The sequence below is a fragment of the Pseudomonas sp. 3JA genome, from assembly GCF_036961705.1.
GTDB classification, from domain to species: Bacteria; Pseudomonadota; Gammaproteobacteria; order Pseudomonadales; family Pseudomonadaceae; genus Aquipseudomonas; species Aquipseudomonas fluorescens_Q.
Map to the genome: position 1 here is coordinate 1 of NZ_JBAMDJ010000042.1, position 51173 is coordinate 51173.

44 protein-coding genes are annotated in these 51173 nt (G+C 61.0%); 22 read left to right on the forward strand and 22 right to left on the reverse strand.

Features of this window, described 5'->3' with window-relative positions; all coding sequences use genetic code 11:
- Window positions 1-523: 523 nt before the first annotated feature.
- Window positions 524-1234, reverse strand: coding sequence for a FadR/GntR family transcriptional regulator (locus tag V7773_RS25140; protein ID WP_063322044.1), 711 nt, complete (start codon window positions 1232-1234; stop codon window positions 524-526).
- A 337-nt stretch (window positions 1235-1571) separates the two neighbouring features.
- Between V7773_RS25140 and V7773_RS25145 the strand changes: the two genes are divergently transcribed.
- Window positions 1572-2921 carry an MFS transporter gene (locus V7773_RS25145; RefSeq protein WP_336075817.1) on the forward strand — a complete coding sequence of 450 codons (1350 nt, stop codon included), beginning with the start codon at window positions 1572-1574 and terminating at the stop codon, window positions 2919-2921.
- A gap of 19 nt (window positions 2922-2940) precedes the next feature.
- Window positions 2941-4284: a glucarate dehydratase gene (gudD, locus tag V7773_RS25150; RefSeq protein WP_092412663.1), complete on the forward strand. Its 1344-nt coding sequence runs from the start codon at window positions 2941-2943 to the stop codon at window positions 4282-4284.
- Between the two features lie 196 nt (window positions 4285-4480).
- On the opposite strand, the gene glgB is transcribed toward gudD, so the two are convergent.
- From glgB to V7773_RS25165, 3 genes are all read right to left on the reverse strand, one after another.
- Window positions 4481-6715, reverse strand: coding sequence for a 1,4-alpha-glucan branching protein GlgB (glgB, locus tag V7773_RS25155; RefSeq protein WP_336075823.1), 2235 nt, complete (start codon window positions 6713-6715; stop codon window positions 4481-4483).
- 11 nt (window positions 6716-6726) lie between these two features.
- On the reverse strand, window positions 6727-10071 hold the full coding sequence (gene treS / locus V7773_RS25160; RefSeq protein WP_063322047.1) for a maltose alpha-D-glucosyltransferase: 3345 nt from the start codon (window positions 10069-10071) through the stop codon (window positions 6727-6729).
- Window positions 10072-10295: 224 nt separating this feature from the next.
- Window positions 10296-12293: an alpha-1,4-glucan--maltose-1-phosphate maltosyltransferase gene (locus tag V7773_RS25165; protein ID WP_336075827.1), complete on the reverse strand. Its 1998-nt coding sequence runs from the start codon at window positions 12291-12293 to the stop codon at window positions 10296-10298.
- Window positions 12294-12504: 211 nt separating this feature from the next.
- On the opposite strand from V7773_RS25165, the gene V7773_RS25170 reads away from it, so the two are divergent.
- Window positions 12505-12669 carry a hypothetical protein gene (locus tag V7773_RS25170; RefSeq protein ID WP_170842385.1) on the forward strand — a complete coding sequence of 55 codons (165 nt, stop codon included), beginning with the start codon at window positions 12505-12507 and terminating at the stop codon, window positions 12667-12669.
- A 1340-nt stretch (window positions 12670-14009) separates the two neighbouring features.
- On the forward strand, window positions 14010-14744 hold the full coding sequence (locus tag V7773_RS25175) for an ATP-binding cassette domain-containing protein (RefSeq protein ID WP_336075828.1): 735 nt from the start codon (window positions 14010-14012) through the stop codon (window positions 14742-14744).
- An 18-nt stretch (window positions 14745-14762) separates the two neighbouring features.
- Here V7773_RS25175 and V7773_RS25180 read toward each other — a convergent pair whose 3' ends face one another.
- Window positions 14763-15257: an MgtC/SapB family protein gene (locus V7773_RS25180; RefSeq protein WP_336075832.1), complete on the reverse strand. Its 495-nt coding sequence runs from the start codon at window positions 15255-15257 to the stop codon at window positions 14763-14765.
- Between the two features lie 137 nt (window positions 15258-15394).
- Here V7773_RS25180 and V7773_RS25185 point away from each other — a divergent pair, with 137 nt between their 5' ends.
- From V7773_RS25185 to mapR, 3 genes are all read left to right on the forward strand, one after another.
- Complete coding sequence (locus tag V7773_RS25185) at window positions 15395-15631, forward strand: DUF3203 family protein (protein ID WP_092145512.1); 237 nt, start codon at window positions 15395-15397, stop codon at window positions 15629-15631.
- Window positions 15632-15985: 354 nt separating this feature from the next.
- Window positions 15986-17398 carry a cytochrome c oxidase accessory protein CcoG gene (ccoG, locus tag V7773_RS25190; RefSeq protein ID WP_336075833.1) on the forward strand — a complete coding sequence of 471 codons (1413 nt, stop codon included), beginning with the start codon at window positions 15986-15988 and terminating at the stop codon, window positions 17396-17398.
- A 121-nt stretch (window positions 17399-17519) separates the two neighbouring features.
- Entirely contained in the window at window positions 17520-18929 is a 1410-nt protein-coding gene (mapR, locus tag V7773_RS25195; protein WP_336075835.1) for a GntR family transcriptional regulator MpaR, read from the forward strand.
- 109 nt (window positions 18930-19038) lie between these two features.
- Here mapR and V7773_RS25200 read toward each other — a convergent pair whose 3' ends face one another.
- Both V7773_RS25200 and V7773_RS25205 read right to left on the reverse strand, forming a co-directional pair.
- On the reverse strand, window positions 19039-19785 hold the full coding sequence (locus V7773_RS25200; protein WP_336075838.1) for an SDR family oxidoreductase: 747 nt from the start codon (window positions 19783-19785) through the stop codon (window positions 19039-19041).
- Window positions 19786-19864: 79 nt separating this feature from the next.
- Window positions 19865-20743 carry a Dyp-type peroxidase gene (locus tag V7773_RS25205; RefSeq protein WP_336075839.1) on the reverse strand — a complete coding sequence of 293 codons (879 nt, stop codon included), beginning with the start codon at window positions 20741-20743 and terminating at the stop codon, window positions 19865-19867.
- 228 nt (window positions 20744-20971) lie between these two features.
- On the opposite strand from V7773_RS25205, the gene ampC reads away from it, so the two are divergent.
- Complete coding sequence (gene ampC / locus V7773_RS25210; protein ID WP_336075841.1) at window positions 20972-22120, forward strand: class C beta-lactamase; 1149 nt, start codon at window positions 20972-20974, stop codon at window positions 22118-22120.
- Between the two features lie 152 nt (window positions 22121-22272).
- Here the strand turns inward: ampC and V7773_RS25215 are convergent, their stop codons facing one another.
- From V7773_RS25215 to V7773_RS25225, 3 genes are all read right to left on the reverse strand, one after another.
- Window positions 22273-22821 carry a DUF4174 domain-containing protein gene (locus V7773_RS25215; RefSeq protein WP_336075843.1) on the reverse strand — a complete coding sequence of 183 codons (549 nt, stop codon included), beginning with the start codon at window positions 22819-22821 and terminating at the stop codon, window positions 22273-22275.
- 293 nt (window positions 22822-23114) lie between these two features.
- A complete protein-coding gene (locus V7773_RS25220) occupies window positions 23115-23900 on the reverse strand; it encodes a sulfite exporter TauE/SafE family protein (protein ID WP_063322060.1) in 786 nt (261 codons plus the stop codon).
- A gap of 107 nt (window positions 23901-24007) precedes the next feature.
- Window positions 24008-24757: a hypothetical protein gene (locus V7773_RS25225; RefSeq protein WP_057447798.1), complete on the reverse strand. Its 750-nt coding sequence runs from the start codon at window positions 24755-24757 to the stop codon at window positions 24008-24010.
- Between the two features lie 297 nt (window positions 24758-25054).
- Here V7773_RS25225 and V7773_RS25230 point away from each other — a divergent pair, with 297 nt between their 5' ends.
- Entirely contained in the window at window positions 25055-26206 is a 1152-nt protein-coding gene (locus V7773_RS25230; RefSeq protein WP_092223937.1) for an aldose epimerase family protein, read from the forward strand.
- Between the two features lie 101 nt (window positions 26207-26307).
- Window positions 26308-27129, forward strand: coding sequence for an aldo/keto reductase (locus V7773_RS25235; RefSeq protein ID WP_336075847.1), 822 nt, complete (start codon window positions 26308-26310; stop codon window positions 27127-27129).
- A gap of 139 nt (window positions 27130-27268) precedes the next feature.
- Here V7773_RS25235 and V7773_RS25240 read toward each other — a convergent pair whose 3' ends face one another.
- Window positions 27269-29632, reverse strand: coding sequence for a DNA polymerase II (locus V7773_RS25240; RefSeq protein ID WP_092223935.1), 2364 nt, complete (start codon window positions 29630-29632; stop codon window positions 27269-27271).
- 322 nt (window positions 29633-29954) lie between these two features.
- On the opposite strand from V7773_RS25240, the gene V7773_RS25245 reads away from it, so the two are divergent.
- From V7773_RS25245 to V7773_RS25265, 5 genes are all read left to right on the forward strand, one after another.
- A complete protein-coding gene (locus tag V7773_RS25245) occupies window positions 29955-30395 on the forward strand; it encodes a CBS domain-containing protein (RefSeq protein WP_003200075.1) in 441 nt (146 codons plus the stop codon).
- Between the two features lie 69 nt (window positions 30396-30464).
- Window positions 30465-31061 (forward strand): paraquat-inducible protein A, encoded by a 597-nt coding sequence (locus V7773_RS25250; protein WP_336075851.1) that lies wholly within the window; start codon window positions 30465-30467, stop codon window positions 31059-31061.
- Between the two features lie 11 nt (window positions 31062-31072).
- On the forward strand, window positions 31073-31717 hold the full coding sequence (locus V7773_RS25255) for a paraquat-inducible protein A (RefSeq protein ID WP_063325133.1): 645 nt from the start codon (window positions 31073-31075) through the stop codon (window positions 31715-31717).
- Complete coding sequence (locus V7773_RS25260; protein ID WP_336075853.1) at window positions 31698-33356, forward strand: PqiB family protein; 1659 nt, start codon at window positions 31698-31700, stop codon at window positions 33354-33356. Before V7773_RS25255 ends, V7773_RS25260 begins: the two co-directional genes overlap by 20 nt.
- Before the next feature lie 17 nt (window positions 33357-33373).
- Entirely contained in the window at window positions 33374-33910 is a 537-nt protein-coding gene (locus tag V7773_RS25265; protein ID WP_336075855.1) for a PqiC family protein, read from the forward strand.
- Window position 33911: 1 nt separating this feature from the next.
- On the opposite strand, the gene V7773_RS25270 is transcribed toward V7773_RS25265, so the two are convergent.
- Complete coding sequence (locus V7773_RS25270; RefSeq protein WP_336075858.1) at window positions 33912-34541, reverse strand: glutathione S-transferase family protein; 630 nt, start codon at window positions 34539-34541, stop codon at window positions 33912-33914.
- A 194-nt stretch (window positions 34542-34735) separates the two neighbouring features.
- Here V7773_RS25270 and V7773_RS25275 point away from each other — a divergent pair, with 194 nt between their 5' ends.
- Window positions 34736-35209 (forward strand): phage infection protein, encoded by a 474-nt coding sequence (locus V7773_RS25275; protein WP_336075861.1) that lies wholly within the window; start codon window positions 34736-34738, stop codon window positions 35207-35209.
- A 214-nt stretch (window positions 35210-35423) separates the two neighbouring features.
- Here V7773_RS25275 and V7773_RS25280 read toward each other — a convergent pair whose 3' ends face one another.
- The 4 genes from V7773_RS25280 to V7773_RS25295 form a co-directional block, all read right to left on the reverse strand.
- Window positions 35424-36518 (reverse strand): DUF1615 domain-containing protein, encoded by a 1095-nt coding sequence (locus V7773_RS25280; RefSeq protein ID WP_336075863.1) that lies wholly within the window; start codon window positions 36516-36518, stop codon window positions 35424-35426.
- A 122-nt stretch (window positions 36519-36640) separates the two neighbouring features.
- Window positions 36641-37615, reverse strand: a complete 975-nt coding sequence (gene hemB, locus V7773_RS25285) for a porphobilinogen synthase (protein ID WP_063322069.1) — start codon at window positions 37613-37615, stop codon at window positions 36641-36643.
- Between the two features lie 115 nt (window positions 37616-37730).
- Entirely contained in the window at window positions 37731-38573 is an 843-nt protein-coding gene (locus tag V7773_RS25290; RefSeq protein ID WP_336075890.1) for a PhzF family phenazine biosynthesis protein, read from the reverse strand.
- An 11-nt stretch (window positions 38574-38584) separates the two neighbouring features.
- Entirely contained in the window at window positions 38585-39283 is a 699-nt protein-coding gene (locus V7773_RS25295) for a glutathione binding-like protein (RefSeq protein ID WP_092145709.1), read from the reverse strand.
- 318 nt (window positions 39284-39601) lie between these two features.
- Between V7773_RS25295 and V7773_RS25300 the strand changes: the two genes are divergently transcribed.
- Window positions 39602-40276: a histidine phosphatase family protein gene (locus tag V7773_RS25300; protein ID WP_336075868.1), complete on the forward strand. Its 675-nt coding sequence runs from the start codon at window positions 39602-39604 to the stop codon at window positions 40274-40276.
- Between the two features lie 131 nt (window positions 40277-40407).
- On the opposite strand, the gene mnmH is transcribed toward V7773_RS25300, so the two are convergent.
- Window positions 40408-41511, reverse strand: coding sequence for a tRNA 2-selenouridine(34) synthase MnmH (gene mnmH, locus V7773_RS25305; RefSeq protein ID WP_336075870.1), 1104 nt, complete (start codon window positions 41509-41511; stop codon window positions 40408-40410).
- Window positions 41511-42545, reverse strand: coding sequence for a selenide, water dikinase SelD (gene selD / locus V7773_RS25310; RefSeq protein WP_336075872.1), 1035 nt, complete (start codon window positions 42543-42545; stop codon window positions 41511-41513). The genes mnmH and selD overlap by 1 nt, the downstream gene beginning before the upstream one ends.
- 299 nt (window positions 42546-42844) lie before the next feature.
- On the opposite strand from selD, the gene V7773_RS25315 reads away from it, so the two are divergent.
- From V7773_RS25315 to V7773_RS25325, 3 genes are all read left to right on the forward strand, one after another.
- Window positions 42845-43795 (forward strand): nucleoside-specific channel-forming protein Tsx, encoded by a 951-nt coding sequence (locus V7773_RS25315; RefSeq protein WP_336075874.1) that lies wholly within the window; start codon window positions 42845-42847, stop codon window positions 43793-43795.
- Window positions 43796-43841: 46 nt separating this feature from the next.
- Complete coding sequence (locus V7773_RS25320; RefSeq protein ID WP_092145482.1) at window positions 43842-44867, forward strand: purine-nucleoside phosphorylase; 1026 nt, start codon at window positions 43842-43844, stop codon at window positions 44865-44867.
- 240 nt (window positions 44868-45107) lie between these two features.
- The gene (locus V7773_RS25325) at window positions 45108-45392 is read left to right on the forward strand and encodes a hypothetical protein (RefSeq protein WP_336075876.1); all 285 of its coding nucleotides are present in this window, start codon (window positions 45108-45110) and stop codon (window positions 45390-45392) included.
- Between the two features lie 59 nt (window positions 45393-45451).
- Here V7773_RS25325 and V7773_RS25330 read toward each other — a convergent pair whose 3' ends face one another.
- Window positions 45452-46054, reverse strand: coding sequence for an NADPH-dependent F420 reductase (locus V7773_RS25330; protein WP_336075892.1), 603 nt, complete (start codon window positions 46052-46054; stop codon window positions 45452-45454).
- A 153-nt stretch (window positions 46055-46207) separates the two neighbouring features.
- Here V7773_RS25330 and V7773_RS25335 point away from each other — a divergent pair, with 153 nt between their 5' ends.
- Window positions 46208-47137, forward strand: a complete 930-nt coding sequence (locus V7773_RS25335) for a LysR family transcriptional regulator (protein ID WP_336075878.1) — start codon at window positions 46208-46210, stop codon at window positions 47135-47137.
- A gap of 139 nt (window positions 47138-47276) precedes the next feature.
- A complete protein-coding gene (locus V7773_RS25340; RefSeq protein ID WP_336075881.1) occupies window positions 47277-47864 on the forward strand; it encodes a hypothetical protein in 588 nt (195 codons plus the stop codon).
- A gap of 33 nt (window positions 47865-47897) precedes the next feature.
- Here the strand turns inward: V7773_RS25340 and V7773_RS25345 are convergent, their stop codons facing one another.
- From V7773_RS25345 to V7773_RS25355, 3 genes are all read right to left on the reverse strand, one after another.
- A complete protein-coding gene (locus tag V7773_RS25345) occupies window positions 47898-48614 on the reverse strand; it encodes an alpha/beta hydrolase (protein ID WP_336075883.1) in 717 nt (238 codons plus the stop codon).
- Between the two features lie 64 nt (window positions 48615-48678).
- A complete protein-coding gene (locus V7773_RS25350) occupies window positions 48679-49791 on the reverse strand; it encodes a succinylglutamate desuccinylase/aspartoacylase family protein (RefSeq protein WP_092145474.1) in 1113 nt (370 codons plus the stop codon).
- Between the two features lie 108 nt (window positions 49792-49899).
- Window positions 49900-50679 carry an ABC transporter substrate-binding protein gene (locus tag V7773_RS25355; RefSeq protein ID WP_014339257.1) on the reverse strand — a complete coding sequence of 260 codons (780 nt, stop codon included), beginning with the start codon at window positions 50677-50679 and terminating at the stop codon, window positions 49900-49902.
- Window positions 50680-51173 lie beyond the last annotated feature (494 nt).

The following is a 51173-nucleotide window of genomic DNA, read 5'->3' on the forward strand; positions in this document are numbered from 1 at the left end:
GAGGGCCGCGGTGTAACGTCGATTGCGTGCTCAACCCAATCCCCGTGGCGAGGGAGCTTGCTCCCGCTGGGGCGCGAAGCGGCCCTGAAGCCTGACGACTCGGTGTCTCAGGCAGAGGGTTGGGTCTGCTGCGCAGCCCAGCGGGAGCAAGCTCCCTCGCCACAAGGGATCGGTGTCGATTGGCAGATTCGTGCAGGCCACCATTCCACGGTGGAAGCGAGCCTGCTCGCGATGGCGGTGGCTCAGGCGACGGCGAATTGTCAGGTTCGCGACCAAACCGGTCGCGGCTGTTGGTCAGGTGCAGCCACATCCCCGTGGCGAGGGAGCTTGCTCCCGCTGGGGCGCGAAGCGGCCCTGAAACCTGACGGCTCGGTGCCCCAGGCAAAGGCTTGGGTCTGCTGCGCAGCCCAGCGGGAGCAAGCTCCCTCGCCACAAGGGATCGGTGTCGATTGGCAGATTCGTGCCGGCCACAGGTGGGAGCGAGCCTGCTCGCGATGGCGGTGGCTCAGGCGACGGCGAATTGTCAGGTCCGCGCACCAAACCGATCACGGCTGTTGGTCAGGTGCAGCCACATGGCGGCTCGGGCGGCGTCGGGGTCTTGGCGCTTGATGGCATTGAAGATCGCTTCGTGCTCAAGGTTGGCCAGTTGTGCCAGCTTGCCCAGGTCAGCCTGGCCGCGCTCGGCCACGTTGACTCGGGTCCTGGGGATCATCGCGCTGCCCAGGTGCTGCATGATTTCGACGAAACAGGTGTTGTCCGTGGCCTCGGCGATAAGCAGATGAAAACGCCGATCGGCTTCGACGCAACTGTCGTTGTTGCTAAACAACCGCTGATAGTCATCCAGCGCCTGGCGCATCTGCTGCAACTGGCGCTCGCTACGACGCTGGGCCGCCAAGGCGGCCGCCTGGGTTTCCAGGCCCAGGCGCAACTCCAGGATGCCCCGCACACCGGCAGCGGTGTCGACATTGAGGCGCAGCCCGGGCTCGTCGCTCTGCTCCAGCACAAAGGTGCCGATGCCGTGGCGAGTCTCCACCAGTCCCGAGGCTTGCAGCTTGGAAATCGCCTCGCGCACCACCGTACGACTGACCCCATGCTCCTGCACGATGGCCCCTTCCGATGGCAGCTTCTCCCCCGGCTTCAGTTGCCCCAGCAGAATGCTCTGGCTGAGCTTCGCCACCAAGTCATGGGCCAGGTTGTGGGTGCGCTTGCGCAGCGGGGCTTCAGTGTCTTGCATCGCCAGGGTTCCTCGAAAACAGGCTAAGCAATCCTACCATCAGCGGGCCCGGAAATGATCATCGTGAACGTCCAACTTGTATGACAACACTCAAGTTAGAGCGACATCCCATCCATCACTGACCCAGCACAACCATCACTTCCCACAGCCGCCTCGCATCATAAATCCCAGAAACCTACCGGACAACCCAGCAAATACGGCATAAACAATCCAACCTTCCTTTCCATTTGTCATCAAAAACCCCTTGTCATCGAAAAAATTCAAGTTGTATGATGTCTATCAACATCGGCACCTGCACGATGCCCCGCATAAAAATAACGAGTGGGAGAAAAACCAAGTGAACACATCCAGCCTCAAGGCGAATGCCGGAGCGGATCCGGTGCTGCTGTCGGCCATTGCCAAGGTCAAGCGCCACATCCTGCCGCTGTTCGTCATCATGTTTATCGTCAACTACATCGACCGCGTGAACATCGGCTTCGTCCGTGCCCATATGGAGCACGACCTGGGGATCGGTGCCGCCGCCTACGGCTTAGGCGCCGGCCTGTTCTTCATCGGCTACGCGCTGTTCGAAGTCCCGTCCAATATCCTGCTGCAACGAATCGGCGCCCGTATCTGGCTGACTCGCATCATGCTCACCTGGGGTTTGGTTGCAGCAGGCATGGCCTTCATCCAGAACGAAACCCACTTCTACATCCTGCGTTTCCTGTTGGGCGTGGCCGAGGCCGGTTTCTTCCCTGGGGTGATCTATTACTTCACCCGCTGGTTGCCTGGGGTTGAACGCGGCAAAGCCATCGCCATCTTCCTCAGCGGCTCGGCCATTGCGTCGCTGATCTCCGGCCCGCTGTCGGGTTTGCTCCTGCAAATCAACGGCCTGGGCATGCACGGATGGCAGTGGATGTACTTCATCGAAGGGATGTTCTCCGTCTGCCTGTGCGTCTTCGTCTGGTTCTGGCTGGACTCCAAGCCCCATGACGCCAAATGGCTGAGCCGTGAAGAACAAGACGTGCTGGTCAAGACCATCGACGATGAACAACGCGCACGAGAAGCCGCTTCGCCGATCAAACTGTCCATCGGACAGTTGCTCAAGGATCGCCAGATCATCCTGTTCTGCCTGATCTACTTCTTCATCCAGCTGACGATTTACGCCGCCACCTTCTGGCTGCCCAGCATCATCAAGAAGATGGGCGAACTGAGCGACATCCAGGTCGGGATGTTCAACTCGATTCCCTGGCTGCTGTCGATCGTCGGCATGTATGCCTTCGCCTCGCTGTCGGCCAAATGGAAGTTCCAGCAGGCCTGGGTCGCCACCGCCTTGTTGATCGCCGCAGCCGGGATGTTCATGTCCACCACCGGCGGGCCGATCTTCGCCTTCGTCGCCATCTGCTTCGCGGCCCTGGGCTTCAAATCCGCGTCGTCGCTGTTCTGGCCAATTCCCCAGGCCTACCTGGACGCCCGGATCGCCGCTGGGGTGATTGCGCTGATCAACTCCGTGGGCAACCTCGGCGGGTTCGTCGCCCCCACCACCTTCGGCCTGCTGGAAGAACACACCGGGTCTATCCAAGGCGGCCTCTATGGCCTGGCGGCCACCTCGATCATCGCCGCGATCATCGTGTTCGCCGCACGCAATACGCCTAAACCCAAATCTGCAACGACGCCGGCCAACCCACCTGCCGCCAGTCACGCCTGATCATCAAGGATAAGCGCACATGACCACCCCAGAAGCCAGCAAAGCCCCGATCATCACCAGCATGCAGATCGTCCCCGTGGCCGGTCACGACGGCATGCTGCTGAACCTCAGTGGCGCCCATGGCCCGTTTTTCACCCGCAATATCGTTATTCTCAAGGACAACGCCGGCCATACCGGCGTGGGCGAAGTGCCCGGTGGTGAACGCATTCGCCAGACCCTCGAAGACGCCCGTTCGCTGGTGGTCGGCAGCCCCATCGGCACGTACCAGAAGATCCTCAATACGGTGCGCCAGGCGTTCGCCGACCGCGACGCCGGCGGCCGTGGCCTGCAGACCTTCGACCTGCGCATCACCATCCACGCGGTGACCGGCCTGGAAGCGGCGTTGTTGGACCTGCTCGGCCAACACCTGGACGTACCGGTCGCCGCGCTGCTCGGTGAAGGCCAGCAACGCGATGAAGTGAAGATGCTTGGCTATCTGTTTTATGTGGGCGATCGTCAACAGACCGACCTGCCTTACCGCAGCGAGCCGGACGCCGACAACGACTGGTTCCGTGTACGCCACGAAAAAGCCCTGGACGCCGACGCCGTGGTGCGCCTGGCCGAAGCAGCCCATTCGCGCTACGGCTTCCAGGATTTCAAGCTCAAGGGCGGCGTGCTCCAGGGCGACGCGGAGATCGAAGCGGTCACCGCATTGGCTGAGCGTTTTCCCCAGGCCCGCATCACCCTGGACCCAAACGGTGCCTGGTCACTGAAAGAGGCCATTCGCCTGTGCCGCGACCAGCACAAGGTGCTGGCCTATGCCGAAGACCCTTGCGGCGCCGAGAACGGCTATTCCGGTCGTGAGGTCATGGCCGAATTCCGTCGCGCCACGGGCCTCAAGACCGCCACCAACATGATTGCCACCGACTGGCGCGAGATGGGCCACGCCATCACCTTGCAATCGGTGGACATTCCCTTGGCCGACCCACACTTCTGGACCATGCAGGGTTCGGTACGGGTGGCGCAGATGTGCAATGAATGGGGGCTGACCTGGGGCTCGCACTCCAACAACCACTTCGACATTTCCCTGGCGATGTTCACCCACGTGGCCGCAGCGGCACCGGGCGAGATCACGGCGATCGACACGCACTGGATCTGGCAGGACGGCCAGCGCCTGACCAAGGCACCGTTGCAGATCCAGGGTGGCTGCGTGCAGGTGCCGAAAAAGCCAGGGCTGGGGATTGAGCTGGACACGGATCAGTTGGCCAAGGCCCACGAGTTGTACAAGGGCATGGGCCTGGGGGCGCGGGACGATGCGGTGGCGATGCAATACCTGATTCCAGGCTGGACGTTCAACAACAAGCGGCCGTGCCTGGTGCGCTGAAGGAATCACAAAACTCCTTCAGGTGGGCACATCCAATGGGGTGGTCTTGGATTTTATGACCACCGCAAACTCTTGTGGCGAGGGAGCTTGCTCCCGCTCGGTTGCGCAGCGACCGCCCGAAGGGGCCTGCTGCGCAGCCCAGCGGGAGCAAGCTCCCTCGCCACAGTCATCATTTACCTTCAGGCTTTTGTGAAATCTAACCCTCCGGCCGCAGGATCAACACCGCCAACGGCGGCAAGTTGAGTTCCAGCGACAGGGCCTGGCCATGGCTGGGCACTTCTTCGGTGGAGGCACCACCGCCATTGCCATAGTTGGAACCGGCGTAGGTGTCAGCATCGCTGTTGAGCAATTCGACCCAGCGCCCGGCGAACGGTACGCCGACCCGATAGGCCTCGCGCGGCACCGGCGTGAAGTTGGCGACCACCAACACCGGCCGGCCCTCCTTGCTCCAGCGCAGCCAGGCGTAGACGCTGTTGAGCGCATCGTCACCAATCAACCACTGGAAACCCTGGGGCGCATCATCCTGGTCATGCAGCGCCGGTTCTTCGCGATACAGACGGTTCAGATCGCTCACCAGCTTCTGCACGCCCCGGTGCTCAGGGTATTGCAGCAGGTACCAATCCAACTGCTGGTCGTGGTTCCACTCGCGCCACTGGCCGAACTCACACCCCATGAACAACAGCTTCTTGCCGGGATGGCCCCACATGAAACTGAGGTAGGCCCTCAGGTTGGCGAATTTCTGCCAGCGGTCACCGGGCATCTTGTCGATCAGCGAGCGTTTGCCATGAACCACTTCGTCATGGGAAATCGGCAGGACGAAGCGCTCGGACCAGGCATACACCAGGCCGAAGCTCAGTTCGTTATGGTGATGGGCGCGGTACACCGGGTCTTGCTGGATGTAGTGCAACGAATCGTGCATCCAGCCCATGTTCCACTTGTAGGCGAAGCCCAGGCCGCCCTGCTGGGTGCTCTGGCTGACGCCCGGCCAAGCCGTGGATTCTTCGGCAATGACCAGCGCACCGGGGGTTTCCAAGGCCACCACATCGTTGAGGTGCCGCAAAAAATCGATGGCTTCCAGGTTTTCCCGTCCGCCATGGCGATTAGGCACCCACTCGCCGGCCTTGCGCGAATAATCGCGATACAACATCGAGGCCACGGCATCCACTCGCAGGCCATCGACGTGGAAATGCTTGAGCCAGTGCAGCGCCGACGCCAGCATGAAGCCGTGCACTTCAGTACGGCCCAGGTTGTAGATCAGCGTGTCCCAATCCTGGTGGAAGCCTTCCAGCGGGTTGCCGTATTCGTACAGCGCGGTGCCGTCGAACTGGGCCAGGCCGTGGGTGTCGGTGGGAAAATGCGCCGGCACCCAGTCGAGGATGACCCCGATACTGGCCTGGTGGCAGGCGTTGACGAATGCCGCGAAATCGTCCGGCGAACCAAAGCGTGCCGTTGGCGCGAATTGCGACAGCGGCTGATAGCCCCAGGAGCCGCCGAATGGGTGCTCCATGATCGGCATCAGCTCGATATGGGTGAAGCCCAGGTCCTTGACATACGGGATCAGCCGCTCGGCCATTTCATGCCAGTTGTATTGCCGGGCCACCTCCCCCGCCTCGTCGATTTCGCACTGCCAGGAGCCGGCGTGCAATTCGTAGATCGACAGCGGCGCACCCGGGAGCTGCCGCTCGCGACGGTGCTGCATCCACTCGTCGTCCTGCCACTCGATCTTCAGGGGGGAGGCAACTTTCGACGCCGTGTCTGGCGGCATCTGGGTGGCCAGGGCCACTGGGTCGGCCTTGAGTGGCAAGATGCCGTGGGCACCGAGGATTTCATACTTGTAACCCTCACCGGCACCCAGCCTCGGGATGAATATCTCCCATACGCCGGACGGATAACGGATGCGCATCGGATGCCGACGCCCGTCCCACACGTTGAAATCCCCGACCACCGAAACGCGCCGGGCATTCGGCGCCCAGACAGCGAACCGCACGCCGTCGATGCCATCGACGGTGGTCAGTTGCGCACCGAGGCAGGAACTGAGGTCGCGGTGATTGCCCTCGCCAAACAGGTAAAGGTCCATCTCCCCCAGCAACGGACCGAAGCTGTAGGGGTCTTCGGCCACTTGCTCGCCACCGGCCCAACGGGTGCGCAGCAAGTACGCCTGGGCACGGTCGAAATGGCCGACGAACAGCCCCGGGGTTGCGGTGGGTTGCAGTTCCCCCAGTTCTTCGCCGCCATCGCGGGCCAGCACATGCACGCTCAGGGCACCGGGCAGATACGCGCGAATGAATTGGCCGCCGGCGTCGTCGCCATGAGGTCCCAGGATGGAAAACGGGTCGTGGTGTTCGGCGCGCACCAGCGCGTCGATGTCATGGGGCGCCGGCAGCAACGACTCTTTGGCCTGCCCCTGTAGTTCTTTGTTCGAGACACTCATGATTCTCTCCACTAAATCGGTCCGGCTACGTCGGAAAAGGGTTGCAGCCCACTCAATAACCCGACCAGACCGTGCAACGGCACGGGCAGCCAGGTGGGGCGATTCTCGGCTTCATAGGCCACTTCATAGGCCGCCTTCTCCAGGCCGAACAACGCCAGTGCGGCGTCTTCGCCTTCAGCATCCTTCCACTCATGGGCAAGACTAGCTGCCGCCAGCCGATATGCCTCGACAAATGCCTGGCGAGCCTCTTTCAGATAACGATCAGCGACCCGTTGCCGCGCCGCATCGGCATCAGCCGTGCTGTCGACAGTGTGCAAGTGAATCGCCATGGCCGCGGCATAATCGAAGGAACGCAACACGCCGCTGACGTCCTTATAAGGGCTGTGCTTGCCCCGTCGTTCATGCAATGGCCGCGCCGGCTCACCTTCAAAGTCGATCAGGTAGGCGTCGCCCTTGATCACCAGTACCTGCCCCAGGTGCAGGTCGCCATGGACGCGAATGCGCAAGCCTCCTTCAGCCTTGCCGGCCAGTGCTTGGACATGGGCCAGAACGGTTTTCTTGTGCTCCAACAAACGTGCGACCATGGCCTGGTCCGCCGGGTTCAATTGGCCTTGGTTCTGCTTGAGCAGGCGCAAGGCGTTTTCCACTTGCGCAGCCACGTCCTTGCCAATGGCCTGGGCTTGCTTGGCGTTGGTGGCCTGCGGCGCGAAGTCCGGATCGTCAGTGGCTTGGGCCAATACCTGGTGCATTTCCCCCAGGCGCTGGCCGAGCATGCCGGCGAAATCCTTCAGTTCGCCCAGGGCGTTGTAATGCTGCTCCTGCTCGGACACCGCGTCCGCCAGCTCATCGCGTAGGGCGCGTTCGAGGTTGTTCTGGGTCCATTCCCAGGCGTCGCCCTGATTGCTCAAGTAGCCCTGGGCGATCATCAGCAGCGCATCTTCACCCTGGGCGTCGCGGCGAACCACCGAACCCAACAGCGGTGAAATGTTGCCGAAACCGGCAGCAGTCAGGTAGGCGCTCATTTCCAGTTCCGGGTGCACACCCGAGGCGACCTTGCGAATCAGCTTGAGCACGAGGCTGCTGCCCACCACCACCGAACTGTTGGACTGTTCGGCGGACAAGTAACGTACCTCTGGTTCGTCTCCCAGGTTCAGCGCGGCCAGGCCTTCGGTAGGTTCGAAGCGCAACTCACCTTCGGCGAACGGCAGCACCGTGGCGGCCTGCATGCTGTGCAGCACGGCTCGCACGAAGCTTTCCAGGCTGAATGCATCGGTGATCAGGCCCACCTGACGCACCCGACGCACCCGCGACAACGCCAGTTGCTGCGGCAACGCCGCACCGACCTGGTCTTCGGCGAGCAGGCCGAACGGCAGCTGATAACGCAGGGTCTGACCGCCACTGGTGACATCGATTTCGCTGAGCAGCACCGGGTGCTGCGGGTCACCAAAGCGCACGCCATAGACAATCTCGACCTTCTCGATCGCACTGTCCTTGCCGGCGAACCAGCGCCGGTTCTGCAGCCAGCTCGGCAGGATGGTTTGCTCCAGCGTGGTGCGCGATGGCGCTTCGAGCAATTCTTCCAGGCGCTTTTTCAGCACCAGGGTGGTGAAGTCCGGCAAGCTCTGGGCCGGTTCCACGTGCCAGCTCGGCATCTGGTTCTCTGTTGCCAGGGCGAACCAATAGAAGCCGTACGGCGCCAGGGTCAGCAGGAAGTTCAACTGGCCGATGGGTGGGAAGGCGTTGCCGCCGAGCATCTCCACCGGGACCATGCCGGCGTAGGTCGACAGATCCAGTTCAGCAGCCTGGGCGCTGCGAGACACGTTGGCCACGCAGAGGATGATTTCGTGCTTGCCGTCAGGCCCGGTGTATTCGCGGGTATAGGCCAGGATCCGGCGGTTGCTCGGCGAGAGCATCTTCAACGTGCCACGGCCGAAGGCCTTGGACTGCTTGCGCACCGCCAGCATCCGCCGCGTCCAGTTGAGCAGCGAGTGCGGATCGCCCGCCTGGGTCTCGACGTTGACCGACTGGTAGCCGTACTGCGGGTCCATGATCGGTGGCAGCACCAGGCTGGCCGGGTCGGCGCGGGAGAAACCGCCATTGCGGTCGATGGACCACTGCATCGGCGTACGCACGCCATCACGGTCGCCCAAGTAGATGTTGTCGCCCATGCCGATTTCATCGCCGTAGTACAGCGTCGGCGTGCCGGGCATCGACAGCAGCAGGCTGTTGAGCAACTCGACGCGACGACGATCGCGCTCCACCAACGGCGCCAGGCGCCGACGAATGCCCAGGTTGATACGCGCCCGACGGTCGGCGGCGTAGTAGTTCCACAGGTAGTCACGCTCCTTGTCGGTGACCATCTCCAGAGTCAACTCATCGTGGTTGCGCAGGAAAATCGCCCACTGGCAATTGGCGGGGATCTCCGGGGTCTGACGCAGGATATCGGTGATAGGGAAACGATCTTCCTGGGCCAATGCCATGTACATGCGTGGCATCAGCGGGAAGTGGAAAGCCATGTGGCATTCGTCACCGTTCATCCCCTGGGCGTCGACATCGCCGAAGTACAACTGGGTGTCTTCCGGCCACTGGTTGGCTTCGGCCAGCAACATGCGGTCGGGGTAGTTGGCGTCGATCTCGGCGCGGATCAACTTCAGGACGTCATGGGTCTCGGGCAGGTTTTCATTGTTGGTGCCGTCGCGCTCGATCAAGTACGGGATGGCGTCCAGGCGCAGGCCGTCGATGCCCATGTCCAGCCAGTAGCGCATCACCGACAACACGGCCTTGATGACCTGCGGGTTATCGAAGTTGAGGTCGGGCTGGTGGGAATAGAAGCGGTGCCAGAAATACTGGCCCGCCACCGGGTCCCAGGTCCAGTTGGACTTCTCGGTGTCGAGGAAAATGATTCGCGTGCCGTCGTATTTGTGGTCGTCATCGGACCAGACGTAGAAGTCCCGCGCCTTCGAACCCGGCTTGGCCTTGCGCGCACGCTGGAACCAGGGGTGTTGGTCCGAGGTGTGGTTGATGACCAGCTCGGTGATTACCCGCAGGTTGCGCTTATGGGCTTCGGCAATGAACCGCCGCGCATCGGCCATGGTGCCGTAGTCGGCGCTGACGCCACGGTATTCGGCAATGTCGTAGCCGTCATCGCGCCGGGGCGAAGGATAGAACGGCAGCAGCCAGATGGTGTTGACGCCCAGGTCGGCGATGTAATCGAGCTTTTCGATCAGGCCGGGAAAGTCACCGATTCCGTCGTTATTGGAGTCGAAATAGGATTTTACGTGGACCTGGTAAATCACCGCATCCTTGTACCAGAGCGGATCTTTGATGAAGGTGGCAGACCGGGGTTTCTTCGCCATTTGCAACTCCTGATGAATTCAATAAAGCCGCTGGAGCAGGCTTGTGAGGTCTATGTGGCAAGGGCGCTGTGCAGGAAGCTGTTGTGTGGCGAGGGAGCTTGCTCCCGCTTGAGTGCGCAGCACTCATCGCTTTTTTGGGGCCGCTGCGCGACCCAGCGGGAGCAAGCTCCCTCGCCACACAACAGCTCACTCGACACAACAGCGCTTTCTCGGCATCGCGCCTGTCACGCCACGCTGATCCGCCAGATTCCAAAGGGCTGGTAAGCCGGGTCAATGCGCATGAACTGGTACTTGCCATACCAGCTCCAGCGATGGCCATTCATCAGATCCTCGCCCTGGGTCTGGGCGTCGTCGGGCAGGCCCATCTCCCACAGCGGCAACTCAAAACTGGCTTCCTGCGGGTTGTGCGGATCAAGACTCACCGCCACCAGAATGAAGTTGCTGCCGTCGGCGGTGCGCTTGCCGAAGTACAGGATGTTGTCATTCCAGGCGTTGTAGACCTTCAGGCCCAAGTGCGTATGCAACGCAGGGTTCTGTCGACGGATACGATTGAGCTGGGCGATCTCGGCAATGATGTTGCCCGGCGCGGTGAAGTCTCGGGGGCGGATCTCGTATTTCTCCGAATCGAGGTATTCCTCCTTGCCCGGCACCGGTGCCGACTCACACAGCTCGAAGCCCGAATACATGCCCCACAGGCCTGAGCCCATGGTTGCCAGGGCCGCGCGGATCAAAAAACCGGCGCGCCCCGACTCATGGAGAAAGGCCGGGTTGATGTCTGGCGTGTTGACGAAAAAATTCGGCCGGTAGCATTCACGCCACGGCGATTCATTGAGCTCACTGAAGTAGGTCGCCAGCTCAGCCTTGGTGTTGCGCCAGGTGAAATAGGTGTAGCTCTGGGAATAACCGACCTTGCCCAGCCGCGCCATCATGGCCGGCGTGGTGAACGCTTCAGCCAGGAAGATCACTTCAGGGTATTGCGCCCGCACATCGGCGATCAGCCATTGCCAGAACGGCAGCGGCTTGGTGTGAGGGTTGTCGACGCGGAATATCTTCACGCCTTCCTTGACCCAGCCCACCACGATGTCCCGCAGCTCCGTCCACAGGCTGGGAATCGCATCGGCCGCGTAGAAATCGACGTTGACGATGTCCTGGTATTTCTTCGGCGGGTTTTCCGCATATTTGATCGTGCCGTCCGGCCGCCAGCTGAACCAGCCCGGGTGCTGCTTGAGCCAGGGGTGATCCTGGGAACACTGGATCGCGAAGTCCAGGGCGATCTCCAGGCCGTGGTCAGCGGCCGCCGCCACCAGGCGCCGGAAGTCCTCGCGGCTACCCAATTGCGGGTGAATGGCCTCGTGCCCACCCTCCTCGCTGCCAATGGCATACGGGCTGCCCGGGTCGTCGGGACCGGCGGTGAGGGAATTGTTCGGGCCTTTGCGGAAACTGCGACCGATGGGGTGGATCGGCGGGAAGTACAGCACGTCGAAGCCCATGTCCTGAATCACCGCCAGGCGCGAGTGCACGTCGTTGAAGGTGCCATGGCGCGCAGAATCGTCGGTGATCGAGCGGGGAAACAGCTCATACCAGCTGGCAAACTCAGACAGCTTGCGCTCCACATCCAGCGGATACTCGGCGCTGATGCTCAAGTACGGGCGATGATCGGCCCGGGACATCAGATCGGCACTGCGCGGTGCCAGGAACAGCGCCACCTGCTCGGTCGGCAACAGACCGGAGAGCTCGTGGTGCAGGGCCGCCAGTTGCTCGCTCAGCTCCCCTGTGCTGCGCTCGACGGCCATTTGCACTTGATTGCGTCCCTCCTGCAGCTCCAGGCTGATCGGCACCCCCGCACCGAATTTTTTCTCCAGTTCGTATCGGAAACTGGCGAACTGATCGATCCAGGCCTCGATGCAGAAGACATAGCGACCTTGCTCCGGCACATTGAACTGGCCGCGCCAGCCGTTGTTGCCCAGGTCGCTCATGACCTCGCTGTTCCATACCTCATCCTGCAGCGAACGCCAGCGAATGCGCACGGCCAGCTTGTCATGACCATCGGCGAAGACTTTGCTGGTCACTGTCACGTCCTGCCCCGCCACGGCCTTGGCGGCGAATTGTCCGCCGTCGATCACCGGCATGGTGTTTTCAATAGCGATACGCGGCAACAGCAAGGCTTGAGACAGCGGCAAATGCGGGTTGTAGGCCAGTTCAGTCGGGTGTTCGGCAGTCATCGAGCATCGCTCCTTTTACGCCCCATGGACGCGCTTGTGGCGGTAAAGGCCCAACGGGTCCCTGAAAAAACTCACTTAAACTCCGAACCGAATCAACGACTAAAAGTTCAGAGGGATTTGCCCCTGTGCATCCCGGGGATCAAAGCCGGTGCAAGGAGGTCAACAACAATAAGCACGACTCAAGCCATGTGCGTCACGGAGACCCGTCCAGATGAATATTCCCATCCCGGCCGAAACACCCGATCCGAACATCGATGATCCCACCTTGCCACCACCCGGCCCTGATCCCGAGCCTATTCCAGAGAAAGACCCGCCACTCGCCCCACAACCGCCGCTGGGTGACCCGCCGAGCGAGGCACCGCCGGAGCGGGTTTGATTCAAGCGTAGTTGTTCGAGAGGTGACGGGCGTCAGCGTTCTGCTCTAGAGCGGAATGACCGTTCGTCGCCTAGCGGAAAATAAAAAGCAGAAATAGACTGTGTCAAGAGTAGGAAACTTCCCACCTGAAGAATATTTAATCGTCATCTACGTCTAGGTATATGACCCGCGTAATTATTTGTCCTGCATAAGATTTTTTATCCCGTCGCCTACGCATTTCTTCCTTCCTCCACTAACGCCACCTATTAGCGAAAAAAAACGCATCAGAACTTTCTCTTTGGCGTGAAAGACGCTTCCTACGCCCTTACAAATACCTCCTTGCCAATAGCACCCTTTGACTATAAATATGAGGTGTCACAAAACAAAGTGACACCTCACCATTCATTTAATTTAAAGAGCAATAGAAATGAAGACAAATAATAGACACCCCTAGGGGAACTTATATTTAACTTTAACAATGACTCTGTAAATTCGTATCACCCTCGCTATTTATGCACATGAACAATTCAAAAAATATCAATATTCACAATGATTACTCGTCGAGCTTCGCCAACACTATTTGCCCATCCAGACGTATAAAAATAGTCCCTTTTCCTTAGGAGTTACGATATAAATATGCGAACACTCGTGCTTACCAGAATTTTTATAAAAGAGCAGCTAAAGGAACCCATTGCTCTTTTTTGGATCATGATATCACCTTGCGCTTTTTTTTATTTTCTTGCCATAACAAGACAGGACCCAACCTATTTCGAAAACAATTACATCCTCACCACAGGATGGTTCTATGCTTATATTTCATCAAGCGTAGCGCTGTTCGGATTTTCCTTTTACATCATTGGAAGACGAGAAAGCGGCTTTATCAGATCTTTTATATACACTCCCAGCGCCAAGACACTGTTTCTCAGGTCACATTTACTGGCCTACTCTATCATAGCAATTTCCTACTGCGGCGTATTTTATCTCATTACACGCCCTATGTTCGGAAGCTATGATATTCAGGAAATATCACTCCTAACCACCCGCTTCTACGCTTCTTTTCTATTATTCTCCATTATAGGAATGCTGTTTACTCTTTTCCCAATCAACTTCCAGAACTCCAGTACTTTTTTCTCCATTCTTTCTTTTTGCATGTTAATTCTAGGGGTGATGGGCGCCCAGTTAGAAAACGAAATCACGAACACTCTAAACATTCTCAACCCACTAACCCTGGCGAACAAATTGATGAGTGAAGGTTTATTCCACAGACCTTATACCTCGCTAACGATTTTGCTAATTTTCATATCAAGCTATCAAATCACAAAGCACAACCTAAGGATCAACCCAGTCTGGAGCCGTTACTAATGACTTCCTTACATGTCAAACATATCGATTTCGCCTATGATAAAAAAACAATCCTATCGGATGCCAATCTTGAAATTGCCCAGGGGGCTATTGTTGGCCTACTAGGTCCTAACGGTTCTGGAAAAACGAGCTTTTTTGACTTGATTTGCAAACTTAAATTTGCTCAAGCGGGGCGTATAGATAACAACTTCTCAAAAACTCTTTACCTATCGCAAATAATCACTACGCCACCGGCTCTTCGAATGCATGACATTTTCAGAATGATAGTAGCTCTATCGTCAGACGAATCCATATCCCAATTTAAGGCACTGGAAAATCTGTCCAGATGGTGTCCAGAAATCGTTAGCCGTTATCAGGACATATGGAACAAAAAAACCTCCTTATGTAGCTACGGCGAAACTCGCTGGTTCTTCACCCTTAGTTTGCTAGCTATTCCAGCCGATTTTATAATTTTGGACGAGCCTACTGCTGGCGTTGATCCAGAATTCCGCCACTATATTTGGCGATGTCTAAGGGGCGCAGCCAAGGATGGAACTACAATTCTCGTTTCCTCACATCAAGTAGAAGAAATTACTACTCACTGCGACATGTTCTATATGATCAGCCAACGTCGCTTAAATCCATTTCAGAACGGTGCAGCTTTTATGCAACGATATAACTCGAAGACGCTGGATGATGCGTTTATCCAAGCGGCTACCGACTCTGATTGGTCACGACAATCTATAAGGCCGTGACCAAGTGGAAATCTCGGTTTATTTTTCTTTTTCCAACGCCCGGACAATCACCGGCATCACACTGAAAATAGCCAGCGCCAATATCGTACTCAACACAGCTGTCGCTTCCCGCCCCAACCCGGCGGCGACACCAATGGCGGCGGTCATCCACAGGCCGGCGGCGGTGGTCAGGCCTTTGACATGACCTTCGTCGCCGTCGGTGTTTTTCAGGATGGTGCCCGCGCCGAGAAAACCAATGCCCGCGACGACGCCCTGGATCACCCGGCTCATGGCGTCGGCCTGGGAGCCAGACATCTGTGGCACCAAGACGAACAGCGCCGCCCCCAGGGCCACGAGCATGTGGGTTCGCACGCCGGCAGCCTTGCCCTTGTGTTCGCGCTCGAAACCCAGGATGCCGCCCAGCAGCGCGGCCATCAGCAGGCGCACCGTGACCCGGGTCATCTGCTGGGCATCGGTGATGTCGGCGAATTCCGCCTGCAGGGTTATCCAGACTTCATGCCACCAGGCGTCCATGGACCGTCCTCTTTCTCATTGGATAAACGATGGACCGCAAGCGAAGCCAGAGGTGCGCCCGACCGCTGATCAGCCACGACGAACCCTGGCCAGCGAGCGAGACCTAATACTCAGGACATTCAGGAAGGAGCGACGTCATGCTTGAGCAAATCGACAAAGACAATACCTGCCACATCAAAACCGCCAACGGAACGAAGCTGCGCCCCGCCAGTGAGCTGGTCATCATCACTGACCCGGACAAGGCCATGTCAGCCGTTGAAGTCAATGGTGACCTGGTCCATCTCACCGAAGCCGAAGTGGATGCCCTGACCGTGGCCGGCGCGACCGATAAGCGCAAGCACCTGAAGGCCACCGACAGCGGCTCGGTGATCTGAATCCCGATCCACAGGCAATAGATGCGATTTGTGGCTAGGGGATTTATCCCCGCTGGGTTGCGGAGCAACCCTAAAGCCCTCGACCGGGTCTGTCCGGTATACCGGGTGCACTGACCTGGGGGCGCCTTGCGCCCCAACGGGGATAAATCCCCTCGCCACAGTAAATTCCCGTGCCACAGTAAATCCCCCCTCGCCACAGTAATATGTTCGGCACTTCCTGGGTGCATCAAAGTGTCGCAGGGCCTGGGCTTTGCGGCATCTGATCCGGTTTTTATCGAAACACCTGAGTCTGTTATGCAAACAGTTCCATGGTCATAGTGCGCCGGCCAGATAGAGGCTGATGAGCGACCGACCATGAGCGATAGAATCCCCGTCCAGTTGATACAGACCTTCGAACCCGCGCCGTCGAAAATCAAGGCCAGGACCACCGATAACCTGATCCACACCCGCAGCTTCACCGGCTTGTTCCGCACCTTGCGCATCAGCGGTGCGGGGGTTCTGTTCCTGCTGTTCTTCGGCACGGTGTGGTTGGACTGGGGCGGCCGCCAAGCGGTGCTCTGGGACCTTTCCGAAAGCAAATTCCACATCTTTGGCGCGACCTTCTGGCCCCAGGATTTCATCCTGCTGTCGGCCTTGCTGATCATTGCCGCCTTCGGCCTGTTTGCGATCACCGTGTTTGCCGGTCGCGTGTGGTGCGGCTACACCTGCCCGCAGAGTTCCTGGACCTGGATCTTCATGTGGTGCGAGAAAATCACCGAAGGCGAACGCAACCAGCGGATCAAACTGCAGGCCGCGCCCTGGGGCCTGAACAAACTCTTGCGCCGCAGCGCCAAGCACACGCTGTGGCTGGCCATCAGCCTGCTCACCGGCCTGACGTTCGTGGGGTACTTCACGCCGATCCGCCCCCTGGCCGAAGAACTGCTGACCCTGCAAATGGCCGGCGTGAGCCTGTTCTGGGTGCTCTTCTTTACCGCAGCCACCTACCTCAACGCCGGCTGGCTGCGTGAGGCGGTGTGCATGCATATGTGCCCCTATGCACGCTTTCAGAGCGTGATGTTCGACAAGGACACGCTGACTATTTCCTACGACGCGGCCCGTGGTGAAATCCGCGGCCCACGCAAACGCGAGGCAAACCCGGCCAATATTGGCCTGGGCGACTGCATCGACTGCCAGATGTGCGTGCAGGTCTGCCCCACCGGCATCGACATCCGCGACGGCCTGCAGATGGAATGCATCGGCTGCGCGGCCTGCATTGATGCCTGCGATTCGATCATGGACAAGATGGGCTACGCCCGTGGCCTGATCAAATACACCTCCGAACATCAGTTGCAGGGCGGCAAGACTCACCTGCTGCGACCTCGGCTGATCGGCTATACCACCGTGCTGCTGGTGATGATCGGCGCGCTGGTCGTGGCGCTGATGCAACGCCCCATGGTGTCGCTGGATGTCAGCAAGGACCGTGGCCTGTTCCGCGAAAACAGCGCAGGCCAGATCGAGAACATCTACAGCCTGAAAATCATCAACAAGACCCAACAGCGCCAGGACTATCAGCTGTCCCTGGTGGACGGCGACGGCTTCATCCTGCAAGGCAAGACCCAACTGAGCCTGGCCCCGGGGGAAATCGTCGATGTGCCGGTGTCGGTGGCGATGCTCAGCGAACGGCCCGGTAAAGGCTCCCAGGCAATGACGTTCAAGGTCGCCGACAGTGACGCGCCGGGCATCTACAGCATCGCCAAGAGCCGTTTTGTCGCACCGATGAATCGTTGAAGCTTTAAGATGCCGGACACCTGTGGGAGCGAGCTGGCTCGCGATAGCGGTGGGTCATATGCCACCGTCATCGCGAGCAAGCTCACTCCCACAGTTAAGTTCACAAATTCACTGGACCCCCATGAAACGCTACGAGAAATTTGCCGACGACATCGCTGAACTGATCCGCTCGGGCATGCTGGGGCCAGGTCAGCGCGTGCCGTCGGTACGCTACGCCAGCCAGACCTACGGTGTCAGCCCGTCCACCGTATTCCAGGCCTATTACCTGCTGGAACGACGCGGCATGATCCGGGCCCGGCCGCGCTCCGGCTACTTCGTCAATACCCACGCGCCGAGCCCGTTTTCGGAGCCCGCGATCAGCAGCCAGGTGCACGAGTCCACCGAAGTCGACGTCAGTGAGCTGGTATTTTCGGTCCTCGACTCGATCAAGGACCCGGCCACCATACCGTTCGGCTCGGCATTCCCCAGCCCGACACTGTTCCCACTGCAACGGCTGTCCCGTTCACTGTCCAGCGCGACACGGGACATGGACCCGCGAATGGTGGTCACGGACATGTCGCCAGGCAACCCGCAACTGCGCCGACAGATCGCCCTGCGCTACATGGTCGGCGGGTTGATGCTGCCCATGGAGGAACTGCTGGTCACCAACGGTGCCCTGGAAGCGTTGAACCTGTGCCTGCAAGCCGTGACCGAGCCCGGCGACCTGGTGGCGATCGAAGCACCAGCGTTCTACGCCAGCCTGCAAGTGTTGGAGCGCCTGAAGCTCAAGGCCGTGGAAATTCCCGTCCACCCACGCGACGGCATCGACCTGGACGTGCTGGCGCAAACACTGGAACGCTATCCGATCAAGGCCTGCTGGTGCATGACCAGCTTCCAGAACCCCATGGGCGCGACCATGCCCGAGGAGCGCAAACAGGCGCTGGTAGAGTTGCTGCGCCGTCATCAGGTGCCGCTGATCGAGGACGACGTCTATGCCGAACTCTATTACGGCCAGCAGGCCCCCAAGCCCGCCAAGGCGTTCGACACCGAAGGCTTGGTGATGCATTGCGGCTCGTTCGCCAAGAGCCTGGCGCCGGGTTATCGCATCGGCTGGGTCGCCGCTGGGCGCTACGCACAGAAGATCGAACGGCTCAAGCTCATGACCTCGTTGTGCGCCTCGATGCCGGCCCAGGCCGCCATCGCCGACTACCTGCAACACGGCGGCTACGACCGTCACCTGCGCAAACTGCGCTATGCCCTGGAGGAACAGCAAAGCGCGATGCTCGCCGCCATCGCCCGCTACTTCCCCGCCCAGACCCGGGTCAGCCAACCGGCGGGGGGTTACTTCCTGTGGCTGGAGTTGCCGGAGCAGATGGACTCGCTGAAATTGTTCCAGATGGCCCTGGCCCAGGGCATCAGCATCGCGCCTGGACCGATCTTTTCACCGACCCGGCGTTTCAGGAATTGCATCCGCTTGAACTATGGCAGCCCGTGGACCGAGGCCTCGGAAAAAGCCATGGAGACGTTGGGGCGGATTATTCGATCGTTTTGAATTTGGGTTGTCTGTCAGACCGCCATCGCGAACGAGCTCACCCACAGGAGACCGTGTCCAATGTGGGAGCGAGCTTGCTCGCGATGGGGCCAGAATAGCTCCCCAGGACTCAGCGCCCACCCCCCAGATCCACAAACGTCCCGGTCGCATACGAAGCCTTGTCCGACAGCAGCCAGATAATCGCTTCGGCCACTTCATCCGGACGCCCGCCCCGAGCCATGGGGATCGCTGATTCCAGCTTGCTGACCCGGTCCGGGTCGCCACTCAGGGCATGGAAATCGGTGTAGATGTAGCCGGGACGCACCGCGTTGACGCGAATGCCTTCGCCGGCCACTTCCTTGGACAAGCCGATGGTGAAGGTGTCCAGCGCGCCCTTGGAGGCCGCGTAATCGACGTACTCCCCCGGTGCGCCCAAGCGCGCGGCCACCGACGAGACGTTGACGATGCTGCCACCCTGCCCGCCGTGCCTGGGCGACATGCGCAGCACTGCGTGCTTGGCGCAAAGAATCGGCCCCAGCACGTTGGTCTTCATGATCTTGAGAATGCGGAATTCGGACATTTCATCGAGCCGGGATTTCTGCGCGACCGTGCCGGCGTTGTTCACCAGGGCGGTGACACGGCCAAGCTCGGCGTCCACCCGGTCGAACAGGCCGACCACTTCGTCTTCGATGCTCACGTCGGCCCGCACGGCAATCGCCTGCGCGCCCTTGGCCCGGACCTGTTCGAGCACATCCTGCGCGGCACTTTCGTCGGACTGGTAATTGATGCAGATCCGATAACCCAACTCGGCAGCCAACAGCGCCGTGGCCGCCCCGATTCCGCGGCCGCCACCGGTGATGACGATGACTTTATCCACGTTTGCTTCCCCCATTCCACGGATAGACGTGCGCTGCCAAGAATAGCGTTCACGTCACACTTTGCACAAACCGCTGTGCTTATCGGGCCAGGGCGCGCAGATCCAGGCGTCCGTCCAACAGCGGCGGGCACCAGTAATAGCCGCCGGTGATGGGCCGGCTCATGCGATACAGGCCATCGGTGATACCGTCTTCCAGGCCACTCATGCGGCGCAGTTGTGCCTCGAAAGCATTGAGGGAGAAACCGAACGCCAGGAACATCAGCCCCGCACGGTCGCCTTCGATCCACGGCATGGAGCGACGGACCACGAACGCCTCCGGGGCGAAGCTTTCCTGGGCGGTGCGCTTGACGTGGGCCGATTCCGGCGCGTCATCGATTTCTTCGTTGTCGCTCAGGCGCCGGCCCATGATGTTGTCGCGCTCATGGGGTTGCATCGCCGCGAAACCATCCAGATCGTGCTGCCATTGCTGGATCGCGGCGAAACTGCCACCGCGCACCCCATCGGCGCCCTGGACCAGGGCGGCAGCGATGGCAGCCTCGTCGTGCGGGTTTTCGGTGCCGTCTTCGTAGCCGGTCAGGTCATGGCCGGTCATATGGCGGAAGGTTTCGTTCATCTGTACCAGGCGCAGCGCCGGGGCCAGCGCCGCCTCGATGGCGCGACTGCGGTGCATCAGCTCGCCACGGTCTTCGCCGTGCAGCCAGCACCACAACGCGTGTTGGGTCGAGGGGTTGTCCACACCCACGCCGGCCAGCGCCGGAAAAGCCCGCAGGCCCTCGACCTGGGCGCCCAACGCCTGGACCAGCGATTCACCAAAGCCGATCACGGCACGGTTATCGAGCAACAACCGGAGTTTGTCTAGCGCAGCCGGCAATGCCTCGACCGATTCCAGGGCAAAAAACAAATGACGGGCCTGAGGCGGAACAGGGGTGGCGAGAATGCCGGGCTGGTAGTAACTCATGTGAACTCCTTTAGAAAGAGCCGCGAGTTTACCCGGCGGCTGCCGCTTTGTGTGGTTTGGCTTGAGGTCCGGTCGCGTCGGGTAACCCGACCGTTTTGTGGGAAGGTTCCCGCAGCCCCGTCAGACGACTCAGAAAACGCGCCTCGGCCCGATAACCTCGGATTGCCGGGCCGCCAAAAACGCCCTAGATTGAGCCCCCTCCAGGAAGGTCAACGAGAACGCTGCACCATGCCAATTGCCAGATCGATACTCGCCGGGATTTTTTTCCTGGTCTGCGGAACGCCCGTAAGCTTTGCCCAGGAACGCATTGAAGACACGGTCAATGCCGTCATCCAGCCCTTGATGAAACAGCAGGACATCGCGGGCATGGCGGTAGCGATCACGCACGACGGCCAACGGCAGTTTTTCAATTTTGGCGTCGCCGACAAGAACACGAAAAAGCCGGTCACCGACCAGACCCTTTTCGAAATCGGCTCGGTCAGCAAGACCTTCACCGCCACCCTCGGCGCCTATGCCCAGGCCCAGGGCAAACTGTCCCTGGCGGATCCGGCCACTCGCTTTGCGCCCGAGCTGCGTAGCAGCGCCATGGAGAGCACCCGCCTGCTCGACCTTGCCACCTACACCGCTGGCGGCCTGCCATTGCAGTTTCCCGACGAGGCGGACCATCCGGACCGGATGTTCAGTTACTACAGGAACTGGAAACCGCTCTACCCGGCCGGCACCCAGCGGCTCTACTCAAACCCGAGCATCGGCCTGTTCGGCTATCTGGCGGCCCGCAGCCTGGGGCAGCCATTTGATGAGGTGATGGAGCGCACGCTGATGCCAGGGCTGGGCCTCAAGCACAGCTATGTGCGGGTGCCGCAGGATCAGATGGGCCGATACGCCCAAGGCTATGCAAAGGACGGCAAACCCGTGCGAGTCGGTGCCGGCGCGCTGGATTCCGAAGCCTATGGGGTCAAGACCAGTTCAACGGACCTGATTCGTTTCGTCGAGGTCAACCTGCGACCTGAAAAACTGGACGCAGACCTGAAGCAAGCCATCGCCACGACGCATATGGGGTTCTACAAGGTTGGCGGGATGAATCAGGGGCTGGGCTGGGAGTTCTACCCCGCCCCGTTCACCTTGGATGACCTGCTCGCTGGCAACACACCGCAGATGGCCCTGGCCCCACAAAAAGCCGAACCTCTCGACCCGCCCCACCCGGCGCCGGACGGCGCCTGGATCAACAAGACCGGCTCGACCAACGGGTTTGGTGCCTACGCGGCTTTCGTGCCCGGTAAAAACATGGGCATCGTGCTGTTGGCGAACAAGAATTATCCGATTGAGGAGCGGGTGAAGGCGGCGCACCGGATCCTGACGGCGCTGGAAGCGCAGTAGAAGGTTGAGTAAGTCACTGTGGTGAGGGAGCTTGCTCCCGCTGGGCTGCGAAGCAGCCCTATGCTTTTCCGATGGTTCATCGACCGATAAGCTGAGGGGCTGAGGGGCCGCTTCGCGACCCAGCGGGAGCAAGCTCCCTCGCCACGGGACTATCAATCGTCCAGCGGCTTCGCCGGCCCCGCCGGCTTGACTGCCTTGCCAGCCTTGGCGCCTTTCGCATCCTTGGCCGGTGCAGGCTCTGGCGCGGATGGTGGGGCTGGAGGTGTCGCTTCTTTTTCCGCGGCGGGCAGTTTATCGACGGCATCGAAGAGCTCTTTCAATTCGATCGCCCCGGAATGCTCAAGCTTCTTTTCCCCGTCCTTGCCCACCAGGATGATCTTGGTCTGAGCCCCGGCGCCCAGCTTGAGGGAGCGAATCAGCGCCATGGTGCTTTGCGGGTCCAGGTCCTTGCCATCGCGCTGCCCAATGGTATTGAGCACGGTGTAGAGCACCATGTTGCGCTCGGAAAAACCCTGCTTGCCTGCTGGTTCATCCAAGGCCTTTTTCAGGCTGACCCAGGCCGGGTCGACCGTACTCGGCGCGATAACGATCAGGGGGCGTGCTTTGCCTGCATCCGCCACCAGGGGTGAGTCGCCATCGGCAGCGAACAGGGGGCCGGCGATGGCCAGCAAGGTAGCGAAGGTCAACGACCGAATGAGCATGCGCCTCTCCTTTTGATATTTACGCTGTACTGATTGCACAGGGCGGCGATTGTTCCGCGAGAGTCGCTCAATACTGCGCCTGCCTGACTTGAAGCTTAGGCCAGGGGGGTCATTGCGCAACCATGGTAGCCAACGCGTGCGGGAGGAAGGTGTGAGCGCTAAAAATACAGTCACCACAAACGAGTGTGGGAGCGGGCTTGCTCGCGAAAGCGGTCTGTCAGTCGACATCAACGTTGACTGAGAAACTGCTTTCGCAAGCAAGCCCGCTCCCACAAGGGATCTCGGTGTCAGTGCTAGAACGCCAGCTTGAACCCGATCATCGCCAGCATCACCGCCAGACAAGGGCGCAGCAACTCGTCGGAGATGCGTCCCGACAAATGACTGCCCAGGTAGATCCCCGGCAACGAACCGATCAACAGGAAACCCAGGATGTGCCAGTCCATGTTGCCCATGCTCGCATGGCCCAGGCCAGCCACCAGGGTCAGCGGCACGGCGTGGGCGATCTCGGTGCCCACCAGGCGCTTGGTGACCAGGAACGGGTAGAGGATGAACAGCGCAACGGTGCCCAGGGCGCCAGCGCCGATGGAGGTCAAGGCGACCATGGTGCCCAGCACGAGGCCGGTGATGACCGTCAGCACATTGAGGCGCGTGCCAGTGGGGTTGTAGTGCCCGCCGGCACGGTCATGGGCGAATTGCAGCAAACGCTTCTTGAACAGGATCGCCAAGGCAGTGGCGAACAACACAAAGCCCAAGGCTTGCTTGATCACCGCGTTCATGGCGTCGGGGGAGCTGTGCAGGCTGCTGAGAAACCACAGCGTCAAGCCGACTGCCGGCACACTGCCCAACGTCAGCCAGCCAGTGATAGCCCAGTCGATGTTGCGATTTTTTGCATGAACCAGGACACCGCCAGACTTGGTAATGGCTGCGTACAGCAGGTCCGTACCCACCGCCGTCGCAGGGTTGATACCAAACCACAACAGGATCGGGGTCATCAGCGAACCACCGCCGACGCCGGTCATCCCAACGATGAAGCCGACCACCAGGCCTGCAACGACTAAACCGACATTACCGAAATCCATTAAACCCGTCTCAGCACGACCGCATGAAAAATCTGGCCGCGAGCATAGCGATTTTTCTTATAACCCCCTATATCGATGTGATCTATCTTTATTCCTTTTCCGTCATTTCACTGGACCGGCAGGAAATTGAGGAACAGCAGGCTCTGGGCGTAATTCAAGCCAATCCGCCGGTAGCGCTCATCGAGCATCTGGGTCAGCAGGTCCAATCGGGCGACGATTTTTCCAAACTCCACGGCGAAACTCAGGTTGCTGCCCTCCTCCGAAATTTCATTGGAAAACAGCAACAGCTTGCCGTCCTTGTTCTGCCGCTGACTCAGCAGCCAGGTGGCTTTTTCGATATTGCGCGCCGCGTTGCTGACAAAACGCGGGTCGATGGTGTCGGTCATGTAGAACTCGAGGCGATTGCCGTGCGCGGTGACCAGCATGCTGCCGATGGCATAGATGAACGCCCCTACCCGATCGCCGAGAAACTCCGGGCTCATGGCGTAGCTCAGGGCCGCCAGGTCCTTCTTGCCACCCAAGGTCGGCAAAGGCTGTTGCTGCTCGATGGCCATGCGCACCTGTTTTTCCGCAGTGCGAGCGTCGAGAAAGCCGGACTTGCGCAGCTCCTCGGGGTTGCGCAGGTACAGCTTGTTCATCAGCAGATAGAGGCTTTGCAAGTTGTCGTGCATCGACAACGTGGCCATGCGGTCGACGCTGGTCTGCAAGAACTCCTGGGGCTTGGCGTTGCTGAACTGCGTGACCATGTCCTGTCCCTGCTGATGGCTGCAGCCGCCGCTGAACAGCATCGACACACCGACCAACAATGCCAGGCAGCAGCGGCGCAATCTCGTCACAGGATAAAAAACACCGGCCATCGAATCTCGGTCTGGGCATGGGGAAGCGATGGGGGTCGTCGCTTCCAGGCCATGGATAGAGCGGCAAAAATCATAAAAGTGCAGTACCTGGAGAAAACCCTCGGTCTTCAGCAACGACCCAATCACGCAATTAGTCTTACTTTTTAATTGATAAATCCCCATTAATGGCTATAAATCCCTTCTCACCCACCAAATAGAAATACTACTAACCAGAAAAACCTTCAGCGCTGTCCGACCAGTAGCGGACTCGCCCCGCGTTCAAAACAACAACAAAACAACAGGAAGGAAGGTCATACCATGCTTGAATCCAGACAACTGCTCACGGCCCTCGGAGTGTCTCTGATGATCGCCACCTCGGCTTCCCACGCTGCCGGCCTGACCAATGAACGCGGTGCGTTCGGCAAAACCGACGACGGCACGGCGGTGGAAAAATTCGTGCTGCGCAACAGTCACGGCATGGAGGCCACGGTCATCACCTACGGCGGCATCCTCCAGTCATTGAGCGTGCCGGACAAAAACGGCAAGGCCGCCGACATCGTGCTCGGCTTCGACGACGTGCAGGGTTACCAGAAGAACGGCAGCGTGTATTTCGGCGCGACCATCGGCCGCTTCGGCAATCGCCTGGCCGACGGTGCCTTCGAGCTGGACGGCAAGCGTTACCAGGTGCCGCAGAACGACCATGGCAACTCCTTGCACGGCGGACCGCAAGGGTTCGATAAGCGCGTCTGGAAGGCCCAGCCCCATGACGGCAAGGACTCGGTGGGCGTCACCCTGACCTACGTGTCACCGGATGGTGAGATGGGCTTTCCCGGCACGCTGAAGACCGACGTCACCTACAGCCTCAACGAACAGAACGAGTTGCGCATCGATTACAAGGCGACCACCGACAAACCCACGGTGCTGAACCTGACCAACCACAGCTATTTCAACCTGGCTGGGGCCGGTAACGGCGACATCCTCGAGCAGCTCGCGACCCTGCACGCAGCCCACTACACGCCGGTCACCGGCAAGCTCATTCCCACCGGCGAACTGGCCCCCGTGGCCGGTACACCGATGGACTTCACCCAACCCACCGCCATCGGCACCCATATCAAGGCCGATCACCCACAACTCAAGTTCGCCGAACCGAAACAGGGCGGCTTCGATTTCAACTGGGCGCTGGACGCCAAGGGTGACGTGAGCAAACTGGCCGCAGAAGTGTATGACACGGACTCCGGACGCCGCCTGCAGCTCTACACCACCGAGCCTGGCGTGCAGTTCTACACCAGCAACTTCCTCGACGGCACCGTCAAGGGCAAGCAAGGCAAGGTCTATCCACATTGGGGCGCGTTCACCCTGGAAACCCAGCACTACCCCGACTCGCCCAACCAGCCGAACTTCCCTTCGACGCGGCTTGATCCGGGCCAGACCTACACCCAGACCATGGTGTTGAAGTTCTCCGCGAAGTAACGCCCCCGCCGAATCGTTCCCATGCTCGCGTGGGAACGATCAACACTGAACACTTGGTCTATCCTGCTGCCACACGTCAAAGCAAAAAACAGGAGATAGGCATGAGGACGCTGGAATTGGCGGGTGTGTCCGTACCGGTCATTGGCCAGGGCACCTGGCGCATGGGTGAGGAACCGTCCCATCACAAGAAAGAAGTCGCGGCCCTGCGGTTGGGGATCGAACTGGGCATGACCCTGATCGACACCGCAGAGATGTATGCCGAAGGCGGTGCGGAGACCGTCGTTGGCGAGGCGATCACCGGCCTGCGGGACCAGGTTTTCCTGGTGAGCAAAGTCTACCCTCACAACGCCAGTCGCAAAGGCATTCCCCTGGCCTGCGAACGCAGCTTGCGCCGGCTCGACACCGATTACATCGACCTTTATCTGTTGCACTGGCGCGGGCAGTACCCGTTGGCAGAAACCGTCGAAGCGTTCGAACGCCTGCGCGAAGAAGGCAAGATCGGCCGCTGGGGTGTGTCGAACTTTGACGTCGATGACCTCGAGGAGCTGGCCTCGCCGGCCTGCGCTACCAATCAAGTGCTGTACAACCTGCAGGAACGCGGCATCGAATTCGACCTGCTGCCCTGGTGCCAGCAACGGCCCATGCCGATCATGGCCTACTGCCCGGTCGGCCAGGGCGGGCACCTGCTCAAGGATCACACCCTGGGACAGATCGCCGAACGCCATCGCGCCACACCGGCACAGATCGCACTGGCCTGGCTGTTGCGCCAGGACAAGGTGATTGCCATTCCCAAGGCCGTGAAGCCTGAGCATGTGCGTTTGAATGCCGAAGCGGCGAACCTGAAGCTGGAACCGCAGGACCTGGCCGCCCTCGACCTGATATTTCCCCAGCCCCAGGGCAAGCAGCGGTTGGCGATGGTCTAGTTTCCCCCGGGCCTGGCAGCTTTTTGTGGCGAGGGAGCTTGCTCCCGCTCGATCGCGAAGCGGTCGCAGGAAAAAATGGGGCCGCTTCGCGACCCAGCGGGAGCAAGCTCCCTCGCCACAGGAACCTTGACCCTCGCCATCAGAACAACCCCATCTGCCCACCCACCAACGTCGAGAAGTCATCGTCCACGAACGGCAGGATCGCATCCGCCACCGGTTGCAGCTGTTTGCTCACGTAATGGTCGTAATCAATCGGCGCGCTGCGGATTTCCAGTGGCTCGGGGCCGGCAACGGTGATGACGTAGCTGATCCAGCCGCCATTCTGGTATTGCCGCGGACGCCCCTGGCGCTGGTTGAACTCATCGGCCAGCCGCGCAGCCCGCACATGGGGTGGAACGTTGCGTTCGTAGTCTTCCAGGGGCCGACGCAGACGCTTGCGGTAGACCAACCGATCATCGAACGCACCGGCCAGGGTCTGCTGCACATAATCGCGCACATAATCCTGATAGGGCTGGCGGTGGAAGATCCGCCCGTACAGCTCCTGCTGGAATTGCCGTGCCAGCGGCGACCAGTCGGTGCGCACGGTTTCCAGGCCCTTGTAGACGATTTCGTCGCTGCCATCGGCACGGGTGACCAATCCGGCGTAGCGTTTCTTGCTGCCCTCCTCGGCGCCGCGGATAGTCGGCATCAGAAAGCGCTTGAAATGGGTTTCGAACTGCAGCTCCAGCGCACTCTCCAGGCCGAACTCATCGCGCACCTGCTCACGCCACCATTGGTTGACGTGGGCGACCAACTCGCGACCGATCCTGGCCGCTTCCTCCTGGCCATGGGCACGACGCAGCCAGACGAACGTGGAATCGGTATCGCCATAGATCACCACATGCCCCTGGGCTTCGATCAACTGGCGGGTGCGCTGCATGATCTGGTGGCCGCGCAGGGTGATGGACGAGGCCAGGCGTGGATCGAAGAAGCGACAGCCGCTGGAACCGAGCACGCCATAAAAGGCGTTCATGATGATTTTCAATGCTTGGGACAGCGGCGCATTGTGCTCGCGCTTGGCGGTTTCCCGGCCCTCTGAGACCCGCGCCACGATGGCCGGCAGGCAATGGCGGGTACGGGAGAAACGCGCCCCGCGAAAGCCTGGCACCGACTCCTGGTCAGCCGGGTGGCGCAGCCCTTCGATCAAGCCCACCGGGTCAATCAGGAAAGTGCGGATGATCGATGGATACAGGCTCTTGTAGTCCAGCACCAGCACCGACTCGTAGAGCCCCGGCTGGGAGTCCATGACAAATCCACCCGGGCTGGCCTCGGGCGGACGCTGGCCGAGATTGGGGGCAACGAACCCCTGGCGGTGCATCAGCGGCATGTACAGGTGCGTGAAGGCCGCCACCGAACCGCCGCTGCGGTCCGCTGGCAGGCCGGTGACGCTGGCCCGCTCCAGGAGGAACTTGAGCAGTTCAGTCTTGGCGAAGATCCGCGTCACCAGCTCGCAGTCCTTGAGGTTGTAGCGGGCCAGGGCCGGCTTGTCCTCGGCGAACATGCGGTTGATCTCGTCCATGCGCTGGTACGGGTTATCGATGGACTTGCCCTCCCCCAGCAGCGTCTGGGCGACGTTTTCCAGGCTGAACGAGGGAAAACTCCAGGTCGCCGAACGCAGGGACTCGATACCGTCGATGATCAACCGGCCAGCGGCCGAGGCGAAGAAGTGGTTGTTGCGCGCGCCGTGCTCGCGCCATTGCATCTCTTCCCCACCACGCCCCAGGCGCAACGGCACCGCCAGGCGCCGGGCGTGTTCATGCAGCACCCGCAGGTCGAACTGCACCAGGTTCCAGCCAATGATCGCGTCAGGGTCGAAACGGGCGAACCAATCGTTGAGTTTCTTCAGCAGCAGCGTGCGCGATTCGCAGTATTCCAGCTGGAAATCCACGCCGGTATCGTCGCCATTGGCTGGCCCGAGCATGTAGACCTGGCGCTCGCCGCAGCCTTCCAGGGCGACGGAATACAATTCGCCCTGGGCGGTGGTTTCGATGTCCAGGGACACCAGGCGCAACGGTGGGCGGTATTCGGGCGCCGGTTTCATCTGGACATCCACCAGCAGGCCATCGGCGGCCGGCGTACCGCCGAACCATACCGGGGCGGTGATGAAGCGCTCCATCAGGTAGCGCTCCGGCGGCCGGATGTCTGCTTCGAACACCTCCACGCCAGCGCGGCGCAAGGTGGTGTCCAGGCGCATCAGTTGGGCGTGTTGCTGGCAATACAGCCCCAGCACCGGACGATGCTCGAAATCCAGCAGGTCCAGGGGACGCAACTCAACGTCCTTCTCCCCTTGCAGCAGCGCTTCGGCCTGGCCGCGCTGGATCTGCGGCACGAAGGCCACCGACGTCTGCACCGGCAAGCGCACGCGCCGGGGACCGGCGTCGGTCGCCAGCCAGAACTCGACTTCGGTGCCGGCCGGGGTATCGCGCCAATGCCGGGTCAGGACGAAGCCCTGCTGTAAATCCACCGCTGAAACCTCGAATTTTGCGTAGGCGACGATTCTACCTGTGGCGAGGGAACTTCACCTGCCCAACTGACACACCACCCACCCGCTTTTTTTGTGGCGAGGGAGCTTGCTCCCGCTGGGCTGCGCAGCGGCCCCTTTTTGCGATCGCTGCGCGATCGAGCGGGAGCAAGCTCCCTCGCCACAGACAGCGCATGGCTTCATATCAGGGGGAATTCACCGGCAATGACGCTTTTGGACGACTGGCCGCCGCTTTACCGCTTGCTCTGCGCCGTTGGGTCTACGATGCTTTAACAACCAGCAAAACAACACCTGAGGCTCCCCCATGAAAACCGTCGCGCAGTTGCTCCGGATAAAAGACGAGAAGAACCAGCAAGTGCACACCATCTCACCGGACGACATGGTATTGCAGGCCCTGATGCGCATGGCCGAGAAGAACGTCGGTGCCTTGCTGGTGGTGAAGAACGATGAAGTGCTGGGGATCATCAGCGAGCGCGACTATGCTCGCAAAATGGTCTTGCGCGGTCGCTCATCGGTGGGCACGAAGGTCAGTGACATCATGGTCTCCCCCGTGATCACCATCGACCCGCACCAGAACGTCGAGACCTGCCTGAGCATCATGACCGAAAAACATTTGCGGCATTTGCCAGTGGTGGAGGACGGCAAACTGGTCGGCCTGCTGTCCATCGGCGACCTGGTCAAGGAAGCCATCGCCGAACAGGCCGATCTGATCAAACAACTGGAGCAATACATTCGCGGGGAATGATCTGTTCGGCCGGGTTGCTCATTTCCAAGGCACTTCTATATTGAAGGGGTTGTTCCTGCGAGCATCCCGATGGCCGACACCGACCGATTGATCATTTGTGAACATTGCGATGCGGTGTACGAACCGGTGATGCTCGCTGCGCACCAGAAAGCCTCGTGCGTGCGCTGCCACGCGGTGATCCAGCGCTACAACGGCCTGACCATCGAACAGCGCCTGGCCTTGAGCGTGACCGCCGCGGTGTTGTGGGCCTTCGCCAACATCTACCCGGTGATGAGCATCCGCCTCCAGGGCCTGAGCAACAGCGCGACGTTATGGGATTCCATCGTGGCGCTGAACCAGGGGCCGATCGCCTTCATCGCCCTGGTGACAGCGGTGGCGATCATCATTGCACCAGCCTTTCAATTGGTGCTGCTGCTCTGGGTACTGGGCCATGCCTACCTCCAGCGGCGCGCGCCGGGGTTCAACCTGTGCATGCGCAGCCTGGAAACCCTGCGGCCCTGGAGCATGCTGGAGGTGTGCCTGCTGGGCGCGCTGGTGGCGGTGATCAAGCTCGCCGGCCTGCTAGACGTGCTCCCGGGCATCGGCCTGTTCGCCCTGGCGGCTTTGAGCCTGCTGATGATCCGCATTGCCGGGCGCGATGTCCGCGACCTTTGGGACAGCCTGTGAACGGCCAGCCGCTGGACACCCCTCCAGAGGCCCGCGACCTGGGCCTGTGCCTGTGCCACAGCTGTGGCCTGGCCTGCGACATGACCGACGAGCCCGAGACCTGCCCCCGCTGCGACGCCGCCCTGCATCGACGCAAACCCGACGCCATCACCCGCACCTGGGCCTACATGCTGGCCGCGCTGGTGTTCTACATCCCGGCCAACCTGCTACCGGTCATGAATACCCAGATGCTCGGTGAAGGCGCCGACAGCACCATCATCAGCGGCGTCATCGAGTTCTGGCAAAGCGGCGCCTGGGACATCGCCCTGATTATCTTCATCGCCAGCATTGCGGTGCCCGGCATCAAGTTCGTGGTGCTGACCCTGTTGCTGGTGACCGCACAGCGGCGCAGCACCTGGGCCCAAGTCCAGCGGGCGAAGCTGTACCGGCTGGTGGAAGTCATCGGCTACTGGTCAATGCTCGATGTGCTGGTGGTGGCCCTGGTGGCGGCACTGGTCAAGTTCCAGGCATTGAGCGACATCGAACCACGACCGGGCATCCTGTTCTTCGGCCTCGTGGTGCTGTTCACCATGCTGTCGGCCATGAGTTTCGACCCCCGGCTGATCTGGGACACTCAACCATCCGAGGAGGTCATGGATGAAGTCGCAAGCCACTGACGGGCAGCAACCCGCACCCGGCCGCGCCCACGTCACCACCCGCCGCTGGACGGTGTCGCTGGTGTGGATCGTGCCGATCATCGCGGTCCTGGTGGGGCTGTCCCTGGTGGTCCACAACTGGCTGCAGGAAGGCCCGACCATCACCATCACCTTCAAGACCGGCCAGGGCCTGACCGCCAACAAGACCCAGGTGAAATATCGCAACGTGGTCATCGGCCAGGTCACCGATGTGCAACTGAGCGAGGACCAGAAGAACGTCACCGCCACGGTCAAGCTCGCCAAGACGGCCGACACCTTCACTCACGAAGATTCGGTGTTCTGGGTCGTACGGCCACGCATCGGGGCCGGCGGTATTTCGGGGATCGACACCTTGCTGTCGGGGGATTTCATTGGGGCCGACGCCGGTCAGTCGAAAGTGCGCGCCAAGTCCTTCACGGGCCTGGAGAACCCGCCGCCCATCACCTACGGCGAACCAGGCAAGCGCTTCACCCTGCACTCCCAGGACCTCGGTTCACTGGACATCGGCTCGCCGGTGTACCTGCGCAAGATCCCGGTGGGCCAAGTCGTGTCCTACGCCCTGGACACCGACGGCAAAGGCGTCAACATCGACGTGTTCATCAACGCGCCCAACGATGTGTATGTCACCGAAAACACCCGGTTCTGGAACGTCAGCGGCGTCGACGTGAACGTCGGCGCCAACGGTTTCGCGGTCAAGACCGAATCGCTCTCGGCCTTGCTCTTGGGTGGCATCGCGTTCCGGGCACCGGAGTACAGCCCCAACGACACCGCCGCCAGCGAAGACAAGACCTACGAGCTGTTTGCCGACCAGCAGAGCGCCCTCGCCCCGCCCGATGGCAAGGGCCAATACCTGGCCCTGCGTTTCGACCAGGCCCTGCGCGGGTTACGCGTCGGTGCGCCGGTGGAGTTCCTCGGCGTGGAAATCGGCAGGGTGGTGGCCATCAACCTCGATTTCGATGAGAAGCAACGCAGCTTTCCGGTCAACGTCGGCGTGGTGATCTACCCGCAACGCCTGGGCAAGGCCCATGAAAAACTGCTCAAGTCGCTCGATCACAATCCAGACGACGAAGCCGCTGGCGCCCGCCTGATCGGCAGCTTCGTCGAGCGCGGGCTGCGTGCCCAGGCCCGTAGCGGCAACCTGCTGACCGGGCAGTTGTACATCTCGCTGGACTTCTACCCCAAGGCTGAAAAAGTCGCCTTCGATCCCAGCGCCCGCCCCGTGCGAATCCCGACCCTCCCGGGCAGTCTCCAGCAATTGCAGGAACAACTGCAGACGATGATCGAGCGGATCAACAAACTGCCACTGGAGAGCATTGCCGGCAACCTGGATGGCAACCTGGTGGAGCTGCGCAAAGGCCTGGCCCAGTTCAACAGCAAGACCCTGCCGGGCGTGCAAAGCACCTTGCAAGACGTCAGCAAGACCCTGCAATCGGCTAACTCGACCCTGGCCGAAGATTCACCGCAGCGCGAACAACTGACCCAGACCCTGGACGACCTGGGGCGCATGTCGCGCTCGCTGCGCGAACTGTCGGACTACCTGAGCCGCCATCCCGAATCGCTGCTTCGCGGCCGTCCCAAGGACGCACCGGCGCAGAACCTCACATTGCCGGTGAAAGAATGATCACAGGAGTCCGCCCCATGCCACTGACGCTGAAACTCACCCTGGTTGCCCTGGCGTTGCTGCTCGGCGCCTGCCGCAGCGATCCGATCCACTACCACACGTTGAGCCCGGCCCAACCGGCAGGCCAATCGCGCTCCAGCGTGGACATCCAGATCGAACAGGTCAGTGTCCCACCCCAGGTGGATCGCACCCAGATGGTCATTCGCCAAGGCAACAGCGGGTTGGCGATCATGGAAACCGAATGGTGGGGCGCCAGCCTGGCCGATGAACTGCACAGCAGCCTGGACGAACAACTGAGCAACCCTGGCGCCCCCAAATCATTGCTGCGGGTAGAGGTGCAACGCTTTGACTCGATCCCTGGCCGCTATGCCCGCATGGACGTGCAATGGCGACTGCGCAACCTGGGCAACGACGCCCGCCCCATCACGTGCCGCAGCAGCCTGCAAACGCCGGCGGGCGCCAGTATCGACGAGCTGGTGACGGCGCATCAGGAGAATGTCCGGCAATTTGCCGGCCTTGTCGAGCAAGCGGCTGGACGCAAGGCGTGTCCTTGATTCACTCAGGCCAATGCAGCGACAGCACCGGCGCAACGCGCGGATGGTGGTCAATGCGCTCCAACAGCTCATGGAACGCTGGACGGGCGCTCAGCATCGCCTCCCGTGTATTTCTCCACTTGGTGATCACGGCCGCCAGGATATCCAGCGCTCCGGGTTCGTCACCGCCTAGAAAAGGTCGGGCCGGGAACTGGTCGGCAAACAGCGCCCAATTGCGATACAGCCGTTGCTGCGTGCCGGATATCAATCGCTGTCGAGTCGCTTCGTCCGCCTCGTCCAGCCAGCGTTCCGGAAAATCGATAATGCCGATGGGCGTGTAGCAATTGGCCGCGATATAGACCAGGCCCCGTATGGCCTGGGCGCGCTGGGCCGGGTCTTGCGGGAGCAGCTTCGATGCTGGGAAGGTCAACCCGAGGTGAATCAAGATCGCCGCTGCTTCAGTCAGCACCGAACCGTCCGGCAACTGCAGGGTCGGCACCTGTTTCAGAGGATTGAGTGCCTCAAGCTCTTTCGCCGCATCGTTGTCGTGCGTCGAATAGGCGTCGACCCGCCGATAAGCCACCTCACAGAGACACAGGGCAACCTCCACCGCCGAAGAGCCGGATTGCCTGCAACCGAATAACCGATACATGAACGTACCTCCTGCGTAAGCATTATGCCGGTAGAGCCCGCGAGCCCATCAGTGTTCCATCGAGCTGACCGGTAGCGGGCCAACGAGGTATCACTGCCATCGATGTTCACCATCATGTCAATGAAGTTCTCTTGATGATCGCCCGGGACAACAATGGCCCCACACAAACCACTGCACCCCCGGAGCACACCATCATGAAACGCCAAGTCATCCTCAGCCTCGCTTTCTCTGTACTGGCCGCCAACGTATTTGCCGCCTCCTCCCAACCGGTCGTCGCCGAAGGCGGTTCTGATCGCCTGATCGAAAACCGCGTCGCCGAAGGCGGTGCCGATCGCCTGCTGGAACGTCGTGTCGCCGAAGGTGGCTCCGATCGTCTGCTGGAACGTCGCGTCGCCGAAGGTGGCTCCGATCGCCTGATCGAAAACCGCGTCGCTGAAGGCGGTGCTGATCGTCTGCTGGAACGTCGTGTCGCCGAAGGTGGCTCCGATCGCCTGATCGAAAACCGCGTCGCCGAAGGCGGTGCCGATCGCTTGCTGGAACGTCGCGTCGCCGAAGGTGGCTCCGATCGCCTGATCGAAAACCGCGTCGCTGAAGGCGGTGCCGATCGTCTGCTGGAACGTCGCGTCGCCGAAGGTGGCTCCGATCGCCTGATCGAAAACCGCGTATGAGTTGCTTGACCGCAATGCCTGGAAGTATCGCAAATCATGTGCAACACACCCCGTGGCGAGGGAGCTTGCTCCCGCTCGGGCGCGCAGCGGCCGCAACCTTCACGCAGCCGCTGCGCAGTTCACCCGACACACCGCTCCAGAACACTCCCAAACCAAACCCATCACAGTAAAGCCCGGCCTCATCCGCCGGGCTTTTTCATGCCTCAACGCCTGGCTAGCGCCCCGTCGCCCGCGCTATGCATCGCTGATAACGCTCATCCACCCGCTTGGCAAACCATGCTGTGGTCAGCTTGCGCGTGATCTTCGGGCTCTTGAGCACGATCCCCGGCAGTACCGCCCGAGGCAACGCCTTGCCCTCGGCCTTGTCAGCCAGTTCGAACACACGCTTGTAGAGCTTGCTGTCCTCGAACGCCAGACTGTCACCCTGTTCCAGTTGATCGCGGATGGTCGGGTTGCGCATTCCCAGCGACTTGCCCAGCGTGCGCACCGCCAGTTCCGTGCTGCCTGGCATGATGGAATCGTGGGCGATCAGATCGCCGTCCAGCGCCAGGGAAATGCCCGACGCTACACTCACCGCATGCTGGAAAGCTGCGTTGCGGCTGGCGTACCACCCGGCATTGAAATCGGCAAAACGATACAACGGCTCGGTGTAGCTCACCGGATAGCCCAGTAAATGCGCGATGCCGAAATACATCCCGCCACGACGACTGAACACTTCGCGACGAATCGAGCCCTCCACCGTATAGGGATAATTGCGCGCATTGGCCTGGGCAAACGCGATGCTGACCTGCATCGGCCCACCCGTGTGCACCGGATTGAAACCGCCAAACAGTGTCTTGCCCAGCGGCACCATGCCGATGAAATCATCGAAAATCCCGCTCAGCTCTTTCTCGCTGCGCGCCGCATTGAGCCGATCGCTGTAGCTTTTGCCGTTGGGCGAACGCACCTGGAGTGCGCCACTGACCAACAGCTCCGGAATGTGCACCTTCGCCGCACGGCGGTTGATCTCCTGACGAGCGATCTTGCCCAGCCCCGGCACTGGCGGATCGGATTGGAACGTCGACTCCTGTTCGGTCACCGCCAGGACAGCACAGATGTTCTGCGTCGTAGAGGGAATCTGCTGGGCCGCAAAGGCCACGTAGATGTCAGTCGCCCAGCCTTCGCGATCCGCAGTCTTGGCCGGCAACAACTGCACAATCTGCTTCTTGACCTCAGCGGGCTGACGCTCAGGCTCCTGCGCCTGACGGCTGCCGCAACCGGCCAAGGCCAGCAGCGCAGCAAGGCTGATCATCAATCGGTTGAATTGCATGGTGCTCCATCGGGTTCGTTATTCCGGAGCAACCATACGATCAAAAGTGGATGCGGGCTATGCCCAATGTGGGAGCTTGCTCGCGAAGGCGGTGGCACGGGCCCCACTGATGCAAGTCGAGATCAGATCCCGCTCAGCGCCAGGTCCATGGCGAAGTAGGTGAAGATCAGGTCTGCCCCCGCCCGCTTGATTGCGCCAAGGCTCTCGCGTATCACGCGGCCCTCGTCGATGGCGCCAGCCTGGGCGGCGAACTTGATCATCGCGTATTCGCCACTGACCTGATAAGCCGACAGCGGCAGGTTCGAAGCCTGGCGAATGTCGCGGATGATATCGAGGTAAGCACCGGCCGGCTTGACCATCAGTGCATCGGCACCTTCCTGCTCGTCGAGCAAGGATTCGCGCAGCGCTTCGCGGCGGTTCATCGGGTTCATCTGGTAGCTCTTGCGGTCACCTTTCAACGCGCTACCGCCGGCCTCGCGGAACGGGCCATAGAGTGCCGAGGCGAACTTGGTGGAATAGGCCATGATTGCCGTCTGGCTGAAACCGGCTTCATCCAGGGCCCGGCGAATGGCCTGGACCTGCCCGTCCATGGCCGCCGATGGCGCGATCACATCGGCACCGGCGCGGGCCGCCGCCACGGCTTGCTTGCCCAGGTTGACCAGGGTCCGGTCGTTGTCCACTTCATCGCCGTGGAGCACACCGCAGTGACCATGATCGGTGTACTCACAGAAGCAGGTGTCGGACATCACGACCATCTCCGGCACCGCGTCCTTGCAGATCCCGGCCATGCGCGACACCAGGCCGCGCTCGCTCCAGGTATCGCTGCCATCGTTGTCCAGGTGATGGGACACACCAAAGGTCATCACCGATTTGATACCGGCACGGGCGTAGCGCTCGATCTCGCCGGCCAGTTTCGATTCTGGGATGCGCACCACACCGGGCATGCTCTTGATCGGCACAAAATCATCGATTTCTTCTTCGACAAAAATCGGCAGCACCAGGTCGTTCAAGGTGAACTCGGTTTCCTGGAACAGGCTGCGCAGGCTTGCATTGCGACGCAGACGGCGTGGACGTGCTTCGGGGAACTGGCTGGACATGGGACTCCTGGGGCAAATAGGTGCGCGATCACAGGGGGCAAAGCTTATGCCCTGGTCGGCCAGGGCACAAATACCGGCTGGAAAATAGCGTGTTACCAACCGGGCAATAATCCCCTCACACGGTCAGCGAGCCATTGATGCACGTCACCACCGCGCCGCCAATCCAGACGTCATCGCCCAATTGCTCGACATGAATGCGCCCTGCCCGCCCCATCGTCAGCCCCTGGCTGACCACATAGGATGTCGGCGCCAAGCCCTTGGCCAGCATCCATTGCGCGAGCCCGGCGTTCAGGCTGCCCGTGGCGGGATCCTCCGGCATGCCATCACCGGCGATGAAGCCTCGCACTTCAAAGTGCGCTTCATCGCCATCCACGGCCCGATCCCAAGGTGCGATCACGCCCACCGCCAGATCCAGCAACTGAGGGTAATCGGGGTCAAGCGTCAGGACCTGTTGGCGATCCTTGAGCATCAAGGCCAGCCAGCCGGCACCATTATCGACCCATTGCGCCTCGACAATCGCCTCGGCTGCGAGCCCCAACCCCTTGCGCACCCGCTCCAGCAGGTCGGCCTCCAACGGACCGGACTTGAGCAAGGGCGGCGCGAGGAATGCCAAGCCATGATCACTGCGGCGAATCCTGACCAGGCCGACGCCACATTCCTGCACGATCTCCTGCCCTTTGGGCACGCCTCCGGCTTCCAGCCAGGCGTGACAACTGCCCAGGGTCGGATGCCCGGCAAACGGCAACTCGGTCGAGGTGGTGAAAATACGCACCCGGTAATCGGCTTCCGGGTGCTGTGGCGCCAACACGAATGTGGTTTCGCTGAGGTTGGTCCAATTGGCAAAAGCAGCCATGCGCGAGTCACTGAGCCCATCGGCCCCCAGCACCACCGCCAGCGGATTGCCCTTGAATGGCACATCGCTGAACACATCCAGTTGTTTGTAATCGAATCGGCGAATCGTCGGCTGACTCATTCTGGAATCTTCAACCCGCGCGCCACAGCCGGTCGGGCCAGGAAGCGCTCCAGTACCCGCGTCACATTGGGGAAATCCTGGATACCGACCAAATCACCGGCCTCGTAAAAGCCGATCAAGTTGCGCACCCAGGGGAACGTGGCGATATCAGCGATGGTGTAGCGCTCGCCCATGATCCAGTCGCGCCCTTGCAGACGGCCATCGAGCACCTTGAGCAGGCGTTTGCTTTCCTCGACGTAGCGATCGCGTGGCCGCTTGTCCTCGTAGTCCTTGCCGGCAAGCTTGTTGAAGAACCCCAACTGCCCGAACATCGGCCCGATGCCCCCCATCTGGAACATCAGCCACTGGATCGTCTCGTAGCGCGCCGCCGACTCCTGGGCCAGCAACTGCCCGCTCTTGTCCGCCAGATAAATCAGGATCGCCCCCGACTCGAACAACGCCAACGGCTGGTCGCCCGGCCCATGGGGATCGAGAATCGCCGGGATCTTGTTGTTGGGGTTCAGGGAAAGGAACTCGGGCGATAGCTGGTCGTTGCTGGCGAAGTCCACTTTGTGGGGCTCGTACGGCAGGCCGATCTCTTCCAGCATGATCGAGACCTTCACGCCGTTGGGGGTGGGCAGGGAGTAGAGCTGGATCCACTCCGGGAACTGGGCAGGCCATTTCTCGGTGATGGGGAATGGGGTCAAGTCGGGCATGGGGTCGGCTCGAAAATGAAGGAAAGCCCGAGGATAATCCAAGATGTACGGGACGGCATCACTGCCCGTCACGGAATTCACATCGGCCCTTTCTTAAATCCGCAACATCCTGTCGCTAACATTCGCCCTACCTCCCCACAGGAGGCCTTACAGTGCACCGGGACCAGCCAGGATCGAACCAAAGGGCTTGAAGAGACTCTGAGCAATGCCCCGGAGGATTCAACGCGGCGTAACGACAGGGAAAACACCCGAGGCCAGCCGCTTCGCGGTGCCAGGGTTTGTCAGCCTGACTCAAGAGTGCTGAAGAATAACTATTCGATGATGAACCCACTGAATTTAGCCAGACATTTCAAACACCGTTCGTGGCTGCTGCTGCCGACGCTGCTTGTGGTCTGTGGCCTGGGGTTGGCGCTGGAATCCAGCATCAGCCGCGCCCAACCAGCCGACGGCGTGCAGACCCTGGTGTTCCTGCGTCATGCCGAAAAACCCGCCGGTGGCCTGGGCCAGCTCAACTGCCAGGGTCTCAACCGCGCCATCGACCTGGCCACCCTGCTGCCGGAAAAATTCGGCAAGGCCGACTACGTGTTCGCGGCCAACCCGACCCGCAATGTCGAAGAGGGCGAGCTGGACAATTCCTATAGCTATATTCGCCCGCTGATGACCATCAGCCCCAGCGCCATCAAGCTCGGGTTGCCGGTGAACATCAATTATTCGGCCAACGACACCAGCGACCTGGCTGAGGAACTGCTGCACGACAAGTACCACAACGCCACCATCTATACCGCCTGGTCCCATGGCTACCTGCCGGAACTGATCAACACGGTCGCCGCAGAGGCGGTGGGCAAGAAGCAAACCATTACCGATGACTGGGCGTCAGGCGATTTTGACTCGCTGTACGTGCTGACCCTGACCTGGCACAACGGCAAGGCCAGCCTCACCAGCCAGAGCTACAAGCAGGGCCTGGATAATGGCCAGAAGACCTGCCCGACCTGATCAGTCGCCACGCCCTGTAGGAGCGGGCTTGCTCGCGAAGACGATGGCAGTCGGCATCACCGCCAACTGATCCACCGCTTTCGCGAGCAAGCCCGCTCCCACAGAGTTGAGGGTGGATGCCAAACCTGTGGTCACCCTCCCCGGGCCGCCCGCTCCCGCAGATATTCCAGCACCGCCGCCTGCTCTCCCGAGAACTCGATCCGCAAGCCCTTCTTTTCCCGCTGGAACACGTACATCGGGTCGTAATACTCACGCAGCAAACCCTCGATCCAACCGCGATGCACGTCGACGGCACCGCTGTGGGCCTGCTCGGCCAGGGCAGTTTCCAGGATGTCCTTCAAGCGCCGGTGACGGTCACCGCCCAGGCGCTTGTGGATGTTGTCCAGGCTTGCCAGCAATCGCTCGGAAAACAGTGCGAAACCTTCGTCGCCATGTACGGCGACAAATTCAGCGCACAGGTCGATGACGTAATCCTGCAGGATCCGTTCGACCCGATGCTCCAGGCTGTCTTCCAGCCAGACCATCGGAACCTGCTGCATGCGCTGGTACAAAGGCAGCGGCAAGGCGCAACTGCCGACCGCACGGCTCTCATCCTCAAGCACGAATTGTTCGATGCCGCTGGCGCGTTTTTTCAGTACGTCCACGGCCAGGCGGTTTTCAAAATCGATGTTGGAAGGCTGGCCGGTGGCGCGTTTGCCGAAGCTGGAACCGCGATGGTTGGCATAACCTTCCAGATCCAGGCTGTTGCTCAGTTGAGCCAGCGCTTCGGTCTTGCCGGTGCCGGTCATGCCGCCCAGCAGCACCAGGTCGCACTGGGCAACCGCCTGTTCGACCGTGTCCAGCAAAAAGCTGCGCATGGCCTTGTAGCCACCGCCGACCCTGGGGTAATCAATGCCCGCTTCGTCCTTGAGCCACTGTTGGACGATCTGCGAACGCAAGCCGCCGCGAAAGCAATACAGCACACCGTCGGGATGGGTCTTGGCGAACTCGGCCCAGGCCTGGATGCGTTCGGCCTTGATTTCACCGGACACCAACTGATGCCCCAGGACAATGGCCGCCTGTTGCCCCTGCTGTTTGTAGCAGGTGCCGACGCGTTGCCGTTCGCTGTCGGTCATCAACGGCAGATTGACTACGCCGGGGAAGGCCCCCTTGATGAACTCGACCGGGGCGCGTGTGTCCATCATCGGCCGGTCATTGAGGAAGATATCGCGGTAATCGGTGATGTCATGGCTCATCAAGACACCTCGACCGCATAACCCTGCCGCTCGACCAGTTCGCCGATAGGTTCCAGCGCCAGCCCGAGTTCAGCGGCAACCCGCAGGAACTCACTTTCGCCTTCCGGGGTGACGGCAATCAGCAGGCCGCCGCTGGTCTGTGGGTCACACAGCACGCGCTTGTGCAGTTCCTGGACCCGACCGACCTTGCTGGCGTAGCTGTCGTAGTTGCGCAGCGTACCGCCCGGCACACACCCCTGGTCGAGGTAGTACTCGACACCCGGCAGGCGTGGCACCGCGTCATAGCGGACGCGCGCGGTCAGTTGGCTGCCGTCGGCCATTTCCACCAGGTGACCGAGCAGGCCGAAACCGGTGACGTCGGTCATCGCCGTCACACCGTCGAGCTTGCCGAAGCGGCTGCCAGGTTTGTTGAGGGTACACATCCAGTCACGGGCCAGGCCGACGTCGGCGACGCGCAGCTTGCCTTTCTTTTCCGCCGTGGTGAGGATGCCGATGCCCAGGGGCTTGGTCAGGTACAGGCGGCAACCGGCGGTGGCCGTGTCGTTGCGTTTCATATGGCGCTTTTGCACCAGGCCTGTGACCGCCAGGCCGAAAATCGGCTCAGGCGCGTCGATCGAATGCCCGCCGGCCAGGGGAATACCGGCCTCGTCGCACACGGAGCGACCGCCGCGAATCACTTCCCGAGCAATTTCCGGGGCCAATACGTTGACGGGCCAACCGAGAATCGCAATGGCCATCAGCGGGTCACCGCCCATGGCGTAGATATCGCTGATGGCATTGGTGGCAGCGATGCGACCGAAATCGAAAGGATCATCGACAATCGGCATGAAAAAATCGGTGGTCGAGACCACCCCGCGCTCCTCGTCGATGGCGTACACCGCAGCATCGTCCCGGGACGCATTGCCGACCCACAAATTGGGATCAAGGTTCTGCGCACCGCTGCCGGCCAGGATCACTTCCAGTACCTGGGGCGAAATCTTGCAGCCGCAACCGGCACCGTGGCTGTACTGGGTCAGGCGAATCGGCTCGCTCATGGGCATACCTCTGGTCAGTCAAGATGGCCGATTCTATCAGCAACGCCACCGCCTCAGTGCCGCGTCGATCATATGCCCCTGCAACACGTTGGTGCCCCTTCACACGACACTGCCGAATTCGGTGCACCGAGCCTGACCAACACGACAGGAAAAAAGCCTGAACCCCATGCATTTCAAGCCAATGCGAAAAATTGGTACGACATGTGCAAACGTTTGCGCAATCGATCCTGCGCAGCGGATCGATGGTCTTTCTTCAACCACGGAACCCGGGCTTCGGCCCACACGAACAAGGACTTTCCATGCACTGCACTTCCCGGTGTCGCGCTACACCCGGCGTATTGGCAGCCGCCCTGCTACTGACCGCCGTTACCGGACTACTCAGCACCACGGCCCAAGCCCAGACCGCCGAGGCGTCCGCCCAGGGCGAAGCCCTCAGCCCCGAGGCCACCCCCTCGAACAAAGGCGTCTACCTGTCGGACTGGTACAACCAGGACCTGACGCTCATCGGCAGCAAGGACATCAGCTTCGGCCCGCAACCGGTCGACGATGTCTATCTGGAATATGAATACTTCGGACGCAAAGGGCCCTTCGAGCTCTATGGCTACGTCGACATTCCAAAGATTCTCAACATTGGCAACAGTCACGACAAAGGGGTGTGGGACCACGGTTCTCCCGTGTTCATGGAGCACGAACCGCGTATTTCCATCGACTACCTGGCCGGCCGCAGCCTGGCCATCGGGCCGTTCAAGGAATGGTATGTGGCGTTCGACTGGATCTACGATCACGGCAGCAACAGCGCCAATCGCGCGAACACCTTGTACAGCGGGCTGGGCACCGATATCGACACGCACTCGAGGGTCAACCTGTCGGCCAACTTCTATGGCCGTTATCAATGGGAAAACTATGGCGCCAGCAATGAATATTCCTGGGACGGCTACCGCGCCCAGCTCAAATACATCGTGCCGATCAGCCAGTTCAGCAACGGCGCATCCCTGACTTACATTGGTTTCACCAACTTCGACTTCGGTTCGGACCTGCACAAGGACAACCCCGCCCGCACCGCCAACGCGACGGTCGCCACCAACGTTTTGCTGTATTCGTTCACGCACCTGCGCTTTACGCTGGTGGGCCGTTACTTCCACAACGGCGGCAACTGGCAGGACGGCAGTGAGCTTAACTTTGGCGACGGCAACTTCCGCGCCCGCTCCGATGGCTGGGGATACTACGCCGGGGTTGGCTACCAATTCTGAGCAAGCCGTAGAAGCATCACTTCAAATCCATGGAGGTCACGAATACATGATCAATCGCCTGTCTATTTCAATCGGCCTGGCCTGCACGGCTCTGTACTGCTCGACCGCCGGGGCCGCACCGCCGCTTCAACCCAAAGTGATGCTGATCACGATGTTCGCTCCTGAAGCGCAGAACTGGATCGATCGCCTCGAACTCAAGACTGAAATCCGCGTGCCGGGACTTTCCGCCGAATACCCGACGATCCGCTGCAATGCCGAACGAGTCTGCCTGCTGATTACCGGCATGGGCCAGACCAACGCCGCAGCCTCGACACTGGCCCTGGCCCTCTCCCCCACCGTCGACCTGCGCAAAAGCTATTTCCTGGTGGCCGGGATCGCCGGCATCAACCCGCACCACGGCACGCTTGGCACAACCGCCTGGGCCCATTACCTGGTGGAGTTCGGCACCCAATGGGAGTTGGATTCGCGGGATGTGCCCAAGGACTGGCCTACCGGCTACCTGGGCATCAACACCAAGGGGCCGAACGAAAAACCGCCGCTGGACTACAAGACGGAAGTCTTCGAACTCAACCCGGCCCTGCAAGCCAAGGCCTTTGCCCTCAGCCAGAAGGTAACCTTGGCGGAAAGCAAGGAATCGGCGGCCTGGCGCTTGAAGTATCCGTACGCCCCGGCCAACCAGCCGCCGGTGGTGACCCGCTGCGACACCCTGGCCGGTAACACTTGGTTCTCCGGTACGCGCCTGAGCGAGCGCGCCGAAGTCTGGACGCGCCTGCTCACCGACAACAAAGGCGTCTACTGCACCACCCAACAGGAAGACAACTCCACCTACGAGGCCTTGCTCCGCGCCAGCCGCGAAGGTCGGGTGGACATCAACCGGCTGGCCGTGCTGCGGGCCGGGTCCGATTTCGACCGCCCCGAGCCCGGCGGCAACGAAGTGGACAACCTGCTCAAATACGCCGACCAGGGCGCGTTCGTCCCGGCGCTGGAAAACCTGTTCCGCACCGGCAACCCGCTGGTGCAGGACATTGTGAAGAACTGGTCGGTGTGGAAGGACGGCGTGCCTGGCGTCTGATCTGACGAGTGCCTGTTTGGAATGGCCCCCTGTGGCGAGGGAGCTTGCTCCCGCTCGGCTGCGAAGCAGCCGCAAAAAGCGGGGGGCCGCTACGCGACCCAGCGGGAGCAAGCTCCCTCGCCACACAGGGAAAATGAGAACGGCAGAAGTTGGGGCTAATCTCTACAGATCACCCAATGGAATTTTCCATCCCGGGCGGGATCATTTGAACATCAACCGCGCGTACCCAGGAGACCGCCGATGCCTCTCGCCCGATCCTCCGTCGACAGCACTCACCTTGACTACGGTCTCGACACGCTGCTTGGTCGCAATACCAAAAGCATCAACTGTCAGTACGAGGTCAAGCACCTCGACGACGACAAACCGGTGTGGTTCGTGTTGCACGTTCATCCACCGATGCCGGACGACCTGGACAAGGCCCAGATCGTGACGTTCTACGCCGAGGGCCGGCACCTGAGCGGCATCGTGCGAAGTACGAAGCGCCTGGCCGACGACAGCCTGCAACTGAACGTGGAACCCGACTGAGTGCTCCAGGCCGGGTTCCCACGGTGATCGAGCGGGTCCTTACGTATGTCGCGAAGTGCTCAGTCGAACTTGACCAGGTTCAGCACCGGCAGCGGACCGCCCGGGAACTGGGTCAAGCGTGCGCCGACACTCAAGGGCCCCAGGTCCACACCGAAAAAGCCCAGGCGCTCGATCAACTGCGCGACTTCACCCCGTGCCTGCGCGTCGTCACCGGTCAGGAACAGCACCCGCTTGCCGCCTTCGGACGTCGGGTCTGCCTCCAGCAGGCGCGCCAGCAAATGATTGAAAGCCTTGACCACCCGTGCGCCCGGCACCCACTCGCTGAACACCTCGGTCGAGGCCCGGCCCTGGAGATCCACGGCCTTGAACCCCGGCACTTCGATCGCGTTGTTGGCGTCGATCACGATTCGCCCGGCAAAATCTGGCAAACCGCCCAGCGCCTGGGGCAACTTCGACCAGTTGACCGCCACCAGCACCATCGGCTGAGCGGCGGCTTCCTTCACGGTGCCGGCGCGTACGCTAGGACCGAGGTCAGCCACAAGCTCGGCCAGGCTTTGCGGGCCACGGCTGTTGGCAATCACTACATTGATGTTCTGGCGGGCCAGGGCGCCGGCGAAAGCACTGCCGATGGCGCCAGCGCCAATGATGCCGATGGTGTCGATGGTGTCGATGCTGCTCATGTTTTGTGTCCTCAAGGTTTGGATAAAGCCTGGCGGTGATGTCCGCCGTTGAGGTACATGATGGCCTTGCCATTACCTCTTGATTAGCCGGTAATATGGCGAATCATTTTCAAGCATTACTATCAGGTCCATGCCATGGAAAGCCTCGCCAACCTCGAATGCTTTGTCCGCAGCGCCGAAACCGGCAGTTTTTCGGCGGCCGCGCGGTTGCTTGCCCTGACGCCCGCTGCCGTGAGCCGCAACGTGGCGATGCTGGAGCGCAATCTGGGGGTGCGGTTGTTCCAGCGCTCGACCCGCAAGCTGTCCCTGACCGAAACGGGAGAACATTTCCTGGCCAGCATCGGTGGCAACCTGCACGCCCTGCAGGCGGCCATTGGCGCGGTGACCACGGAGCGCGGCGAACCGGCCGGCGTCTTGCGCGTCAGCCTCTCGCCAAGTTTCGGTATCGGCCAGGTACTGCCGTTGATGCCGCAATGGCTGGCCCGCTACCCGCTGATCCGGCCGGACTGGCATTTCGAAAACCGCCCGGTCGACCTGATCGCCGAAGGTTTCGACGCGGCCATCGGAGGCGGCTTCGCACTGACGCCCGGGGTGGTATCGCGCACCCTGGCGCCCGCTCACCTGATTGCCGTCGCCAGCCCAGCCTATCTGGGCGAGCGCGCCCTGCCCCGGCAACCCGAAGACCTGGCCGGCCTGGACAACATCGTGCTGCGGGCCAGCCGTACTGGCCGGGTACGCCAGACCGTGTTGCGCAACGCCGCCGGGCGCGAATCCGCCGTGCAACTGAACGAGTCCATGATCTTCAATGACCCCGTTGCCATGCGTGAGGCCGCCTTGCTCGGCCTGGGCGTGGCCCTGCTGGTGGTGCCCGACGCCCTGCCCTGGCTGGAGCGCGGCGAACTGGTGCGGCTGTTACCGGATTGGTACGTGGACCTGGGGGTGATTTCGCTCTACTACCCCAGCCGCACGCTGATGCCGGCCAAGACCCGCGCCTTTATCGATTTCATCACCGAGCACTTCGAGCGCGAGGCGTTGGCCCGGCGCTTCAGTGCCGGAGCGGTTTGAGCGCCCGGATGAGGGTGCCGATCAAGCGCGCTCCGCCCCCAGCACCGCAACGACCGGCCCATTCGCCACGGGCGCTGGAGTCAGGCACGGCGCCCATGGGATGATCGGCCTCCAAGCGCGACCACCGTGGAGAGTTTCAATGTCATTGCTGAGTAAACATGCCGCCGCCCTGCTGCTGGCGGCCATCGCCGCTCTGGTCCTGGTGCCTGCCCAGGCGGCCCCGTCCAAAGTCGCCGGCAATGCAGCGGCGCAGAAGGTTTCGATGCTGGGCGGCAAGTTCGTCTTCACCTTGCCCAAGGGGTTCATCGCAACACCATTGCCCGCCGGAGAGGCCGCCCAGGGTACCGCTGGCGCGACGGGGACGATGTACAGCAATGCCACCAGCCGGACCGTGGTGATCGCTGCGGAGAACACCATCATCAACGGCGCGAACGTGAAGGACGACGATGGCGCGTTCCTCGACACCACCATGGGAGACTTCGCTGCACAACGAACCACAGCGCTGCCGGACGCCAAGATCCTGAGCGCAAAAAGCCTGACCCAGAAAGGCACCGGCCTGGGCCTGCGCCAGATCGACACCAGCGCCACCCAGGGCGGTGGGCCAACCCTCGACACCACGTTGCTGGCTGCCTCCGGCACGCGCATGGCGGTGGTGCAAATCATCTCCCGGGCCAGTGACAAGGCCGGTCATGAGGCGTTGGTGAAGCAGATCGCCAGCGGTCAGTGATGGGCTAGGCATCGGCGGCGATAACGAAGTCTCCTAGGGATTGAGCCGCTCCAGCCAGGCCCGCAGGTCCTGCACTTCCAGGGCGCTGATGCTGTGGCCCACACCCGGGTAGGCATGGAATTCCGGTTCCAGCGCCAGGGTCTTCAGGAAGCTATTGGCCTCGGTGCCATCGTGGTAGGGAATGATCGGGTCTGCCGTGCCATGGCCGATGAACACCGCCAGTGTCCGGCGCGATTCATCGGGGGTCAGTTCCGCCCGCAGCACCGACAGGACCCGCCCCCCCATTGCGGCAATACCGCCAACGGCTTCGGGGTGTCGCAGGGCCACTTCGTAGCTCATCATCGCGCCCTGGCTGAACCCGACCAGGTAAACCTTGCTCGGATCGGTCGAGTACTTGGCCCGAGCCTTGTCGATGAAGTCCAGCAGCACCTGGCCGCTGGCCTTCAAGTCCGAGGTGTCACCGTCGTAGGCACCGTCGCCCTGTTTCGCGAACCACTGATAACGGTCCTGTTCCATACTCTTCGGCGCCCGCACCGAGAGGTAGTTGTAATCGCGCGGCAACTCGTCCTTGAGTGCGAACAGGTCCTGTTCGTTGCTGCCGGAACCGTGCAGGAAAATCACCAGCGGTCGGTTCCGAGCCTGCTCATCGACTTGAGCCAGGTAGTTGAGCGGCAAGTCCGTGTGCAGCGAGGGTTGGGCCTGCAACCCGGACGAGACCAGCAATAGAAACAGGGCGAGCGCTTTAAACATCGATCTTCCTCCATCGTTCGATAGCCGCACGACAAGAAGCGTGCGGTGAGGTAGACAGCACTTATCAGTCGTTGCTCAATTTCCCCGTACGAATCGGCTCACGCCCGGCGACTTTTGCCTGCCAGATACCCGGCTGGGTGTAGCGCCCGCGGTCCAGGGCAAACAGCACGCCACTGGTGCCGGCCCGCACGATGGTGACCCGATCATTCAACGGATCGACCACTTCGAACAGCGGATCGCCGCGCTCCACCCACTCACCGGCTTCACGCAGAAAGCTCACCACGCCATGGTGCGGCGCGAACAGGTATTGAGTGCCTTCGAACGGAAAGCCTTCACAACATTGCGCCGGCGCGGGCGGCCAATCCCCGCCAATGAAACCTTGCTCAGCCAGGAACCCGAGAATGGCTTCACAATTGGCCTGGGCCTGTTCCACGCGGGTGTCACCCATGCTGCCCAGCTCCAGTGTCGTCGCCAGGTTCGCCGCTGGGATCGCCGCCGCAGGAAAGGCTTTGGCCAGGCGCAACCAGGGTGAGGAGCAGGACTCATCGAACGAACTGCCACCGGAATCTTCACTCAGCAACGCCACCCCGGCCTTCAGGCGTGCGGCCAGGGAGCGCCATTGCGGCCACTGTTGCGGCAAGGCATACAAGTGGATCGCAGCCTCGAAATCGCAATGCAGGTCCAGGGTGATGTCGGCGTCGCAGGCATGGCGCAGCAGCAGGCGATGCAGCGCTTCAAGTTGCGAAGGCGGCGCCGGCAGGTCGTCGAGAACCTGGGCCATGGTCTGGCGGATCAAGGTGATATTGGCGGCCGGGTCGTCACCCAGGCGATCACCGATGCGTTGCGCCACCGGTGCACTGAGCTCCACGAAAGAGCGGTTGAAATTCTTGCCACTGCCCAACTCGAAACGCCCCATGTGAGCGCTTTGCAGATGTTGATCCAGGCCGATGGGATTGGCCGCCGGCACCAGCTCGATCACCCCTTTGAGCAGGCCTTGCGCCTCGAGGTCGTTGAGCCGCTGCTTCAGCTCCCAGGCAGTACGCATGCCCGGCAGTTCGTCGGCGTGCAGACTGGCCTGGATATAAACCTTGCGCGGGCCATGGCCGTAACGAAACACACTGAGCCGGCGCTCAGTGCCCAGGTGGCTCCATGGCAGGGTATGGTCGATGCGTTGCATGAAATCTCCGAATGACTAGGTGTGGAGCTGTCGAGTGCAACGAGGCTGCGATCTTTGCTCAGCCCCTTGAGCCTCAAAAAGATCGCAGCCTTCGGCAGCGCCTACCGATTAATGCCCGTAGACATCAAAGGCGAAGTATTTGTCCTGCACCTTCTTGTACGTACCATTGGCGCGGATTTCGCTGATGGCGGCGTTGAATTTATCGGCCAGGGCCTTATCGCCCTTGCGCACCGCAATGCCGGCGCCACCGCCGAAATATTTCGCGTCTTCATAGGTCGGGCCCACGAAGGCAAAGCCTTTGCCGGCATCGGTCTTCAGGAAACCGTCGTCGAGGTTGACCGAGTCGGCCAGCATGGCGTCGAGGCGACCGGCGACCATGTCCAGATTGGCTTCCTGCTGGGAGCCGTAGCGCACCAGGTTGATCCCGGCAGGCACCAGCACTTCGGTGGCGAAACGGTCGTGGGTGCTGGCACGCAGCACACCGACTTTCTTGCCCTTGAGCTCGGTCAGCGGGTCCTTGACCTCGGAGCCTTCCTTCATTACGAACCGCGCCGGGGTGTGGTAGTACTTGATGGTGAAATCGACGTTTTTCTTGCGATCGTCGGTGATGGTCATGGACGACAGGATCGCATCGATCTTCTTCACTTTCAGCGCAGGGATCAGGCCATCGAACTCCTGCTCGACCCAGGTGCACTTGACCTTCATCTGCTCGCAGAGGGCGTCGCCGATATCGACATCGAAGCCGGTCAGCTTGCCGTCGGGGGTTTTCATCGAAAAAGGCGGATAACCGGCTTCGATCCCGAGACGGATCGGCTTGGCGTCTTCGGCCACGGCCGACAGGGACAATACGGACAGTGCCAGGGCACCGAACATGGCTAGTTTCTTCATTTTCGCTCCTGAGTGTGCAGGGGTTTTTATTGGCAATTATTGGCAGATTCGTAGGCAGCGTTCGGTCAGCGAGGCACCGAAGTGGGCGGGAGTCTAGAGGGGTGCTCTGGAGGGGAATTGTGTTGAAGCGACAAATAGTTATGAAAATAATCAGGGTTGGCTGGGGAGCATTAGGTTTGGGAAAAACCTGACAGGTTGTGGTTCGGGTGTATATCCGTTTCTTCGGTAACGGCCACTTAGGGTTCCGCCCTGACGGCGGGTCACTTTCGAAAAAGCGTGTACGGACCGGACACATGGTTGACGGGTGTGCGGGGACATGGTTGACACTTTCCAGCGAGCCAATTTCGCCGGAAAGCCATCATGCCGCCGCGTTCCGTTTCTGAAATCAATTGCTCCCCCTGGCCTTCTGAAAATCTCGTAGGAATCTGCTCTCCGTGGCGAGGGAGCTTGCTCCCGCTGGACTGCGAAGCAGTCCTCTCTTTCTGTCAGGCCCA

What these genes read in the sequence shown, in the direction of transcription:
- V7773_RS25140 (WP_063322044.1), bottom strand. Translation starts at nt 1,234, where the DNA reads ATGCAAGACACTGAAGCCCCGCTGCGCAAGCGCACCCACAACCTGGCC.
- gudD (WP_092412663.1), top strand. Translation starts at nt 2,941, where the DNA reads ATGACCACCCCAGAAGCCAGCAAAGCCCCGATCATCACCAGCATGCAG.
- glgB (WP_336075823.1), bottom strand. Translation starts at nt 6,715, where the DNA reads ATGAGTGTCTCGAACAAAGAACTACAGGGGCAGGCCAAAGAGTCGTTG.
- treS (WP_063322047.1), bottom strand. Translation starts at nt 10,071, where the DNA reads ATGGCGAAGAAACCCCGGTCTGCCACCTTCATCAAAGATCCGCTCTGG.
- V7773_RS25165 (WP_336075827.1), bottom strand. Translation starts at nt 12,293, where the DNA reads ATGACTGCCGAACACCCGACTGAACTGGCCTACAACCCGCATTTGCCG.
- V7773_RS25170 (WP_170842385.1), top strand. Translation starts at nt 12,505, where the DNA reads ATGAATATTCCCATCCCGGCCGAAACACCCGATCCGAACATCGATGAT.
- V7773_RS25175 (WP_336075828.1), top strand. Translation starts at nt 14,010, where the DNA reads ATGACTTCCTTACATGTCAAACATATCGATTTCGCCTATGATAAAAAA.
- V7773_RS25180 (WP_336075832.1), bottom strand. Translation starts at nt 15,257, where the DNA reads ATGGACGCCTGGTGGCATGAAGTCTGGATAACCCTGCAGGCGGAATTC.
- V7773_RS25185 (WP_092145512.1), top strand. Translation starts at nt 15,395, where the DNA reads ATGCTTGAGCAAATCGACAAAGACAATACCTGCCACATCAAAACCGCC.
- ccoG (WP_336075833.1), top strand. Translation starts at nt 15,986, where the DNA reads ATGAGCGATAGAATCCCCGTCCAGTTGATACAGACCTTCGAACCCGCG.
- mapR (WP_336075835.1), top strand. Translation starts at nt 17,520, where the DNA reads ATGAAACGCTACGAGAAATTTGCCGACGACATCGCTGAACTGATCCGC.
- V7773_RS25205 (WP_336075839.1), bottom strand. Translation starts at nt 20,743, where the DNA reads ATGAGTTACTACCAGCCCGGCATTCTCGCCACCCCTGTTCCGCCTCAG.
- ampC (WP_336075841.1), top strand. Translation starts at nt 20,972, where the DNA reads ATGCCAATTGCCAGATCGATACTCGCCGGGATTTTTTTCCTGGTCTGC.
- V7773_RS25215 (WP_336075843.1), bottom strand. Translation starts at nt 22,821, where the DNA reads ATGCTCATTCGGTCGTTGACCTTCGCTACCTTGCTGGCCATCGCCGGC.
- V7773_RS25220 (WP_063322060.1), bottom strand. Translation starts at nt 23,900, where the DNA reads ATGGATTTCGGTAATGTCGGTTTAGTCGTTGCAGGCCTGGTGGTCGGC.
- V7773_RS25225 (WP_057447798.1), bottom strand. Translation starts at nt 24,757, where the DNA reads ATGGCCGGTGTTTTTTATCCTGTGACGAGATTGCGCCGCTGCTGCCTG.
- V7773_RS25230 (WP_092223937.1), top strand. Translation starts at nt 25,055, where the DNA reads ATGCTTGAATCCAGACAACTGCTCACGGCCCTCGGAGTGTCTCTGATG.
- V7773_RS25235 (WP_336075847.1), top strand. Translation starts at nt 26,308, where the DNA reads ATGAGGACGCTGGAATTGGCGGGTGTGTCCGTACCGGTCATTGGCCAG.
- V7773_RS25245 (WP_003200075.1), top strand. Translation starts at nt 29,955, where the DNA reads ATGAAAACCGTCGCGCAGTTGCTCCGGATAAAAGACGAGAAGAACCAG.
- V7773_RS25250 (WP_336075851.1), top strand. Translation starts at nt 30,465, where the DNA reads ATGGCCGACACCGACCGATTGATCATTTGTGAACATTGCGATGCGGTG.
- V7773_RS25260 (WP_336075853.1), top strand. Translation starts at nt 31,698, where the DNA reads ATGAAGTCGCAAGCCACTGACGGGCAGCAACCCGCACCCGGCCGCGCC.
- V7773_RS25265 (WP_336075855.1), top strand. Translation starts at nt 33,374, where the DNA reads ATGCCACTGACGCTGAAACTCACCCTGGTTGCCCTGGCGTTGCTGCTC.
- V7773_RS25270 (WP_336075858.1), bottom strand. Translation starts at nt 34,541, where the DNA reads ATGTATCGGTTATTCGGTTGCAGGCAATCCGGCTCTTCGGCGGTGGAG.
- V7773_RS25275 (WP_336075861.1), top strand. Translation starts at nt 34,736, where the DNA reads ATGAAACGCCAAGTCATCCTCAGCCTCGCTTTCTCTGTACTGGCCGCC.
- V7773_RS25280 (WP_336075863.1), bottom strand. Translation starts at nt 36,518, where the DNA reads ATGCAATTCAACCGATTGATGATCAGCCTTGCTGCGCTGCTGGCCTTG.
- hemB (WP_063322069.1), bottom strand. Translation starts at nt 37,615, where the DNA reads ATGTCCAGCCAGTTCCCCGAAGCACGTCCACGCCGTCTGCGTCGCAAT.
- V7773_RS25295 (WP_092145709.1), bottom strand. Translation starts at nt 39,283, where the DNA reads ATGCCCGACTTGACCCCATTCCCCATCACCGAGAAATGGCCTGCCCAG.
- V7773_RS25300 (WP_336075868.1), top strand. Translation starts at nt 39,602, where the DNA reads ATGATGAACCCACTGAATTTAGCCAGACATTTCAAACACCGTTCGTGG.
- mnmH (WP_336075870.1), bottom strand. Translation starts at nt 41,511, where the DNA reads ATGAGCCATGACATCACCGATTACCGCGATATCTTCCTCAATGACCGG.
- selD (WP_336075872.1), bottom strand. Translation starts at nt 42,545, where the DNA reads ATGAGCGAGCCGATTCGCCTGACCCAGTACAGCCACGGTGCCGGTTGC.
- V7773_RS25315 (WP_336075874.1), top strand. Translation starts at nt 42,845, where the DNA reads ATGCACTGCACTTCCCGGTGTCGCGCTACACCCGGCGTATTGGCAGCC.
- V7773_RS25320 (WP_092145482.1), top strand. Translation starts at nt 43,842, where the DNA reads ATGATCAATCGCCTGTCTATTTCAATCGGCCTGGCCTGCACGGCTCTG.
- V7773_RS25325 (WP_336075876.1), top strand. Translation starts at nt 45,108, where the DNA reads ATGCCTCTCGCCCGATCCTCCGTCGACAGCACTCACCTTGACTACGGT.
- V7773_RS25335 (WP_336075878.1), top strand. Translation starts at nt 46,208, where the DNA reads ATGGAAAGCCTCGCCAACCTCGAATGCTTTGTCCGCAGCGCCGAAACC.
- V7773_RS25340 (WP_336075881.1), top strand. Translation starts at nt 47,277, where the DNA reads ATGTCATTGCTGAGTAAACATGCCGCCGCCCTGCTGCTGGCGGCCATC.
- V7773_RS25345 (WP_336075883.1), bottom strand. Translation starts at nt 48,614, where the DNA reads ATGTTTAAAGCGCTCGCCCTGTTTCTATTGCTGGTCTCGTCCGGGTTG.
- V7773_RS25350 (WP_092145474.1), bottom strand. Translation starts at nt 49,791, where the DNA reads ATGCAACGCATCGACCATACCCTGCCATGGAGCCACCTGGGCACTGAG.
- V7773_RS25355 (WP_014339257.1), bottom strand. Translation starts at nt 50,679, where the DNA reads ATGAAGAAACTAGCCATGTTCGGTGCCCTGGCACTGTCCGTATTGTCC.